46 protein-coding genes (2 of these 46 only partly in view) are annotated in these 57,671 nt (G+C 57.4%); 20 read left to right on the forward strand and 26 right to left on the reverse strand.

The window, feature by feature from the left end:
• The 8 genes from K227x_RS29830 to K227x_RS29865 form a co-directional block, all read right to left on the reverse strand.
• A protein-coding gene (locus K227x_RS29830; RefSeq protein ID WP_145176813.1) for a sulfite reductase subunit alpha crosses the window boundary here: on the reverse strand, window positions 1–1,182 show its 5' portion. The gene continues 492 nt to the left of window position 1, outside the view; only the first 1,182 of its 1,674 coding nucleotides appear in the window; the start codon lies at window positions 1,180–1,182; its stop codon lies off the left edge, out of view.
• 72 nt (window positions 1,183–1,254) lie between these two features.
• Entirely contained in the window at window positions 1,255–3,105 is a 1,851-nt protein-coding gene (locus K227x_RS29835; RefSeq protein WP_145176816.1) for a NirA family protein, read from the reverse strand.
• Between the two features lie 24 nt (window positions 3,106–3,129).
• Window positions 3,130–5,403 carry a molybdopterin oxidoreductase family protein gene (locus tag K227x_RS29840; RefSeq protein ID WP_145176819.1) on the reverse strand — a complete coding sequence of 758 codons (2,274 nt, stop codon included), beginning with the start codon at window positions 5,401–5,403 and terminating at the stop codon, window positions 3,130–3,132.
• A gap of 4 nt (window positions 5,404–5,407) precedes the next feature.
• Entirely contained in the window at window positions 5,408–7,204 is a 1,797-nt protein-coding gene (locus K227x_RS29845; protein WP_145176822.1) for a DmsC/YnfH family molybdoenzyme membrane anchor subunit, read from the reverse strand.
• Window positions 7,205–7,284: 80 nt separating this feature from the next.
• Window positions 7,285–8,145 carry an ABC transporter ATP-binding protein gene (locus K227x_RS29850; protein WP_145176825.1) on the reverse strand — a complete coding sequence of 287 codons (861 nt, stop codon included), beginning with the start codon at window positions 8,143–8,145 and terminating at the stop codon, window positions 7,285–7,287.
• A 64-nt stretch (window positions 8,146–8,209) separates the two neighbouring features.
• Window positions 8,210–9,157, reverse strand: coding sequence for an ABC transporter ATP-binding protein (locus tag K227x_RS29855; protein WP_145176828.1), 948 nt, complete (start codon window positions 9,155–9,157; stop codon window positions 8,210–8,212).
• 94 nt (window positions 9,158–9,251) lie between these two features.
• The gene (locus tag K227x_RS29860) at window positions 9,252–10,367 is read right to left on the reverse strand and encodes an ABC transporter permease (RefSeq protein ID WP_145176831.1); all 1,116 of its coding nucleotides are present in this window, start codon (window positions 10,365–10,367) and stop codon (window positions 9,252–9,254) included.
• A 149-nt stretch (window positions 10,368–10,516) separates the two neighbouring features.
• Window positions 10,517–11,983 carry a CmpA/NrtA family ABC transporter substrate-binding protein gene (locus K227x_RS29865; protein ID WP_391540409.1) on the reverse strand — a complete coding sequence of 489 codons (1,467 nt, stop codon included), beginning with the start codon at window positions 11,981–11,983 and terminating at the stop codon, window positions 10,517–10,519.
• Window positions 11,984–12,753: 770 nt separating this feature from the next.
• Here K227x_RS29865 and K227x_RS29870 point away from each other — a divergent pair.
• Together K227x_RS29870 and K227x_RS29875 are read left to right on the forward strand one after the other, a co-directional pair.
• On the forward strand, window positions 12,754–14,436 hold the full coding sequence (locus tag K227x_RS29870) for an alginate export family protein (protein WP_145176834.1): 1,683 nt from the start codon (window positions 12,754–12,756) through the stop codon (window positions 14,434–14,436).
• A 106-nt stretch (window positions 14,437–14,542) separates the two neighbouring features.
• Window positions 14,543–15,865 (forward strand): hypothetical protein, encoded by a 1,323-nt coding sequence (locus K227x_RS29875; RefSeq protein WP_145176837.1) that lies wholly within the window; start codon window positions 14,543–14,545, stop codon window positions 15,863–15,865.
• A gap of 74 nt (window positions 15,866–15,939) precedes the next feature.
• Here the strand turns inward: K227x_RS29875 and K227x_RS29880 are convergent, their stop codons facing one another.
• From K227x_RS29880 to K227x_RS29895, 4 genes are all read right to left on the reverse strand, one after another.
• Entirely contained in the window at window positions 15,940–17,268 is a 1,329-nt protein-coding gene (locus K227x_RS29880; RefSeq protein ID WP_145176840.1) for a tetratricopeptide repeat protein, read from the reverse strand.
• Window positions 17,269–17,270: 2 nt separating this feature from the next.
• The gene (locus K227x_RS29885; RefSeq protein ID WP_145176842.1) at window positions 17,271–18,884 is read right to left on the reverse strand and encodes an FG-GAP repeat domain-containing protein; all 1,614 of its coding nucleotides are present in this window, start codon (window positions 18,882–18,884) and stop codon (window positions 17,271–17,273) included.
• 85 nt (window positions 18,885–18,969) lie between these two features.
• On the reverse strand, window positions 18,970–19,230 hold the full coding sequence (locus tag K227x_RS29890) for a DUF4404 family protein (protein WP_145176845.1): 261 nt from the start codon (window positions 19,228–19,230) through the stop codon (window positions 18,970–18,972).
• 157 nt (window positions 19,231–19,387) lie between these two features.
• Window positions 19,388–19,750, reverse strand: a complete 363-nt coding sequence (locus K227x_RS29895; protein WP_145176849.1) for a DUF4112 domain-containing protein — start codon at window positions 19,748–19,750, stop codon at window positions 19,388–19,390.
• A gap of 179 nt (window positions 19,751–19,929) precedes the next feature.
• On the opposite strand from K227x_RS29895, the gene K227x_RS29900 reads away from it, so the two are divergent.
• From K227x_RS29900 to rarD, 3 genes are all read left to right on the forward strand, one after another.
• Window positions 19,930–20,643 carry a cyclase family protein gene (locus tag K227x_RS29900; protein WP_246146382.1) on the forward strand — a complete coding sequence of 238 codons (714 nt, stop codon included), beginning with the start codon at window positions 19,930–19,932 and terminating at the stop codon, window positions 20,641–20,643.
• Complete coding sequence (otnK, locus tag K227x_RS29905) at window positions 20,640–21,923, forward strand: 3-oxo-tetronate kinase (RefSeq protein WP_145176852.1); 1,284 nt, start codon at window positions 20,640–20,642, stop codon at window positions 21,921–21,923. The genes K227x_RS29900 and otnK overlap by 4 nt, the downstream gene beginning before the upstream one ends.
• A 110-nt stretch (window positions 21,924–22,033) precedes the next feature.
• Complete coding sequence (gene rarD / locus K227x_RS29910; RefSeq protein ID WP_145176855.1) at window positions 22,034–22,978, forward strand: EamA family transporter RarD; 945 nt, start codon at window positions 22,034–22,036, stop codon at window positions 22,976–22,978.
• Window positions 22,979–23,207: 229 nt separating this feature from the next.
• Here the strand turns inward: rarD and K227x_RS29915 are convergent, their stop codons facing one another.
• Window positions 23,208–24,065: a hypothetical protein gene (locus tag K227x_RS29915; protein ID WP_145176858.1), complete on the reverse strand. Its 858-nt coding sequence runs from the start codon at window positions 24,063–24,065 to the stop codon at window positions 23,208–23,210.
• 25 nt (window positions 24,066–24,090) lie between these two features.
• Between K227x_RS29915 and K227x_RS29920 the strand changes: the two genes are divergently transcribed.
• Together K227x_RS29920 and K227x_RS29925 are read left to right on the forward strand one after the other, a co-directional pair.
• Entirely contained in the window at window positions 24,091–26,064 is a 1,974-nt protein-coding gene (locus K227x_RS29920; protein ID WP_218933649.1) for a dipeptidyl-peptidase 3 family protein, read from the forward strand.
• A gap of 209 nt (window positions 26,065–26,273) precedes the next feature.
• The gene (locus K227x_RS29925) at window positions 26,274–27,014 is read left to right on the forward strand and encodes a 3-keto-disaccharide hydrolase (protein WP_145176861.1); all 741 of its coding nucleotides are present in this window, start codon (window positions 26,274–26,276) and stop codon (window positions 27,012–27,014) included.
• 413 nt (window positions 27,015–27,427) lie between these two features.
• On the opposite strand, the gene K227x_RS29930 is transcribed toward K227x_RS29925, so the two are convergent.
• The 5 genes from K227x_RS29930 to K227x_RS29950 form a co-directional block, all read right to left on the reverse strand.
• Window positions 27,428–28,999, reverse strand: coding sequence for a sulfatase family protein (locus K227x_RS29930; RefSeq protein ID WP_145176864.1), 1,572 nt, complete (start codon window positions 28,997–28,999; stop codon window positions 27,428–27,430).
• 80 nt (window positions 29,000–29,079) lie between these two features.
• Window positions 29,080–30,060: an oxidoreductase family protein gene (locus tag K227x_RS29935; protein ID WP_145176867.1), complete on the reverse strand. Its 981-nt coding sequence runs from the start codon at window positions 30,058–30,060 to the stop codon at window positions 29,080–29,082.
• A gap of 43 nt (window positions 30,061–30,103) precedes the next feature.
• A complete protein-coding gene (locus K227x_RS29940) occupies window positions 30,104–31,282 on the reverse strand; it encodes an FAD-dependent monooxygenase (protein WP_145176870.1) in 1,179 nt (392 codons plus the stop codon).
• A 157-nt stretch (window positions 31,283–31,439) separates the two neighbouring features.
• Entirely contained in the window at window positions 31,440–32,015 is a 576-nt protein-coding gene (locus K227x_RS29945; RefSeq protein ID WP_145176873.1) for a hypothetical protein, read from the reverse strand.
• A gap of 284 nt (window positions 32,016–32,299) precedes the next feature.
• Window positions 32,300–32,674: a hypothetical protein gene (locus K227x_RS29950; RefSeq protein ID WP_145176876.1), complete on the reverse strand. Its 375-nt coding sequence runs from the start codon at window positions 32,672–32,674 to the stop codon at window positions 32,300–32,302.
• 377 nt (window positions 32,675–33,051) lie between these two features.
• Here K227x_RS29950 and K227x_RS29955 point away from each other — a divergent pair, with 377 nt between their 5' ends.
• The 4 genes from K227x_RS29955 to K227x_RS29975 all read left to right on the forward strand — a co-directional run bounded on the left by K227x_RS29955 (window position 33,052) and on the right by K227x_RS29975 (window position 38,896).
• Complete coding sequence (locus K227x_RS29955; RefSeq protein WP_145176878.1) at window positions 33,052–34,614, forward strand: DUF1549 domain-containing protein; 1,563 nt, start codon at window positions 33,052–33,054, stop codon at window positions 34,612–34,614.
• Window positions 34,615–34,812: 198 nt separating this feature from the next.
• The gene (locus K227x_RS29960; RefSeq protein ID WP_246146383.1) at window positions 34,813–36,171 is read left to right on the forward strand and encodes a DUF1501 domain-containing protein; all 1,359 of its coding nucleotides are present in this window, start codon (window positions 34,813–34,815) and stop codon (window positions 36,169–36,171) included.
• Window positions 36,171–38,063 carry an EF-hand domain-containing protein gene (locus K227x_RS29970; protein ID WP_218933650.1) on the forward strand — a complete coding sequence of 631 codons (1,893 nt, stop codon included), beginning with the start codon at window positions 36,171–36,173 and terminating at the stop codon, window positions 38,061–38,063. Before K227x_RS29960 ends, K227x_RS29970 begins: the two co-directional genes overlap by 1 nt.
• 236 nt (window positions 38,064–38,299) lie before the next feature.
• Window positions 38,300–38,896 (forward strand): hypothetical protein, encoded by a 597-nt coding sequence (locus tag K227x_RS29975; RefSeq protein ID WP_145176887.1) that lies wholly within the window; start codon window positions 38,300–38,302, stop codon window positions 38,894–38,896.
• Between the two features lie 321 nt (window positions 38,897–39,217).
• Here the strand turns inward: K227x_RS29975 and K227x_RS29980 are convergent, their stop codons facing one another.
• Both K227x_RS29980 and K227x_RS29985 read right to left on the reverse strand, forming a co-directional pair.
• Window positions 39,218–40,192 carry an NAD-dependent epimerase/dehydratase family protein gene (locus tag K227x_RS29980; protein WP_145176891.1) on the reverse strand — a complete coding sequence of 325 codons (975 nt, stop codon included), beginning with the start codon at window positions 40,190–40,192 and terminating at the stop codon, window positions 39,218–39,220.
• Between the two features lie 117 nt (window positions 40,193–40,309).
• Window positions 40,310–41,089 carry an NRDE family protein gene (locus tag K227x_RS29985; protein ID WP_145176894.1) on the reverse strand — a complete coding sequence of 260 codons (780 nt, stop codon included), beginning with the start codon at window positions 41,087–41,089 and terminating at the stop codon, window positions 40,310–40,312.
• 494 nt (window positions 41,090–41,583) lie between these two features.
• Between K227x_RS29985 and K227x_RS29990 the strand changes: the two genes are divergently transcribed.
• Window positions 41,584–41,847 (forward strand): FliM/FliN family flagellar motor switch protein, encoded by a 264-nt coding sequence (locus K227x_RS29990; RefSeq protein WP_145176896.1) that lies wholly within the window; start codon window positions 41,584–41,586, stop codon window positions 41,845–41,847.
• 94 nt (window positions 41,848–41,941) lie between these two features.
• Here the strand turns inward: K227x_RS29990 and K227x_RS29995 are convergent, their stop codons facing one another.
• Window positions 41,942–42,622 (reverse strand): DUF3299 domain-containing protein, encoded by a 681-nt coding sequence (locus K227x_RS29995; RefSeq protein WP_145176899.1) that lies wholly within the window; start codon window positions 42,620–42,622, stop codon window positions 41,942–41,944.
• Window positions 42,623–42,788: 166 nt separating this feature from the next.
• On the reverse strand, window positions 42,789–44,339 hold the full coding sequence (locus K227x_RS30000) for a hypothetical protein (RefSeq protein WP_218933651.1): 1,551 nt from the start codon (window positions 44,337–44,339) through the stop codon (window positions 42,789–42,791).
• Window positions 44,340–44,778: 439 nt separating this feature from the next.
• Here K227x_RS30000 and K227x_RS30005 point away from each other — a divergent pair, with 439 nt between their 5' ends.
• Genes K227x_RS30005 through K227x_RS30020 form a run of 4 tightly spaced genes read left to right on the forward strand, consistent with a single transcriptional unit; the run spans window position 44,779 to window position 48,185 of the window.
• A complete protein-coding gene (locus K227x_RS30005; RefSeq protein WP_145176902.1) occupies window positions 44,779–45,102 on the forward strand; it encodes a calmodulin-binding protein in 324 nt (107 codons plus the stop codon).
• A 57-nt stretch (window positions 45,103–45,159) separates the two neighbouring features.
• Window positions 45,160–46,644, forward strand: coding sequence for a helix-turn-helix domain-containing protein (locus K227x_RS30010; protein WP_145176905.1), 1,485 nt, complete (start codon window positions 45,160–45,162; stop codon window positions 46,642–46,644).
• Entirely contained in the window at window positions 46,641–47,063 is a 423-nt protein-coding gene (locus tag K227x_RS30015; protein WP_145176908.1) for a hypothetical protein, read from the forward strand. Before K227x_RS30010 ends, K227x_RS30015 begins: the two co-directional genes overlap by 4 nt.
• Window positions 47,064–47,108: 45 nt before the next feature.
• On the forward strand, window positions 47,109–48,185 hold the full coding sequence (locus K227x_RS30020; protein WP_145176911.1) for an Mrp/NBP35 family ATP-binding protein: 1,077 nt from the start codon (window positions 47,109–47,111) through the stop codon (window positions 48,183–48,185).
• A gap of 289 nt (window positions 48,186–48,474) precedes the next feature.
• Here K227x_RS30020 and K227x_RS31035 read toward each other — a convergent pair whose 3' ends face one another.
• The 3 genes from K227x_RS31035 to K227x_RS30035 all read right to left on the reverse strand — a co-directional run bounded on the left by K227x_RS31035 (window position 48,475) and on the right by K227x_RS30035 (window position 52,252).
• Complete coding sequence (locus tag K227x_RS31035; RefSeq protein WP_218934103.1) at window positions 48,475–48,726, reverse strand: hypothetical protein; 252 nt, start codon at window positions 48,724–48,726, stop codon at window positions 48,475–48,477.
• A 502-nt stretch (window positions 48,727–49,228) separates the two neighbouring features.
• A complete protein-coding gene (locus tag K227x_RS30030; protein WP_246146384.1) occupies window positions 49,229–50,026 on the reverse strand; it encodes a site-2 protease family protein in 798 nt (265 codons plus the stop codon).
• 108 nt (window positions 50,027–50,134) lie between these two features.
• Window positions 50,135–52,252, reverse strand: coding sequence for a prolyl oligopeptidase family serine peptidase (locus K227x_RS30035; RefSeq protein ID WP_145176917.1), 2,118 nt, complete (start codon window positions 52,250–52,252; stop codon window positions 50,135–50,137).
• A 318-nt stretch (window positions 52,253–52,570) separates the two neighbouring features.
• On the opposite strand from K227x_RS30035, the gene rfbB reads away from it, so the two are divergent.
• The gene (gene rfbB, locus K227x_RS30040) at window positions 52,571–53,599 is read left to right on the forward strand and encodes a dTDP-glucose 4,6-dehydratase (protein WP_145176920.1); all 1,029 of its coding nucleotides are present in this window, start codon (window positions 52,571–52,573) and stop codon (window positions 53,597–53,599) included.
• Window positions 53,563–54,507 (forward strand): glucose-1-phosphate thymidylyltransferase RfbA, encoded by a 945-nt coding sequence (gene rfbA / locus K227x_RS30045; RefSeq protein ID WP_449314264.1) that lies wholly within the window; start codon window positions 53,563–53,565, stop codon window positions 54,505–54,507. Before rfbB ends, rfbA begins: the two co-directional genes overlap by 37 nt.
• Before the next feature lie 139 nt (window positions 54,508–54,646).
• On the opposite strand, the gene K227x_RS31040 is transcribed toward rfbA, so the two are convergent.
• Window positions 54,647–54,874: a hypothetical protein gene (locus K227x_RS31040; RefSeq protein WP_218933652.1), complete on the reverse strand. Its 228-nt coding sequence runs from the start codon at window positions 54,872–54,874 to the stop codon at window positions 54,647–54,649.
• Here K227x_RS31040 and K227x_RS30050 point away from each other — a divergent pair.
• Both K227x_RS30050 and K227x_RS30055 read left to right on the forward strand, forming a co-directional pair.
• A complete protein-coding gene (locus K227x_RS30050) occupies window positions 54,873–55,529 on the forward strand; it encodes a YdcF family protein (RefSeq protein ID WP_218933653.1) in 657 nt (218 codons plus the stop codon). The two genes, K227x_RS31040 and K227x_RS30050, sit on opposite strands and share 2 nt — an antisense overlap.
• A 267-nt stretch (window positions 55,530–55,796) precedes the next feature.
• On the forward strand, window positions 55,797–57,671 hold the 5' portion of the coding sequence (locus K227x_RS30055; protein WP_145176926.1) for a DNA internalization-related competence protein ComEC/Rec2. It continues 723 nt past the right edge of the window; only the first 1,875 of its 2,598 coding nucleotides appear in the window; its start codon is at window positions 55,797–55,799; its stop codon lies off the right edge, out of view.

A 57,671-nucleotide genomic window follows, 5' to 3' on the forward strand; every position in this document is an offset into this window, starting at 1 on the left:
GACTCGCACCGTCGTCCCCGGTTCGACTCGATCGGCAAGCATCGTGCTGGCGACACCTTTGCGGACACGTCCTTCGCGTTCGTAGACGACTTTGCCGATCGTCAGGTGCACTTGGTCTCCGACGCACTTCATGCTGCTGGCAATCGAATACAGTCGCGGGTTCAGTGGATCTAGACAGTCCAGAAACTCGGTCGCTGTGATCGAACGACAATCGGTCAAATCCAACACGTCCAGCACATCCACGCCGTCCGGGACGCCGTCTTCCAACATGGCGGTCAGTGCCTCTTTGATCTCGGGATCCGTCGCCTTCTCTAGCACGGCCTCTAGCAGTTCATCCGAAGGCTCTTTCAAACAGTAATCCTGGCTCAGCACCGTCTGCAACGACTTGCTTCCCGATGGCCCCGAAACCGGCAGGTCCTGATCGGCGCCGATTCGATCGATCACCTGGGTTACAAGATCGTCACAGTTCGACGGATAGATTCCCAGCGCGTCACCGACTTCGTACTTCAATCCCGATCCGGCCAAGTCGATGGCGACGTGGCGAGTGTCTTTGGCGGAACCAGGTTGGTTCAGGGGGCGTGATTCGATCAGCTTGGCAACAAACGGGTTGGTACGGCTGTAGACCGCCCGGCCATTGGTTGCGGCCCCATGAGTGGCCGATCCGTTGGCAGAAGCCCCGTTGGTGGCCGCCCCATTGCGATTGGTTCGGTCTGCTACCACCGAAGCAGTGGGCGCTGCATCGGTCGGTGCCCCGTTGCCGGTTGCATCGTCGCCGCTTTCCTTCAGGATTCGCTTGACCATCTGCTTGGTTTCTTTCCCGCCAGGGCTACACAGCGTCAGGTTGGTTTCTTCGCCCGACGCGATTGCCTCGGCATAGGTCTGACAAACGTAGCCACAGGATCCACAATCCAGTTGAGCCATCGCGGCCATCAATCGACGTGGGACCGGTTTGCCTTCGGCCAACTCCATCCGATCGACGATGGGCAGGCTGTCGTCGTGCCAAGGAAACTCTTCCTCGGCTGGTTCCGGAATCGGCAAAGACGTTCCGGACAGACCGGCGGCGGACAAAACCGATTCGGGTTGGGCATTCTCTTGAATTCCCATCAGCCCGGAAAAGAAGCCATTGAGCCAAGCGCGTTGTTCATCGTTAAACGGCGCTGTCGTTGGAATCATGCTAGACATGGCGAACAAATGATGGAAAGAGGAAACTAGCGTGGTAGATTTTTACGTTTGGAAACATGTCGCAGCCCGACATCAGGTCGCAACGGTCTGTTGGTCGGCGGGGGACATTCCAGCGGCTGCTAATGATCGAAGTTCGTCGTCGCTACTGCGCCGCGAAAATTCAGCGAACGTTTCGCTATCCTGTCGGCGTTCCAAGTATCCGCCGACGATGGACACGATGGTCGCAACGATTTGTTCAGTGGGCATCGGTGGAAACAAGGATCGACCGATCGCTTGGTTGGATCCCCAACCACCACCGAGGTGCAGTTCATAGCCTTCGACCATGTCATCGTCGACTTCGACTTGAGCCCCTTTGAGTCCGATGTCGCCGATGTAATGTTGAGCACAACTGTTGTGGCATCCGGTGACATGGATGTTGATCGGTTGGTCCAGCACGAACTTCGCTTCGAGCGCCGCGGCGATCACCATCGCATCGCGTTTGGTGTTGCTGGCGGCAAACTTGCAGCCCGCACTGCCAGTGCATGCGACCAAACCAGCGCGGAACGACGTCGATTGATCATCCAGGCCCATCGCAACGATGGCTTGATGCACGGCGTCGATGTCTTCGTTTCGGATGTGGGGAATGATCAGGTTTTGCCAAACGGTCAGACGAATTTCACCGTTGCCATACTGGTCGGCGATGTCCGCAATGCGGCGTGCTTGGTCGGTCGTCATTCGCCCGACGGGCAGGACCACGCCAACGTAGCTTCGGCCCGTTTGCCGCTGGGGGTGCCAGCCGACGTGCGCCAATCGGTCTTCTTGATTGGGAACCACGATGCGATCTTCGTCGACACGGCGCAGAGTGCGGCCCAAGTCGGCCTGGACCGCTTCGATAAACTTGTCGAATCCCCAATCGTCCAGAACGTACTTCAGCCGCGCCTTTTTGCGATCCGTGCGGTCCCCACTGCTGACAAACACTCGCACGATCGCGCCGGCGACGTCGACGCATTCGTCGGGTCGCAACAGGACTCCCGTCGGTCGTGCAAAATCCTTGTGCCCGGTGATCCCGCCCAAGGTCAGTTGAAAATAGACGCCGGCGGGCAAATCGTCCGATGCCTTGGACGAATCCACCGTGACGGCATGAAATCCGATGTCGTTGGTATCGTCCAGCGCGCTGATTCGGCCACCTCCATCGAACGCGATGTTGAATTTCCGTGGCAGTCCATACATTTCGCGATGGTTCAGAATGGAGTGGTGCATTCGTTTGGCCAGCGGAATCGTCTCGATCAATTCGCAATCATCGATGCCCGATAGCGAGCTGGCGGTACAGTTGCGGATGTTGTCGCCACCGCTTCCCAGCGGGATCACATCCAGTTCCCGCAGCCCGTACAGAATCTCCATCGCTTGATCGGCGGGAATCTCGCGGTACTGCAAATTGGCTCGCGTGGTGACGTCCAAATAGGGTCCCGCACTTCGGTCAGCCAGATCGGCCAACCCGCGGAACTGCCATCCATGAATCAAGCCGCCCGGCAAGCGCATCCGGCACATAAAACTGTCTTGCGCCGGTGCGACATAGAACAGTCCGTGAAACTTCGTCAGAAATGCATCGTTGCCTTTGGGGAACTGACCAGCGTCGCTTCGAGCCTTGATTTCGTCCCACATATCCAGCGGGTTCTTCGACTGTTTGGCCAATTCTTCCTTGACCAGTTTGCCACCCTTGGCGACGGTTTCTCTTTGCGCGATCAAGGCCAGCCGATCCGGTCCTGATGCAGCAGCGTCGGCCTCTGGTTCGGGCAACTTGGTGGATGCTGTTCCGCCGACGGTAGCGCTAGCGGAGCTGCCGCTGATGATCGGCAACCCCGAAACGGCGCGTGCGACATCCGCGCCGAAGGTGAATCCGGATAGGAATTGTTTCTGTTCGTCACTAAAGGGTTCGTTAGCCATGATCGTTTCCTAAGCGGTCGCCTTTCAAGCTTTCAAAATCTTGACGGCGCAGTCCTTGTAGCTGGGTTGTCGGCTGTGAGGATCGAAGTGAGCGAGGGTTAGCCGGTTGGTTGATTCGTAGTGCATCGGCATGAACGCTTGCCCCGGCCGAACGGTGGGGACCACCATTGCCGCAGCAGTCGCTTCCCCGCGGCGGGACTGGACAGTCACCCGTTCGCCGTTGGATACACCGATCCGCGCCGCGTCCTCGGGGTGCAGTTCCACGTAGGGTTGGTTCGGATACAGTTTGCGAAGCACGGGACTTTTGCTGGTCCGAGTCTGGGTGTGCCATTGGCTGACCGTCCCACGTCCGGTCAACAACCAAGTCGGATAGTCCGCACACGGTGGCTCGGGCGGCGGCGTGACATCGTCGACGATCAATCGGGCGCGTCCGTCGGGATGCGCAAAATTGCCGTCTTCGAACAGTCGCCGCTGGGGTGCTGGATCACCGCTGCTTCCTTCGCCGTGGCTGGCTTGGGCCGACGCCTGGGACCATGGCCACTGGATGCCACCACAACGGTCCAGCTGTGCGTACCCATCGATGCCGCTGATGTCGGACCATTTGCCTCGATTGAGTCGCTGCATGATTCGGAACACCGCTTCGGGGTCCGTCCAATCGCGGAACTGATCGCCCACGCCCCAGTAGTGCGCGATGGCCTGGAAGATCCGAAAGTCGGCGAGCGCCTCCCCGGGTGCCTTGCGAACCTTCTTCAGCAGTCCGTAGCGTCGTTCGCTATTGATGAACGTGCCGTCTTTTTCGCCCCAACCGGCAGCCGGCAGAATCATGTCGGCGTGACGGGCGGTATCGGTGGAATCGTACATGTCTTGGACGACCAAGAAGTCCAGTTGGTCCAACAGCGCTCTGGCATCGTCTTGATGAATCCACGAATGCGCGGGGTTGGTGGCGATCACCCACAACCCTTTGATCTTGCCGCTTCGTACGCCTTCCATGATGCGGTCATAGGACCAACCGGTATCGGTGGGGATGTTTTCAACAGGGATGTCCAGTTCCGCGGCCACCTTGGCACGGTCGTCTGCCGATCCAAAATCGTGATGCCCGATCAGGTTGGTCGTGTTGCTCCACAAACGCGACCCCATGGCGTTGCATTGTCCGGTGATGCTGTTGGCGCCGGTACCAGGCCGGCCGATGTTGCCGGTGATCAGCGAAAGGTTGATGATCGCCTGGGCGACTCGCGTGCCCTCGTAACTTTGGTTGACCCCCATCGTCCACCAGAACGACACGGCTTTCCCTTGTCCGATCAAATCGACGACTGAGTGGATTTGATCGACACTGACACCGGCGATCGATGAAACGACGTCGGGAGCGAACGCCTGAACGTGCTGGGCCAGTTGTTCGAAACCATTGGTATGGGCGTCGACGAATCCATGATCGACGTAACCACGCTGAATCACTTCGTGCGTGATCGCATACAACAGCGCCAGGTCACTTTTGGGACTCAGTTGCAAATGTTCCTTGGCCGCCATCGCCGTCTCGGTGCGCCGCGGATCGACGACGATGATCGCCGGATCGTTGGGATTGCGAAGCACGCGTTCCCACATGATGGGGTGAGCGATGCAGGGGTTCGAACCGACGAATACCAACACATCGCTTTGTTCGAAATCATCGTAGGTGTAGGGAGGTGCGTCATACCCGAACGATTCCTTGTAGGCCGTTACGGCGGTTGCCATGCACTGACGCGTGTTGCCGTCGCCGTGTCGGAACCCCATGCCGAACTTGGCAAGTGCGCCCAAGAAAGCCATCTCTTCCGATGCGATCTGGCCGGTGCTTAGGAACGCGACCGAATCGGGCCCGTAAGTGGACTGTATTTCTTTGAAGCGATCACAGAACGACGTCAGCGCCGCATCCCACGACACCTTGTTGAACTTGCCATCGGCGTCACGCACCATTGGCGACGTAGCGCGATCGTCACTGTCCAGCACACGCAGGGCTTCCCAACCCTTGGGGCAGGCCATGCCCAGGTTGACTGGATAACCGGTTTCCGGAGTCAACCCGATCGCTTCGTCATCACGCAGATGCAGACGCAGTCCGCAGCCGGTGCTGCAGTACCCGCATACGGCGGTGGTTGTCGTATCGGCGCGCATCGGGTCGGGGGTCATTCCCAGCCCATGATCCCCAGGCTTCAACAACAATTCACGAGTCATTTCGCCGGTGCGTGCGTGCAGCAACTGGGGCAGTTGAAACCGACGCTTCTGATCGTTTGCGGTTAGCGATTTGAATTCTGGTGGTACCGTACTCATGGGTCTACCCGAGCGTTCCTGGCATGCGGTCATAAACAACGCTGGAAAAGTACAGCAGCCGTTCGGCAAGTTCACCGGCCGCGATCAGCAAGGCCGCAGCCACCATCAACCCAGCCCCCACCTGCGGTGACACAAACGCGATCGCCGCGGCCGCTAGGATCAGGACGCCACCGGCGATCCCGGTTCCCCACCGCAGCTTTGCGAGCGCTGGAAGATCGCGATGCACCAAGCGTTTCGAACGAATGTCCAATCGGGTCAACCGATCACTGCTGGTCCGTGGTGGAACCGGCGAGAGCAAGATCTGGTATTCGTAAACCAGTTTGGCAATCAGAAAAGCGCCAGCAACCGCCGCCATCCATGCGGCGGCTACTGGAACTCCTCCGGCTGCGAATGGCGCTGCCGCCAGCGCAATTCCCGTGACTGCCATCGTGCCGAAAAACCGGACAAAGGTGCGTGTGGGACGCCAAAGTTCACGTTTCGTTGCGATGTAGATCATCGCGCTGCAGTACAGACCAAGCAGACCAACGGGGATGGCAGCCCATAGAGTCAACGAAGCGGCCCATCCGGGGATCACCAACAGAATCGACTCGGGCACATAGTCCGAAAACTGGGGCAACCACAGCAAGCCAACAGCGACCAAGAGCAGCCCGACGTATTTGCCCAGGACGACGGCTTCGCGGCTCAACCAACTGGTCCGCAGTCCCAAGAACACCCGCCATGCTCGCAGCGGTTTCCCCAGGTGCAGGGGTGCCAAGTTCATTCCAACGATTCCCACCACCAACGCGATGGTCGCATTGGAACGTGTGATAGATTCGTCCACCGGTGCCCCAAACAGCCCCGCCATCCCGCTGATCAGTCGTTCGGTCAACAACATGCCGACGGATACTTGGGTGGCGACCAGCAACACGGCCAGCGGCCAATGATTCTCGGCGATCTGATCGACCCCTTCGTCCTGCGGCACCAGCACGGCACCTTCGCGGTGCCCCTGATGTTGGCCGTCGGTCTTCGATCCGACATAGCGAGTGGTGGGTTTGGTGATCGTCGAAAGCGGTGCTCCGGGCGCGATTCGATCCGATTTTGAAAAGGACTGATTGCGGGCCACGGTGTGGATCGCGATCGCTTCGTTGGGACAGGCTTGCACGCACGCAGGCGCCTCGCCGACACTTAGCCGTTGATGGCACATGTCGCATTTGCGGACGATGCCCAAACGTTCGCTGTACTTGGGCACTTCGTACGGACACATCATCATGCAATACTTGCACCCGATGCATTGGTCATCCAAGTGCCGGACGATGCCCGTCACGGGATCCTTTTCGTATGCTTTGACCGGGCAACCGTTGAGACAGCCGGGATCTTCACAGTGGTGGCACGCCGTGGTGACGTGCTGAATCATCGGCAAACTGGTGACCGATGCTGAGGGGGATTCCACTGGGGAAACCGGGGCGGGTTCGCCGATCGTCAGGGTACCGACGCGCCGCCACGATTCGTCTTCTTCCAATCCGTTCATCGTGTGGCAGGCGACCACGCATGCCTTGCAGCCGCTGCACTTGTCCAGGTTCACTTCGAACGCAAACTGTTCGTCAGGTCCAGGTGCGGATGCCGGCAACAGGTCGCGATAGTAACGTTCTTGAGCCGGAGCCAATCCGGATAGCGAGCGATCGGAAACCTTCGCTTCATCCAGTTGGCCATTTTCATGAAGCGTGCTGAAACGCTCGACCGCTGACAACGACTGTTGATCATCGATAAGACCGGAGATGAAATCCGGCGATGGTTGATGATGGGGTGAGTCGGCGATGGACATGATTTCAATCGTGAAAACTTAAAAGATTCCGGCATCGACTGATGGCCGTGAACAGGGTGGTCCGCTTGATGTGAATGGGGTCAAGGAACCGCGACCTGCCCCTTTGTTTCGGACTGGCTTGCCGCTTGATCTCGCTGTCGCTTCTCTGCATCGGCTTTCAGTTTTTTGTGATCCTGATCCTCTAGGAACCCGATCATCTCGCCGCGCAGTTGGTAGTACTCGGGGTGTTCCAGCACATCGGACCGGACGCGGGGTTTATCAAAGGGAATGTGCGAGATCATGCCCACTTTCGCTCGCGGGCCGTTGGTCATGATCACAACGCGATCGCTCATGAACAGGGCTTCGTCCACGTCGTGAGTGATCATCAGCGTGGTGACCTGATCGCGCACTAGGATCTCTAGCAGGATTTCCTGTAGTTCCATCCGAGTCAGCGAATCCAGCATGCCGAACGGTTCGTCCAGCAACAGCATCTTGGGCTTCAGCGCGAACGCACGAGCGATCCCGACTCGCTGTTGCATCCCTTGGGACAGATCCGAGGCTCGCTTGTGCAGCGAATTGCCGAGTCCAACCAAAGTTAGATAGTAAGCGGCGATGTCATGACGTTGGGACTTCGTACCGTGCGGGTAAACTTGGTTGACGCCCAACATCACGTTGTCCAGTGCCGTCATCCAGGGCATCAGACACGGCGACTGAAACACGACTCCGCGGTCAGGTCCGGGGCCGTCGATTTCATGGTTGGCGACCACGATGCCACCATCGGTGATCGAGTTCAGACCGGCGACCATCGACAGCACCGTCGACTTGCCACAGCCCGAATGCCCAAGCAGACAAACGTATTCGCCCTTCTTCATGTTCAGGTTAAAGTCTTCGACGATAACCGCGGGCCCATTGGGCGTATCGTAGGTTTTTCCTAAGCGATACATTTCGACGTAGCCGGCCATGAAAGTACTTTGGTTGGGGTGGTTCAGAACGCGAGTGCAAACGACAAACAGATCGACGGTGCGTTTACGAACTGCTATTCAAGATCGATTTGTGCGGCAACTTCATACTTTGTGGCTGTAAATCGGGAAGTTCGATGTGGGGTGTCGCCATCGTTGCGGCCTCTTGTTCGCGATGCTTTTTGCGTACCTCGATCAAGTAGTTTGTCACCGAGTTGCGCAGTCCCTTGAAGACGGGACTGTGATTCAGTTCCGACGATTTGCGGGGTCGGTCCAGTTCAACCGTGAATGCTGGTCCAAGCGACGCACACGGTCCGGGATTCAGCGGAACGATTCGGTCGGCCACCAAGATTGCTTCGTCGACATCGTTGGTGATCATGACGCAGGTTTGACGTTCTTCTTCCCAGATCTTCAGGATCTCTTCTTGCAGCACACTGCGGGTCATCGCATCGAGTGCCGAAAGAGGTTCGTCCAACAGCAGCACCTTGGGCTTCATCGCCAACGTCCGCGCCAGCGACACCCGCTGCCGCATGCCACCGGAAAGTTCATGGGGACGACGGTGGGCAGCGTGCGTCAGTCCCACCATTTCGATGAATCGTTCGACGTGATCGGCTCGTTCGCCTCTGCCCCATGTGCGAAAGACGCTGTTGACCGACAACGCAATGTTTCCGCGGACGGTCAGCCAAGGAAGCAGCGAATAGTTTTGGAACACCAAACCGCGATCAGGATTCGGACCGGTGATCGGTTGCCCTTCCATCGTCAACGATCCTTGGTCGATCGTTTCCAATCCGGCCAACAGTTTCATGAAGGTGCTTTTGCCGCTGCCGGAGAAGCCAACAATCGCCAAAAATTCGCCTTCCCGAACATTCAGGTTGATGTTGTCGAGCACTTCGACTCGGGTCACGCCGCTGCCAAATCCTTTGCAGACACCCCGCATCTGGATCATCGGTTCCGGTGCGGATGACCGAGCGATGCTGGGCCGAACGCTAGGATCGTTGAGGGCTACGATGCTCATGATGATCACTTCGGTAAGGGAAATGGACTGGGGCGGACGCGAACACGGATCGAACGTGGGCGGACACAGAAAACTGCATCCAAAGGGCGATTCATTAGGATGGCGCGGTGTCTCCGAAACTGACTAGGTTTCGCAGGCAGATCATGACCCGATCAAAGACCAACCCGATGACTCCGATCACCACCACACTGAACGTGATGCGGGCGTAGGAAACCGAAGATCCATTTTGGTAGGTATCCCACACGAATTTTCCGAGTCCCGGGTTCTGAGCCAACATGTCGGCCGCGATCAGAACCATCCAACCGACACCCAAACTGATCCGCAAACCGGCGAACATCAGCGGCAGTGAGGCCGGCAGAATGATCTTGAACAACTTTTGCGACCAAGACAGTTTCAGCACGCGAGCGACGTTCAAGTAATCCTTGTCGACACTGGCAACACCGAAGGTCGTATTGACCAGGGTCGGCCACAAAGAGCAAAGACTGACGGTTGCAGCCGAGGTCAAAAATGCTTTGCTGAAAAACGCGTCGTTGGGGTCGGTATCCGAATACGCCCAAATGATGACGACGGCTGCGATCGGCAACCACGCCAGCGGGCTAACCGGTTTGAACACTTGGATGAACGGCGTCATCGCCGCGTTGAACCAGGGGCTCATCCCACACATCACACCCAGGGGAATGGCAACCGCGGTGGCGAGCAAGAATCCGAAGGCAACGGTCACCAAACTGTTCAGAATCTGGTCCACGAACGTCGGTGCGCTGGTGGGCGTGAAGTTGGCTGCAAGCAGGGCCGACTTTCGATGCAAAACCGCCGCGGCGGTATAGCGATCGGAAAGGTCCCCGCCGGACTGTGCCGCCAAAGTTTCGAACCCACGCGCCTTGGCGAGGTCGTCAATGGCCTCGGCGGTCTTGGCCTGTTTGGCTTGCCGGTCGGCTATTCGCTGATCCGTGTGCATCGCGAACAGCTCGACACCCGCAGTCCACGTCGCCATCGGTCCCGGCAATTGGACGCTATCGCTGACGATCGTTCGTGCCGCCGCGGACCACATGCCGATGAACGCCAACATCGCGATCACAGGCAAGACGACGAATTTGGCAATGCCAATCATCTGTTCCTTGACGTCTTCGCCGGCAGCCAACCGGACAAACGGTTCCAGCATCGGCATCCCGGTGACACTGCAAAACTTCAGAAGACTTCCACGCCAATTCATTTCGAAACTCGATCGTTGTGTTGATAAGGATCGTGCGAGACAAAAAGTGTCCGCCCTCTATTGCCGGGAACCGGCCCTGCGGGTGCTTTGCACAAAAGGCGTCGGACACTTCCTTTCCGCTCAGTGTTACGGTTGATCCGCGATGATCACTATTGACCTGGATTGCCAATTTCAAAGCTGTTGATGTACGCGATCGGATCTTTTGCGTCGTAGGTTTTGCCATCGATAAAATCGGACGTTGGCGACCGATAGCCGTCGTAGTCGTCGGCCGGGACTTCATCGGCACTCAAGTAGCCTTCGTCGATCAACAACCGGGCCGCCTGCTGATAGATCGCTGGCTGATAGATCTTGCGAGCCGTTTCGGCGTACCACTGGGCGGGCTTGGGTTCAGTGATTTGGCCCCATCGACGCATCTGAGTCAGGAACCAAATGCAGTCGCTGTAGTGCGGATAGGTGGCGTGGTATTTGAAGAACACGTTGAAATCGGGCATCTCGCGAACGTCGTCGGACTGGAAGACGAACGTGCCGGTCATGGACCTTTCGATCACGCTGACGTCGGCGCCGACATAGTTGGGACTGCTTAGAATTTGGCAGGCTTCTTGGCGGTTCAGAAAGACGCCGTTTTGGTCAACTGCGTCCAACCATTTGCCAGCCCGGATCAGTGCTTTGACAACGGCCAGGTGAGTGTTGGGATACTTTTCGTCCCACTGTTTCGTCACACCGAACACCTTTTCCGGGTTGTTCTTCCAGACGTCGTAGTTCGTGGTTACCGGCACACCAATTCCAGCCACAACGGCCTTCTGGTTCCACGGTTCGCCAACGCAGTAACCCAGAATGGTGCCCTGTTCCATCGTGGCAGGCATCTGAGGCGGTGGCGTCACCGACAACAGCACGTCGGCGTCTCGGGTGCCATCCAGGTACCGCTGGTCATAGAAACCGGGACTGATCCCGGCCGCTGCCAACCAGTATCGAATTTCGTAGTTGTGGGTGCTGACGGGGAACACCATCCCCATGTTGAAATCTTTGCCCTGTTGCTTGTACTGGTCGACAATCGGTTTCAACGCGTCCGCGGTGATCGGATGTTTCGGATGGTCCGTTTTCAGATTGGGATCATTCTCTTGCATCCGAGACCAGATGTCGTTGGAAACCGTGATCGCGTTTCCGTTGTAATCCAGACTGTAGGCGGTGATCACATCGGCCTTGGTCCCGATGCCGATCGTCGCACCGATCGGTTGACCGGCCAACATATGGGCACCGTCTAGTGAGTGATTGATGACCGCGTCTAGCAAGTCTTTCCAGTTCGATTGGGCAGCCAGTTCGACGCTAAGGCCCTCGTCATCGAAGAAGCCTTTCTCTTTGGCGATCACCAACGGCGCACAGTCAGTCAACTTGATGAACCCGAGTTTCAGGTTGGGCTTTTCGACTTCCAAGCGGACGGTTTTCGATGCTGTTTCGTCCTGCAGGCTGTTGGCGAGCGCATCGATGTCAATGTCGACCTTCGCCGCCGCTCGCTCGAGTTCTTCCCAATTGACCGTGCTGCCAGCACAGCCACCGATCATTGCCACCCAACAGCACACCATGCTCTGCAGTAGACGTTTGGGTGAACGATTCAACATGGCTGCAGATTCACAGTAGGTTGGAAGAAAAGGGGCGTCTGTGGATGCCGGCTGGGGTGCAAAAATTGTCACCGCCTAGCGAACCTGCTGAGACGCAATCGATCGAACTGCCATGCAAGCGCGGTGCCCAAACTCGCATCCCCCAGCCGGCAATCGCGATTGCAACGGATCGACCAACACAAGCAATCGGTGTGGTGAGAAAGGAAACCCTTGTCGTGAAACTAAAGTTTTGGCGTCCAGCGAGCCGCCGCCGCCATGATTTCGGGGATGCTTGAATCACAGGCACTGTAAACCTAGATGCCCAAAAATCGCGCGATGGGGGTGCGGTCACGGATCCGTGTGTGCGCAAACCCGCATTCCGAGGACGGATCGCCGCCAAAAACGACGCGTTTCGGCTGCTTAGATTGCGGACCAACGCGGGCCAACCGTGGCTCGATCCGGTGTATTTGCGGTCGGTTCCCAAGCGGCCCAACCGGACAGGCTGCACCGACCGAATGCGGTACCGACGAACGCCGCTTGACCGCCTGTACCGATTACCCGGCTGTATCGATTGCCCGCCTGTGCGGCTTCTAAGGGATCTGGCGGTGAAGGTGCGGTCGGAGGTCGAAGTGGTCGAACAACGATGTATGGCGGCGATCTGAATTTGTCCCGGTAGATCGGATTCTACGCAGTGCAATGGACGATTTCGCTTTGGTGGATCCCACTTGGGCGAACGTCTATCAACATCAACAAACACCGTCATTGATCTCGCTAGGAAGGCAAAATCAGACATGTCCAATTCAAAACGTAGGTTCACAGGGCTGCTAATCGCGGCCATGGCTGCTGCAGGAATGCAGCACTCGGCGCCACTGATGGCCCAGGTCACCAGCGCGATCAACGCCGACACAGTGCTGTCAGATCCCGACGCGGTTGGATCGCAGATAGCGGTCACCGAGGTCGCTGATCCCCATCAGGTCACGTCGCTGGTGATGGACAGCGAAGTGGCGCCCGTTGGCTTTGATTCCTGCCTGTTGCCCAACCGTGCCAGCGCATGCGATCAGGCCGGTGACGGTTGCAGTTGCCTAGCGGGATGCGACGAAATCGGCGGCTGTGATGCCTGTGGTTGTGCCTCGGCGACCGCGAAACCAGCCGCGACGAAAGCAGGCTGTGCTGATTCGCATAAGGGTGTGTTCTATGCAAACGATTTCAGCTATCTGAAAGACCCGTGCAATCAAAGCGAGTGTTTCGGCGACTGCTTGAAGTTGATGCCCGTTGCCGGTGGCAAGCTTGGCACGCTTGATGTTGGCGGCCAACTGCGGCTGCGATATCACCACGAAGCGGGCATGGGCCGACAGGCTGGCCGGTCAGGATTCCAGGACACGAAAAACGACTTTTTGTTGTCGCGTTTACGGGTCTACAACAACTGGAAGATCAACAATGACGTGCGGGTCTATGCCGAAGGTATCTTCGCGGACGCTACCGCCAACAGCGCCTACATCCCTCGCCCGATCGATCGCAACTCTGCCGATATCCTGAACCTATTCGTCGATCTGCAATTGACCGACAACGCCTCGGTTCGCATCGGTCGGCAAGAGTTGTTGTTTGGATCGCAGCGTGTTGTGTCGCCGCTGGATTGGGCCAACACTCGGCGTACCTTCGAAGGCGTCCGAGGAACCATCCAAGTCGGCGACTGGACCATCGACCCGTTCTTTACCAACCTGGTCCCCGTCACCGCTTTTGATTTTGATGAAGCCGACTATGACCAGTCGTTCTACGGAGTCTATGCATCGGGCAAAGGTTTCGGCGGACACAACACCGACTTGTATTACCTCGGATACGACAACGACATCCAAGGTGCTCCGGTCACCACCAATTTCGAGTTGCACACCTTTGGCGGCCGAGTGAACGGCAAACTAGCCAATGGACCGCTAATGTTCGATGTCGAAGGAGCCTATCAGACGGGCAAACAACAGGGCCTTGGTCTTGACCATCGGGCCGGATTCTTTACCGCCGGTCTGGGATACCAATTCAAGGACGTCGCCTGGAAACCCACGTTGTGGACGTACTACGATTACGCTTCGGGCAATGATGCCGGTGGTTCATTCAACCGATACAACCAACTGTTCCCGTTGGCTCACAAGTATCTCGGCTTCATCGATGCCGCCGCGCGTTCGAACATCTCGTCGCCAAACGCTCTGTTGACGATGTCGCCTTCGAAGAAGATGAAACTTCTGGCTTGGTACTACTACCTAGGCGCCGACGAAAAAGGGGACGTGATCCCAGGCGTGGCCGTTCCATCCAACCAGAATCTGGTCGACGACGACTTCGGCAACGAATTGGACTTGGTCGCCAGTTACACGATTGGACCGCGGTCAGATATCCTGTTCGGCTACTCGCACCTTTGGCGTGGCGACAAGATCATCGGCACCAACGATGCTGATTTCTTCTATTCGCAGTACACGCTGAATTTCTAAGCGATCAGCGAGATAGCGATCAGCGACATCCTGTACCCGATCGGCGGCAAAGCATAGGATCTGGCTTTCCTGTGCCTAGCCGGGTCGGGGTTTTGGTGACCATCGGATGAAGACAATCGACGCCACACGTTCACTGATCGAAAGGCCGTTTGCCCGTGTCTGGGCCGTGTTCGCGTTGTTGCTGATCGCGTCGACTTGGCGACTGTGGTTTCCATCACAATCCCTGATGACGGGATCCCCGCCGGCCTATCCGTCGGCCCCGCTGTTCCCGCTGGTCCAGAGCATCGCTGCGGCCAGATTGCCGATGGCGGAGATCGTCACCAGCAGTCTTGTCGTCATCGGTTTGGTGGCGGCCGTCTTGGGCACCCGTCGGTGGTGCTGGTGGTTGGTCGTCGCCGGCTTGCTGATTTCGTTCATGCTGGACCAACATCGGCTGCAACCGTGGGCCTACCAGTTGGCGATCTATGGGATGATGTTCGCCACGTTGAACCAACGATCGCTGCGGCGTTGGTTGATCCCGATGGCGGCTAGCGTGTACTTCTATAGCGCCCTGGGAAAGTTTGATTTCCAGTTCACTCATACGGTGGGCCAAGATTTTCTGCAGACGTTGACCGCGGCCCTGGGCGGGTTCGCCGAACGGATGGATATCGAACAACGATCCAAGCTGGCATTGTTGTTTCCAGGTCTAGAGATGTTGTTGGCCATCGGAATCCTGTTTCGCCGCACGCGGCCCGCGGCGGGGCTAGGGGTGATGGCGATGCACACATCCCTGATCTTCGTGCTTGGTCCTTGGCGACTGGATCACAGCCTGGGCGTTTTGGTTTGGAACGTGGCCTTGCTGTTCCAAGCCTATCGGTGGTTTTGGATCGATGCGCGGTCGATCCGGCCAACGGACGACAAGGTGCCCAGCAAGAACCAGCTGGACGAATCGGAGTCCCATCCGACTCCGACCGACGTCCATTCCGTGCTGCCGAATTCGGTTGCCGCACCGTTTGTGATCGGGGTCGTGATCTTTGCCTTGATCGCGCCGTTGGGGGAACGATCAGGATGGTGGGACCATTGGTTGTCATGGTCGCTGTATTCACCCCACACCAGCCGAGTGGATATTCAAGTCCATCGCACAGCCGTGTCCGAATTCGATGATTCGGTCGCAGCCCTGTTTGATCCCGACAACGATGGCGACGGTTGGCAGACTCTGGCGATGGATCGATGGTCGCTGCAATCCCGCAAGGTTCCAATCTATCCGCAGGCCAGATACCAATTGGCGATCGCATCGATGTTTGCTGATCGTCATGATTTGGGCAGCGAGATCCGCGGCCGGTTCCAAGGCGTTTCGGATCGGTGGACCGGCCAACGATCCGAAAACTTTCTATTCAATGCTGCCGACATCGATCGAGCCAGAAGACAATACTGGCTGTCACGACCGTGACCGGGCCGATGATTTGCGATTCCCGACGACGGATCGTTCCCACCGCGATCTTCCAATCAAGGTCAGCCACAAGGCTACAACGACTGAGTGTCGGCGATGTTTTGTTCGCGGGTCGCTGCGTCAAAGAATCCGTTTTCGCGTAGCACTTCCGAACGTTGCCGGTGCAGCAGCGGGTTGGCGGGCAGCACCTTGGTTGCCGTTTCCAGCCAGTCTCTGGCTTTCACCCAATCAAACTGGCGATACGTCGATGCGACGGAGGCTAGTTTTTCCGGATCGGCTTGGCGGATCACTTCCGAGCGCGCGTAACGCAACGTATCGACGACGGAATTGGCGCGATAGAACCGATCCATCGCTTCGCCGGCACGATCATGCTGCGATTTTTGGGTCAGCGCGTCTGCCAGCAAATAGTTCAAACTAGCGTCCTCGGGAAAGAACTTTAACATCGGCGTCAACGTCGAAATCACGTCATCGGGTTGATGCTGCAAACTGTAGTACTGGGCCAGTCGACGGCCAGCCGGATAGACGGATGCATCGCTGCGAGCGATCGGTTCTAGAATGCGAACGGCATCGGATTGCCGCTGCATTCGCCACAACGTTTCCGCCATCTGGATCCGAATGTCCCACCGCTCGGGCGCCGATTCCAATGCATCTTGATAGGCCACCAATGCAGCGCCATCTTGCGATCGATTGGATAGGATTTGTGCCTTGCCAAGGTGGCTTTCTACCAACGCGTGATCGCGTCTGGCCGATTCGGTAAACATCGTGAGCGCTGAATCTTCATCGTCACTGCGAAGGTCGATAAACCCTTTCCAGTAGTACGGGCGACCGTCGCTTGGGAACTGTTCGATCCATCGATCTAGCAAATCGATTGCCGAAGACGTCTGACCTAAACCCGCGTGCCCCAACGCGTAGGCTTCGTAGATCGCGGGCCGATCGTCAGGCGCCTGATCCAAATGGATTTCTAGTTTCTGCAACAGTGCAGGGTTCAGGTCCCCGTTCTGTACATCCAAAAGATCTCGTTCACGTTGGACAGCTTGGCGATCGAAACCGCCTGACGTCGCGGTGCGAAGATGTTCCTGGGCCAGCGCGTATCCGTCTTGTTGGCGGGCCACCCGGGCCAGCAAATAATAGACTCGTCCGCGGTCCATCCCCCACGCCGGATAGTCGGCCAGGTGCTGTTGCGCTTTCTGGAATCGCCACTGCCCAATGGCCTGTTCGGCATGCTGGATGTGTCGCCCCGGTATCCACCAAAGCATCCCAGCGATCACCACCAACGTGGCCAGGACGGCCGCAACGAGCGTGCGAACACTTCTTCGTTTACGATCATTCTGGACTTCGCCGGGCGGTTGGCGCCGATCGACATGCTCCTTTCCAGAACCGTTCTTCCTGTGTCGTTTTGCCATCGCTAGGGATTCGTCCGATTGCGAAAATAGACCACCGGATCCGACATGCGGGTGTCTTGGTCGTAACGCCCTAGCAGCAGATCCAGATCATCGTCGCCATCAAGATCCATCAATTCACAGGATGCCCAATCGCATTGGCCCGACAGTAGACGATGGCGGGCAAATTCACCGGGGGCGGTCTGTTCCAACCAGATCGCACCATCGAATCGATCATCCGCGGATCGATCGGAATCCGATGCGTCGAACGAGGCAGATCGACTGATCAAGGCCACCGCAGCGATGTCCAAATCACCATCCAGATCGATATCACCAACGACCGCGCGGTAGACGCCTGGCATCGAAGTCAATCGGTGATGCGTGAAGGGAAACTCGCCTTCGTTTTCAAGCCAAGCGATGCCATGAAATGGCTTGGCCGTATGGTCGTCGAACGTGTCCCCGTTGGTGTACAAGATATCCAGGTCACCGTCCTGATCCAAATCCGTGACCTCGATGCCGCTGGACGCATAAGCCGGATCGGCGGCTGCAAAAATTCGGCGGGTATCGAATTGGCCGTTGCCAAGGTTCAGATGAACATCCATGGTTTCATGTTGCTGTGACACCAACGTGACAATGTCCATCCGTCCGTCCCCGTTGATGTCGACCGGTGGAACGTGGATGGCTCCGTTGCGATCATCGATCACACGCGACTGGAATTGTGGAATGCCGTCGACCAGTCCGGTGTTGGTCAGCAGATGGATCGCCCCTTCGAATCGAAACCCAAACTCGGCAACGACAATGTCTTGGTCACCGTCTTGGTCATAATCGATTGGCCTGGCGTCACATACTCGGGACAGCCCCGTCTGCAGAAGTTCGGTTTTCCATCGCTGGTTCGCCGCGTCGGTGGCTTGCGGCGCCGCATCGCGGCCCTGCACATTCGAATGGATCCAGCATAGCGTGCCATAGCGTTGGTCGGCCGGAACGATGCTGCCCATGTCGGCAACCAGATAGTCGATTTCACCATCCCCGTCTAAGTCGGTCGGTTCTGAATGGACCGGATCGGCCACCTGTGTCAGCACGGTGGGTTCGATACGCCCCTGATCGATCGCCATTCGAGTGACTTGGCCACTGTACAGATCGCAGACCAAAAACTGTCCGTGATCGAGCCGACGGAGGTGGGTCACCGAGCGGAGCTGCGGCTGATTCGCGATTTCAATCTTTTCAAATCGCTGGGCGGTGTCCGGCGTGTTGTCAGTTCCAACGAGCGTGAAGTCGTATTCGTCGGGTGCGTGAGATTCGAACCACGCCACCGTCGCCTCCAAATCCGTCGGCACCAGATCGGTTCGAAGCGATTCGTGGTAGATTTGGAATGCGGTTTCGACTTCGTGCCGCCAACGGTGACGGGGGAAACTGGCGGGTGGCGGGAACACGTGGCAATCCCCGCAAAACGCTGCGATGGCGACGTCCGATTTCGGGCGATCCCGGTCGGTTGCTAGATCGGTGGCGTCCATCATCCCAACGGCATCGGGCGAAGGTCCGCACCCGACCACGCACAGCAACAGCGAACCCACCATCCAAATCGCCACCGAACTCACCATCCAGGGGCGTCGGTTGGGAGAGTAACAGCAACGACTATTCATCCGAGCACTTTTCGCGACGACGGTGGAAGCGATCGACGAACCCCCGTGATGCAGAGGTTCGGAACCGACGACGAATCATGGGTCCTTAGATGCCCATCTGTTGCAACATGTCGGCGATTCGCCCCAACGTTTCGGTCAACCGCGGGTGCGACTGTTCGAACGTGGTCGCCGCATGGGTGACATTGTCGCTTAGCTGTGACGTCGTTTGCGAATTCTTCTTCAGCACCACTTCGATTTCGGCCATCGTGGTTTGCAATTTTTCGACATCTTGTGGATCCAGATCCTGGGCATCGGACAGTTCGCGGTGGACGACTTCCAGTGCCTCGGTCAACTCGCGGTGGTTCATAACGGTCTCGAAAAATGGATTCAGGGACGACGGGAAATCTGCGGCAGGCGAACCTGGTGATGGCGGATCGTGGTCAAACAACCGTGGTCGGCCGTCTGTTGCCTTACGCTGCTTATTCTAGTCGACAACCCCATCCAAGGCGATCGATGGATCGGCATCAGTCCGTCTTGGTTTGCCGAGCGATTTCCCGACGCAGCAGGTTGGCGCTGCGGCGATTGCTCTTCCAAAATATGTCAAAGATGTCGCCCAGAAAGGGGATCACGCCGATTAGGAAATCGATCAGTGCGTACCACAACATCTTCAGATAGACCCGTTTGCGGGCCCCGGCACGATAGGCCTGCGTCAGCAGGTAACCGTGCATCAAAAGGCCTGCAAAGTCGCCGATCGCCGGGATGAACCCGATCAGGCTGTCCCACCCCAATCGCACCTTGATGATCGGAATTTCGATGGCTTCGTCCATCAACTTGGCAAACCATTCGGTCCGCATCTGGATTTGTCGAAGCTGTTCGTCGTCGGGCATGGGGGACCATCGAAGGATGAAACGGATCGGGTGGAACGCAGAACAACGGATAGGCACCCAATTGGCTGGCAACTTACACTGTGGCAGCGGCGTCAATCGGGACGACCATGATGCCGCGATCGGTTCGCAGTCTGGTGACGGACGCGCGTGTTGAATTTCACATCCGGAGACCTTCGTTCATGCCCCACCCGATTCGCCAAATCATCGATCTGACGCTTCCGATTGATTCTCGCCTGCCCAACGCGACGGTCCAGCCGATGAAGTCTATCGCAACCGACGGATGGCGGGCGACTCGGTTGAATCTGTATTCCCACTGTGGCACGCACATGGACGCGACCTGTCACTTTTTGCCCGACGGCGAAACCCTTGACCAATTGAATCTGGAAGCCTGCTGTGGCGTCGCGCGGATCATCAACTTGGCACCCGTGGAACCATCCGAATCGATCACCATTGATCGATTCATGGATGCCGCCGGTGAAGATCTGGCACCCGGTGCCCGATTGTTGCTGCGGACCGATTGGCACCACCGTTATCCGTCGCCCGAGTACCGCGACCACCTGCCTCGCATTTCGGCCGAACTAGCCCATTGGTTGGTTCAAAAACAGGTTCGGCTGGTTGGCGTCGAACCCCCATCGGTCGCGGATGTCAACAACATCGACGAAGTCACCGAAGTTCATCATATACTGTTTCGCGGAGGGATCGTGATCGTCGAAGGATTGATTGGATTGGACCAAATCCCGGTTCCCGAATGCCAGTTCATCGCCTTACCATTGCGGGTTGCCGACGGGGATGGATGCCCCGTACGCGCGATCGCGATTGTGCCGGGTGACGAACCCGCACCGACTTCCGCATTTGGATTCCACCGTCAACCGCAACAGGGAGCGTCGTTATGAATGGCCCATTGATTGGATGCATCGCCGACGACTTTACAGGCGCCACCGACGTGGCGGGGCTGATGCGCCGCAGCGGCATGCGAGTGGTCCAGTGCTTTGGCATCCCCCAAACACCGTCGCTGGTCGACGGGTTTGACGCGGTCGTGGTGGCGCTGAAATCGCGATCCATCGACGCTGACTTGGCTTGCCAACAATCCTGCGACGCGGCCAAATGGTTGCAATCGATCGGCACGCAGCGATTCTTTTTCAAGTACTGCAGCACGTTCGATTCGACTCCCGCGGGCAACATCGGCCCGGTGGCCGAAGCGTTGATGGATTGCTTGGATGTTCCGCAAACCATCTTTTGTCCTAGCTTTCCCGAAAACGGCCGCACCGTCTATCAAGGACACCTGTTTGTCGGTGGATCGCTGCTGAGCGAAAGTGGGATGCAGCATCATCCGCTGAACCCGATGACGGATGCCAACTTGGTGCGTGTATTGGCTGGTCAATCGAAACAGCCGGTCAGTCTGGTGACGGCGCCGCGTGATGGCGAAGTGTCCGACGGAACCTTTGCCCGCCGATTGGCCGATGCGGGACCGTTGGTGATCACCGATGCGATCGACAATGATGATTTAGCCGGCATCGCAACCACGGTTGCCGATCATCGATTGGTCACCGGAGGATCCGCCATTGCGGGATTCATCGCCCAGGTTTTGCAAGATCGCCGGGAACCCACTTCCGTCACCGCCGACATTCCGATCCCGTCCAATGGTCGATCAGCGGTTTTGGCAGGCAGTTGTTCCCAAGCCACCCAGGCTCAGGTGCAAGAATTTGTCCGTGACCATCCAGCACTGACACTGGATGTGGAACGCGCCTGTCGCGGCGAGGACGTGTTGGGCGAAGCGAAACGCTGGGTCGACGACCAAAGTGGCGATCGCCCGTTTCTGATCTCGTCCACCGTCGACCCAGAATCACTGGCTCGGATTCATGCCGGTCATGGGCGATCCGAAGCCGCCGCCGTGGTGGAATCGTTGCTCAGCGAACTCGGTTTTTATTTGGTCCAGCAGGGTATCCGGCGGTTGGTCGTTGCCGGCGGTGAAACCTCGGGTGCAATCGTCGAACGACTGGGCGTCGAGGCGATACGGATTGGCGACGAGATCGCGCCAGGAGTCCCGTGGACCGAGTCGCTTGGGTCCCCCCCGATCGCCTTGGCATTGAAATCCGGCAATTTCGGGTCCACAACGTTCTTCCGCACCGCTATCGGCGCATCACTGGCCGATCCAACTCCCCAAGGCGAGTGAACGCTTCACGCGGAATCCGTGTCTGGTCAGACTAAGCAGCAACGTTTGATATCGCCATCCGGTCGAACCGTTTTCTGTCGACACCACTTTTTCTGCGTATCGAGACTTCATTGACCACTTCGCACAACGACGAATCTGATTCGCGATCGTTTCGAATCGGAGTGGTGTGTGCGCTGCTAGCACACGTTTGCTGGGGTTTCTTCCCACTGTATTGGCGGATGGTGGGATCGGTTTCTTCGTTTTCACTGACCGCCCACCGAGTCGTCTGGTCGTTCCTAATCTTGGCGACGTTGTGCACGATCGTGCCCCGGTTGCGGCGCAGTTTTTGGAAATGGCACGGTCGCCGAACTTTGGCGATCTATGCGACCGCTGCGGTCATGATCGGAATCAATTGGCTGGCGTTCCTGTATGCGGTCGGCACCGATCGTGTCTTGCAGGCTTCCCTTGGTTACTACATCAATCCGCTGGTGAACGTGCTGTTGGGAGTCGTGATCCTTCACGAGCGGTTGAGAGTGCCGCAGCGAGTTGCCGTCGTGCTGGCCGCCATCGGCGTTGGTGTGATGGCGGTTGCAGGGGAAGGCGTTCCGTGGATCGCATTGACGATGGCTCTTTCGTTCGGGCTGTACGGGCTGCTGAAAAAGAAAGCAACGCTGGGCCCATTCGAAGGGTTGGCGATGGAAACGGGCATCCTGTTTCCCTTTGCGGCGACCTACCTTTGCCTGGCGCCGCCATCGGTGGACGGTCAGCCGCTATCGACGGCCACCTGGATCTTGCTGGTCTGTGGCGGTGCGATCACGATCACACCCTTGGCTCTGTTCGCCGTCGCCGCCAAACGGGTCCCGCTGTCGACCATCGGGATTCTGCAGTACATCGGACCGACGTTACAGTGGATCGTTGGTGCGATCGTGTTGGGCGAACCTGTCAGCACGACCAAATTTATCGGGTTTGCATTCGTTTGGGCCGGCGTGTTGGTGTTCATCGCCGGCGACCACGTTCTGAACCGTATCAGACGCCCGACCGCCAACCACGAAACCCAACTGGAATACGACCGCTAGTCGCACTAGTGCTTCGCTGCACCTTGGTTTTCGGGTAGCGGAACTCGTCAAGAGTTTCGGCCTCGCCATGATTTACGAAAGTCTTGACGACTTCCGCTACGACGTTTGCCCGAACGTCTCGCTGACATGGAATACTAGTAGGGCCGGTTCCCACCGGCCATCTTGTGATCGGGCTGCTGTGACAGGGCCACTTTGACCGGCCGGTAGGAACCGGCCCTACTTTCTATCATCAGTTTTTAGAATACTGCGATACTGATTCGGTTTCATTCGCGACGGATGACGAACGGCTGGACGTCAGCGTCGTGTCCGGTTGCCGCTCGCTGACGAAAGCCTTGGCCTCGGTCAGGTCTTCGGCACTAAAGTACTTGATCTGGCCAACGTACTTTGATTCGAAACGATTTTTGTGTGCCAGTTGATCCCACTGAATTTCATCCAAGGTATGCCATGCGACGGCTTGAGCCACGGATTGAGTGATCTGACCGCGTCCCAGACTTTCGCAGGTTGCGGTGACAACCGGGTCGGATGTGAAGTCGGACAGTGGAACGATTTGGTAATCCATCCGGGGGCTGGGTTCTGGTTTGCCGTGCTGCAGACACACGGTGGTAATTTTGATTCGCATCGATCTGGCGGGCGGAATCCGCATGAAACCGCCAATCTGTCCGTTGCCTTGCCCATTGCCCTGGCCGATCCCCTGACCATTGCCTTGCCCGGCGAGTCCGCCACCAACGGTTTGGCCACCACCCGCCTGGCCGCCGCCTGCTTGTTGGCCGCCGACACCCTGGCCGCCGCCCGGACCTTGCTGATTGCCAAACTGAGCCAACACCGGCACCGCGGCGAAAGCCGATGGCAGACGCAGCAGAACCGGTTGGTCAGTCAGATTCGCAACGATCAATCGGGCCTCGGTCGAATCAGCCGGAATGAACTTCGCCTCGACCTGATGGGCGTCGATCGCATCGAACAGATTCGCAGCATCCTGGTTCTCGTTGGCGCAAGCTGTCCCGCCGATGGCGGCCACCATCACCATGGCGCCCCAAACCATGACCACCCGAACAAGCATCGCCACGCGTTTTCGATCTCTAATTCCCATCGATCACTTCCTTTGTCTCGTTCGAATGGATCACCGTTCCGATGACGGTCCGGCGGACAGCGTTGCAGTTGCTGTGCCAACGGGCATCGAGCCGGTTTTTCGGGGCGAATTCAGCGATTGCCAGTCGATCCGCGCGTTGCACAATCGCACATTTGCAGTGTTTCGCAACAACCGTTTCCCGACGCACCGGCAGGCCTGCCAGCACGAACCTTGGGGTGATGAAACCTGTTTTGCACCCAGCCGAACATCGATCAACTGGGCTAAACTGGAAATCACTTGGTTGATGTGCATCGATCCGTTCCGATCCAAGCCACCCGCATTCCTTTCCCTACGCCCAGTCTGCATCATGCGAAAACTGATTTTTCCGATTCTGGTCACCTCCCTTCTTTCGATTCCGCTGTCGTCATCGCTGGCACAGGAATCGGTTCGGCCCAACGACGTGGAATCGGCCAGCAGCGATGCCCAGCAGCGGTTGAAACAGTACGTCAAGGTCGAATTGACCACCGACATGTCGGCGCTATCGTCCAAACAGCGAAAGATGATTGGCCTGTTGATCGAAGCGGCCCAGATCATGGACGGTTGTTTTTGGTACGAAGCCTATGGCGACCGAGACTCACTTCTGGCTGGCATCGAGGCGCCGGCGATCAAGCAATTTGCCGTCATCAACTATGGCCCCTGGGATCGCTTGGCGGGCAACCGCCCGTTCGTGCCGGGTGTAAACGCCAAACCGGCCGGTGCCAACTTTTATCCGACCGACATGACCAAGGAAGAGTTCGAACAGGCCAATCTGCCGGGCAAAGACGGACTGTACACGTTCATCCGGCGAGCCGAGGACGGGTCGCTGAAAACGGTTCCCTACCACCAGCAATTTGCCAGCGAGATGAAGCAAGCCGCTGATCTGCTGACCCAGGCCGCTGGGTTGGCCGAAGACGCTGGGCTGAAACACTACCTGATGCTGCGTGCCGATGCGTTGCTAAGCGACGACTACCGCCCCAGCGATATGGCGTGGTTGGACATGCACAACAACACGATCGACGTTGTGATCGGTCCCATCGAAAACTACGAAGACCAACTGTACGGATACAAGACGGCGCACGAGGCGTATGTATTGGTCAAGGATAAACAGTGGAGCGATCGGCTGGCAAAGTACGCTGCGTTTCTGCCCGAACTGCAAACCTCGCTGCCGATCGAAGACGCCTACAAGCAGGAAAAACCCGGCAGTGATACCGAACTGAATGCGTATGACGTCATCTACTATGCCGGCGACTGCAATTCAGGTTCCAAGACGATCGCCATCAACCTGCCCAATGACGAACAGGTGCAACTTGAAAAAGGCACACGACGATTGCAGTTAAAGAATGCGATGCGAGCGAAGTTCGACAAGATCCTGTTGCCGATTGCGGACGAACTGATCGTCGATGACCAACGCCAACACATCACCTTTGATGCGTTCTTTAGCAACACGATGTTCCACGAAGTCGCCCACGGTTTGGGGATCAAGAACACCATCAACGGTCGCGGCCCGGTCCGAACGGCGCTGAAGGAACACGCCGGCGCGATCGAGGAGGGCAAGGCGGACATCCTGGGGCTGCACATGATCAACCAACTGCATCAGAAGGGCGAAATCACCGAGGACCTGGAAGATTTCTATGTCACGTTCATGGCGGGGATCTTCCGCAGCGTTCGCTTTGGTGCGTCCAGTGCGCACGGCAAGGCCAACATGATTCGGTTCAACTTCTTTCGCGATGCCGGCGCATTCCAGCGACAAGCCGACGGCAAGTACCGGGTGGACGTTCCCAAGTTCCGAAAAGCGGCTCGCGATCTGTCATCCCTGCTGCTGCGATTGCAGGGTGACGGCGACTACGCGGGCGTGACCGAGTTGGTCAAAGCCAAGGGCGTCATCAGCGACCAGTTGCAAGCCGATTTGGACCGGCTTAGCCAGAAAGGCATCCCGGTCGACGTCGTATTCCGCCAGGGCAAGGATGTGCTGGGGTTGTAGGCCCCCCTGCTGGAAACCTGAGTTCGATTCATCTGCACCGTGACGAAAATGCCATTTGGCGGCCCCTGGCATGGCTCGGATGGCCGGAATCCGGTGATCGATCGACCTTACCGTTTGAGTCTGGAACGGCCTTGAGTCATACTCCAGAACGTTTTGACGATACCCATCCGCCGATTTCCGGCATTCACCCCCCCCTCGGAGAGTTTTGTATGGTTCGTGTTTTTGCTTGGACATTGCTGGCTGCGTTGTCGATTGGCACTGTCGCCACCGCCGAAGATTTGGTGACTACGGCTCCGGCCGAAACCGACGACATGACGGTGATCTTCAACGGCACCAATCTGGACGGCTGGAACGGCGATTCCCGACTGTGGTCCGTCAAAGATGGCGTCATCCACGGTGAAACGACTCCCGAAAACGTCGCTCAAGGCAACACCTTCCTGATCTGGAAAGACCCGATCAAAGACTTCGAAGTCCGTTTGTCGTTCCGTTGCAATGCCGTCAATAATTCAGGCATCATGTACCGGTCCCAGCACGTCACCGAAAAGGTCAAGAACGATTGGGTCTTGAAGGGATATCAGTACGAAGGCCGCAACGAAGAAGACTACCCCAACGTTCCTGGATTCATCTACGACGAACGTGGCAGCCGCGGTCGCATCTGCATCGTCGGCGAAGTTGCCGAGTGGAATGAAGACGGCAAAAAGGTCCTGCGAAATGACCTGATGAGCCAAGCTGATTTCAAAAAGCTGATGAAGGTCGACGATTGGAATGATGTCGTGATTCGTGCCAAAGGCAACCACATCCAACACTTCCTCAACGGCAAGCTGTTGTTGGACTTCACCGATAACCATCCTGAAAAGCGATTCTCGGAAGGTCTGTTCGGATTGCAATTGCACGCCGGCAAACCGATGTGGGCCGAGTTCAAAGACATCCGCATCAAATCGCTGAAGTAGTCAACCAACGTTTCAGTGGAACATCCAGCAAAGCGGGCCCCCAAGTACCAACTCGGGGCCCGCTTTTTTTGTGCGCTGATGTTCGCTATCAGATCACGGCCAATGAACGTGACCGGTAGCGAAGTTGGTCACTTCTTGGACGCGAACCGATAGGTAAACGCACCTAGCAACTCCCCATAGCGATAGCGGTGTGCTGATTTAGCAAGCCGTGATCGCGTGAGCGGCCGGGAATTGCCCGTGGCCTCACGACCAGCGGCTCACCATTGCGGTTGAAAGCTCGCCTAAATCAGCAGCCCGATAGCCTCGGTTTCGTCACCCATGAACCGGGGCTATCACCCAAACGGCTCATCCATTGAACGAACCCTGGCGCTACCTGCTGGTATCGGGCCCGTTCGGTTCGGCGAGCGGCGAAGTTACGGTCGACTTCGTCCATCCTGGATCACCGATGCCAATTTGGCTTTCAACTTATCGGCCAGTTCCGGGTGTTCAGCGATCACGTTGTTGCGTTCACCTGGATCGACCGACAGGTCGTGAAGTTGGAAACGTTCCATCGGCTCGCGTACCAGACGCAGTTCCGAGTTGTAGGTCTGTTTGGAATCGTGTCGCAACAGTTTCCAGTTGGCCGTTCGCAGTCCATAATTCCCTTTGCTGCCGTTATCTTGTTGGACCAAGTAATCACGTCCCTTGGCTCCTGGTCGACCCAGAAACGCGTCGGAAACATCAAAGCTGTCCAAGCAACCGTCCGCGGGCAGTTCGGTACCGGCCAACTTCGCAAGGCTGGCGCAAAAGTCGATCGTGCAGACCATTTCGTCACTGACGCCGGCCGGAATTCTGCCGGGCCAACGAGTGATCAACGGAGTGCGGGTGCCGCCTTCGAAAACGCTGTACTTGCCGCCGCGATAGGGACCGGCAGGCTTGTGCTTGCCGATCTTTTCGATGGCATCATCTTTGTAACCGTCATCCAGTACCGGACCGTTGTCGCTGCAGAAAACGACCAAGGTGTTGTCGGCCAATTTCAGTTCATCCAAGGTGTCCAACAGTTGGCCGACGCACCAGTCCAGTTCGATGATGGCGTCGCCGCGTGGGCCCAATCCGCTAGTGCCAACAAAGCGTTCATGCACCACGCGTGGCACATGCACGTCATGCGATGCAAAGAATAGAAAGAAGGGCGAATCCTGGTTTGCTTTGATCCATGACTTGGATTGATCGACCCAGTGGTCGCTGAGATCCTGATCGCGGAATCGAGCGGCATGGCCACCGGTGTAAAAACCGATACGGCTGATCCCGTTGTGGATGGTCTGATTGTGACCGTGGGACCAATCCATCGACAACGTGTCGCGATGCGTGATCCCGGTGGGATGATCGGGCGATGGCTTTTTGCGGCCCACCCAAAGCGGATCGGCAGGGTCCAAGTTCAACACCCGATGGTCTTCGACAAAGACTTGTGGCACACGATCGTTGGTCGTTGGCAACAAGAAACAATGATCGAAACCAATTTCCAGTGGGCCCGGTTTCAGATCACCGTTCCACTCCGGTTCGGTGTCGCCTAAACCAAGGTGCCATTTGCCAATCACGGCCGTCTTGTATCCGGCCCCCTTCAACACCGATGCAACCGTGGGCGTCCCGGGTCGGATCAACGCGGGGCTGTTGGGTGGCGCCACGCCGGTGCCGTCTTTTCGAAACGCGTAGGTCCCTGTCAAAAAGGAATAGCGTGTCGGCGTGCACGTCGATGCCGAACAGTAGCCGCTGGTGAATCGTTGGCCTTCGGCGGCCATCCGATCGATATTCGGCGTCTCGAACTCGGTCGCTCCGTAACAAGACACGTCACCGAACCCAAGATCGTCGGCCATGATCACGATGACGTTGGGCTGCTGCGAACCCGCATGATTAGGATCGGATGGACTCGAGTCCGTCTGGACGGCGGACGCGGCAAGGCTATGGCAGCCGACCAGTAGCAAGCCTACCAGCAGATGAAACTTTCGCATGAATATCCATGTTGTTGGGTAAGAGGGCAATTGACGATTCAATCTGTCGCAATGTCCCCGATTATAACCCAATCGCTTGCTTAGACTGATTCGATTGCTGCCACGACCTCGTCGGCGATCCGGCGGCTGTATCGGTTCAGTTTGTGATGCCCCGGACACCACCCCATCATGAACCGTGTGAAATCCGCCCAAGCAAACCGGTACATCTGTCGCCACTCGGATTCCAATTGGTCGATCCATTCGGCCGATTCGGTCGGCCGCAGCGAACGTCGCAGCGTTTCGAAATAGTGCGATAGCAGCCTTTCTTCCTGACGTTCGCATTCGCTTTCATCGAGGCAACTGCCTAGGAAGTACGCCACATCCTTCATCCCACAGCCACCACCGACATATTGAAAGTCGACCGCCGCAACGCTGTGGCCATCGGCTGAATAGCAAAAGTTGGCGACCTTGGCGTCCCCGTGGACCAGCGTCTGGAAACGACACTTTCGAAGTTTCGCATCGATCGACGCAGCGTGTCGCTTTAGCCCGCTGTCCACCATCGCTTGCCATTCGTCCGGCCGGGTCTCCAGATGCCAGTAGGTGCCCACGGGCCAAAGTCCCACGGGCGTTTGGCCTAGAAACCGAGCATGAAAGTGGGCCAGAAAGGTCAGCCCTAATTCAATCGAACGCTGGTCGTGTCCCGACCAACGTCGATCCAATCCGGCGGCGTCCAGGTCTTCCAAGATGATCAGAAATCCGGCATCCGTCCGTTCGACGGCAAAGCAGTGCGGCACCCGGCACGCATCATCGCAGCGCGGGCTCCAATCTTGGTACCAACAGGATTCCACCTGATACGAACGCAGCTTTCGCTGATGGGATTGGTCACCATTCCATCCTCGCGGATGGTCCTGGTCGGTCGGCGGGACCACGTGCTTGACGATCACCGATGCGACGTCCGCCCCGACCAGGGGAACGCGCAGAATCTGTCCGTAGCCGCTCCAAAGCGATTGCACTTCGCTGGCCGTCCCCAGCGAACGCGCAGACATGACTTGGCGGATTCGATCAGCGATCGCAGGATTCATCACTACCCAAATTTATAGAGTCTTTCGCCGGTGATGGTGCAAACTAGCCGAATCGATGTTCGATGCCCATGGGAAGCCCAGCGCCCCAACCGGTCGCCATTCCCGCAACCATCGCTGCATAGTCCGTTCGCGTTGCCTTTTGGTCGCGGTCTGCACATTCTGTTTCATCGGTATTGAACAAGATCCCTGCCAATCTACGCCCCGCCAACGTGATTCCCGCTGTTTTCTCCCTGCGCTTTTGTGTGAACGCTGCGATAGCGGTTTCATGATCGCCGGGAAACGCGGCTAATTCTCGGCCCAGCACCCACGCGTCCTCCAAAGCCTGCCCAGCACCTTGCCCCGATGTTGGCAACGCAGCGTGGGCAGCATCCCCAACCAACAGCACATTGTCTTTGTGCCATTGGGGCAGCGGGTCATGGTCGTACAGGATCAATCGCCGAGTATCAGAAGCAGACCCCTGTGAAACGATCTCGCCGACGGGTACAGGCCAACCATCAAAGGCCCGCCGCAGCTGAACGATCGAGTCCAAATCGCAAGCGCCATCCGCATCTGCGATGGCGACACCGCCAGCCCAATACGCGGTGCTTTCGGAAACCGGTACGATCCCAAACCGTGCCCCCAGTCCCCAATAGTCACAAATTTCCAATCGCTGAAAAGCCGAGTCCCGCTGATAGACACCAATCCAATTGACGAAGCCTTGAAAAACGGGCTGGTTGTTGCCAACCACATAACGACGAGCGACGGAGTTCATTCTTCCGTCGGCACCCACAACTAGATCAGCAAGAGTCGATGTCCCATCGGAAAAATGCACTCGGTTGCCATCCTGTACGCCGTCGATCATCGCGGCATCAGCCCCGTAGTGAATGGGGATCCCAAGTTCATCAGCACGTCCGACAAGGATTCGCATCAAGTCTCGACGCAGCACGGAAAGGCTGGGGAAGCCCATCGCGGAATCCAGTTGCCGGATGTCAAGACTTCCAAGTTCGTCCCCCGTTTTCGAAATCCGTCGCATCGCGGTGACGGCGCCGGCGACCGAACGAAGTCGATCCAAAACTCCCAGCTCCGATAGCACAAAGGTTGCATTGGGCCAGCACACGATCCCTGCGCCTAGGTGATGCATGGACCGCCGACGTTCGTACACACGAACCGTCTTCCCAATCTGCTTCAGCGAGATGGCGGTCGCCAATCCGGCAATTCCACCACCCAGTATCGCCACGTCCATCTTCCACTCCATCGAACACGATCACCGTGCAGGGGGATTGATGCCAGCGTCCAAAGGTCAGTGGCATAGCCTGCTTGATCACGTTACCGAAACGGCTGTCTTTTGCCAACCAAACGGCGATCGATCAACGTTGGGATGGCCGTGCTTGCAAAAACGCTTAGGCCGTCGATGCGCGCAGGTATCGTTGCCGGATGCGGCGGCGGTTTCTTTCCAGTTCGTCGCTGGCCAGGGACTTTAAGGCGTGGTCGAACACGTCGGAAGAGAATCGCATGGCAGTCAACATACCGACGAAGCTAAGCAACAGAATCACAGGCAACGCTGTCCACAGAAACAGCATGGTGCTGCGCGCGGACTCTTTGGTTCCACCTTCAGCGATGTGGTCTTTTCGGAATTCGCGTTCGACGTTGTTCGGTGACGATCGAAGGTTGTCTTCCATCTGGACCAAGTCCCAGTCCGCCTGCTCCGCCACGCTGACGATGATGTCTAACTTGATGTAGCCATCCAAAATGACCAGACCGGACAGCAGCACCATCGCAAAGATCCCAGCGATGAGGAGAACCTGTCCGTAAAATTGTGCCAGTGAAACGGCTTCTTTGACGACATACCGACGGCGAAAGCGGCCTCGAGAGTTCTTGCAGTTTTCAACGATCAGCTCCCGCACGTCCAACGGAATCGCAACGATACCCACCAGAACCATCAAAGCGAAACAACAGCCATAGAGCGCCAAGATCATCAGGTCTCTCTCCCTTTACGACTTCGTAAGCACAACACTGTGCTCCATCTCGCAGGCCCCTAGCATAGGGGGCGTCGCGGCGTCGGTCCAATCCCCGTTCCCGCAGACTCTTCGCTGGATTCGTTTACTTCGAGGTCAAACCAGCGCGATCGATTTGACCACGAATCACACCAGTCACACGAATTGGGGAAGAAGATGCAACGACTTCGACACGACGGTTCGTTGGACGGGCGATGCGAATATGAGGCGAGGCGAGCGGCAAAACCTGCGGCGGTGCGGCCACATTATGCTGCAAAGAAGAAACGGATTAGCCCCATCGTCAGTGCAAACGTAAACCCGTACGAAAAACGATCCACCGAATATCGAGGTTTGTCGTGATTCGATCGCCACCGTCCCATCGCCTCGAAAATGAAGCCGAGCAAGATTGGGGTGATGGCAAGATTCAGCAGCTGCATCCGTGGCGAAGCGAGCAAGTGCATCGGAAACGCCCACACGGTGATGGCACCCGAAATCGCCCCCATCAACAGATATCCGCCAATCGCCAACCAAACATTGGTTGCCGATCCTTTGCGAAAAATGGCAACGATGCCACGGCCGCCAAGCTCGAAGACGCCTTGCACCAAGATTTCAAGAACCAGTTGTCCGAGAAGTTCAAACAAGATTTCCATTTACCAACAATAGTCATCGCCAGCGAAACAGGGAAAGTGATCGCGGAGCGACTGGGCGAGGAAACCTATTCGCCGTTTGGGCCAACGCTGTGAAGCATTGATTCCCCATGCTTGGGGCGTTTTTTCGTAACGGAACTCGTCAAGAGTTTCGGCCTCGGATGTGAGATCCCCGAAAGTCTTGACGACTTCCGCTACGAAATGCTTCGCTGCGATCGATGCGAGCGTTGGAATCCGCCTTTCGTCGGCACTCCGAACGGCGACTGAAACGTTCTACCGATTCGGTTAGGAATGGCCGGTGGGGATCGGATAGAATGGTTCTCAATTCTGCGGCCTATTTGTTTCCGCCGATTGTTGCCTGGGGATAGATCATGTTTGCCCGTTTTGGTTTCGGCTTGCTGCTAGGGTGCGTCCTGATGCTCGTTTCGGGCGCAGCGAAGGGGACCGAGGCTACGGATTCGACCGATTCGATATCGACCGCCATCGATCAGATATTGTCCGAATCTTGGCAACGCGATGGGATTGCGGCGGCGCCCACCAGTAGCGATGCCGAGTTTCATCGGCGGGTATGGTTCGACTTGGTCGGGGTCGCCCCACCGGTGTGGCAAGTGCGCCAGTTTCTCACTGACGACGATCCCCAGAAACGTGACAAGCTGGTCGATCACTTGTTGGCGTCTCCGGAACATGCCGCTCATATGGCATCGCGTTGGACCGAAACGATTCTGCCGGCGGACTCTCTGACCGATCCGATCCAAAACGCCAACGTGGCGTCGCTGAGTCAATGGTTGCGGTTGCAGTTTCTGGACAACGTTCCTTACGATCATCTGGTGGGCCGTTTCTTGACCGCTGGCGGGGCAGGGGACACCGGTCCGGCCATCTTTTACACATCGCACTCGTTACAGCCCGAGAAGTTGGCGGCGGCCACATCACGGATCTTCTTGGGCATTCAGATTCAGTGCGCCCAATGTCACGACCATCCATTTGATCGTTGGACTCAGCAAGATTTCTGGAGCTACGCGGCGTTCTTTTCTCAGCTTCAGTCGTCCGAATCCGGCATGAATCGCACCCCGATTTTGGAGGACCGACCAGGTGGCGAGGTCACCTTGCCCGACACCGACACGATCGTCTTGCCACGGTATCCAGGCGCAACATCGCCACCGGAACGTGACCCGGGCGACCATCGCCGCCGACAACTGACCATCTGGCTGGCATCGCGAGACAACCCGTACTTTGCACGAGCCGCCGTGAACCGCGTTTGGGCGGACCTGTTCGGTCGTGGGCTGGTCGATCCGGTCGATGCCATGGACGCCGCCAACACACCATCGCACCCGAGAATTTTGGATCTGTTGGCAGACCAATTCACGACCCACAAATTTGATCTTCGCTGGTTGTACGCACAGCTAGCCAAAACCGATGCCTACGGTTTGTCCAGCAAGGTCGACGAAGGCGAACGGCCACCGGATGATTCCTTTGCCGCGATGCAGGTCAAAACGCTATCGGGGGTCCAGTTCTATGACAGTCTGCAACGCAACGTTTTCCACCGCAACGATGCGTCACCTGCGGATCAGTTCAACGCCGCATCCGCTGCCAAAGCCCAGTTTCTGGCTCGCATGCGGGCACCCGGTGCATCGCCGCGGGATTATCCGCACGGCTTGGTCCAGGTGTTGGCGTTGCTGAACGGCACGGAAACCGCGATGGCGACCAACCCGATTCACAGCGGACTGTTGTCGGGCATCGAAGCACCGTTTTTCGATCAAGACACCATCATTGAAACCCTGTTTCTGGCAACGTTATCGCGTCCGCCCAGCGACGATGAAGCGATCCGTTTCGCTGACCACCTAGCCACCGCCGAATCCCAAAGCACTCGCCGTGAAGCCATCAGCGACCTGCTGTGGGTTTTGATCAACACCGCCGAATGCGCCGTTTGTCCCTAGTAGCTTGTCCCACAAAAGACCTGAGCAACCATCGCGAATGTCGCCAAGACTTTCGGCCTCGGATGTGAGATCACCGAAAGTCTTGACGACTTCCGCTACGAAATGCTTCACAACGCTGGCCTAAACGGCTAACGAGATCGACAGACCGTTGGCCAGTTTCGCTACCTTGCTATTCCCTATTCTCCCGCGGAGCGAATCATGTTTCCTAAGACCCCCGCGATGTCGCGACGATCATGGATGTGCAGGGCCACGGTTGGTGGCGGTTCGATCATCAGCGCCAGCCTGGGCGGTGGATCAACCAGCGGTTGGCTGCCCAGTCTATCAGCGGCGACCGAATCGCTGACCCGCCAGGGGCGGCACTGCGTGCTGCTGTGGATGTCAGGCGGGCCGAGTCAGATCGACACCTTTGACATGAAACCCAAACATGGCAACGGCGGCACCATCCAAGAGGTGTCGACCAGTGTGCCAGGAATCCGATTCAGCGAACACCTGCCGCGGCTGGCTAAACAGGCCGGGTCGATGGCGATCCTGCGGGGCGTCAGCACCAAGGAAGGCGATCACCTGCGCGGTGCCACGCTGATGCGAACGGGGTTCATCGCCGGATCCGCGGTGGACTATCCCGCCATCGGATGTTCGTTGTCCAAGGCGCTCGCCGACAACCATCCGATGCAGACGGACAAGACGCTGCCGGGCTACGTCACGATCGCACCTAGCCCGTTAAGTCGGCCATCGATTCGGCCCGGCTTTCTGGGTCCGAAGCATGCCGCGACCACGGTCGAAGCGGTGGGTGGGAACGATCCGGCACGCGGCTTCGCAGAATTGAAAGTCGACTTTCTGAATCGGGCAGCCCACCTTTCGGAAGACCGCCATCAAGCGAGAATGGCGCTGTGGGAATCCATGCAGTCGGACTTCCTGCGTTCACGATCCACCGCCAATGTCGATGCGCACAACACCGTCTATCACGCTGCGATCGACATGATGAACAGCAGCGTCAAAGATGCATTCGACTTGTCGGCCGAAGCCGATGCAACACGCCAGCGGTATGGTTCGGGTACTTTTGGCCAGGGCTGTCTGATGGCTCGCCGATTGATCGAACGCGGCGCACCATTGGTCGAAGTCACCTTAGGCAGTGGCGTCGGATGGGATACCCACGCCGATAACTTTGCTCAGGTCGCCAACCTAAGCCGACAACTGGACGACGGCTGGGCATCGTTGATGGAAGATCTGGATGACCGCGGACTGCTGCAGCGGACGACGATTCTGTGGGCCGGTGAATTTGGCCGTACACCCGTGGTCAACGCCGCCGGTGGTCGCGACCATTTCCCCCAAGCGTTCACCTGCGTGCTGGCCGGCGGCAACGTGGCCGGCGGACAAACCTACGGATCCACTAGCGACGATGGCAACGAGGTGACGGACGGCAAAATCGATCAACGCGATCTGCTTTCGACGCTGTGCACAGCATTAGACGTGGCTCCGGAAACCGAAAACATCGCAGGCGGAGGTCGTCCCATCGCAATCGCCGACGGCCGCGTCGTGAACGAGGTTTTGCAGTCGTGATGTCACGATCTGATCCGGTTTCGATCGCGTTGGCCCCATCGCGGATACGACGACAGCGAAGAATGGCGGCGATGCTGGTCGCTAGTTTTTGCATCGTCGTGGTGCCGACGGGATGTCGCCGAACCGATGTCCCGCCCAATGCCCAAGTATCCAGTGACGAGGTATCCAGTGGCCAAGTATCCAGCGGCCAACCCAATGGGGACCAGCTGAACGAACCCGCCGGCGCCACCCAAGATCCGCCAGGCGATGTTCAGCAAGAACACGCTGCCGCGATGTCCGATGTGGGGGACCCGCAGGCGACGGATCCGCCCGCCAAGATGGCGGCGCTGGTGGACACAGGCGACCGGGACACAGGCGACCGGGACACAGGCGACCGAGACACAGGCGACCGAGACACAGGCGACCGGGACATGGCCGAGCAAGCCGCTTTGCTATCCGGTAGCCAACCGCAGGATCCATTGCTGCCGGGTTCGGATTCGATGGTTGCCGTCGAACCCAGCGATCCGCTTGCCGATATCGACTGGCATCGCGTTTGGGTTCCGACCACCTTGGGACCGTTGATCATCGATTTGGATCTGCGAATCAACGATCACCCCATCGATGACGCGATGAACCAGTGGGTCGTCAGCGTGCTGGAAGACGCGGCTGCCGGTACAGGTGATCCAACGAGCTGGAAATCGCTGGCGGACCATGTCCAGTCGCAGCCGATGTTGTTTGGGGACGCCGTCGTGCGATCGGTAGCCAACCTGGACAACGTGCATCGCCTTTATGACCGCAATCGAAACCGAATGGTCGAAGTGGACGAAGCGACACGGTTTTTGTTTCAAGCATCCAATTTCGCATCGGCCTTTCGTGTGCTGGGGACTCGTTCGTTTCGACATGCCAATCGCGATGATTCCACATTGTGGCAAGTGATCGATGCCGATGGAAACGGTCGCTTGGATGATCGGGAACGCGTGGCATCGGGACAGGTGATCGCCACGCGACTGGATCGCAATGGCGACAGCAAAATCAGCATCGATGAAGCCAGACCAATGTCCGCTGGTGCGACCGATCAAGCGTGGGACCGCCGGCGGACCCATCGCCGTGGTGATGTTGCTATGGATCTGGATGGTTACATCGATTGGTCAACGGTCGCCTACGTTCTGCAGCGTGACGATCCAACGCTGGTCTTTCATATCCAGCGAAATCTAAAGGATGTTTTGGACCAGGATCAAAACCAATCGGTATCCACGCAAGAGGCCGAGGGGCTGCTTGAAGTGCCAGCCGATCTTCGGCTAGCGATTCAGTGGGACGCGTCGACATCGGAGGAGAACACCGGAACACGACTCGATGCACCCGAGATCCACCAAATTCTATCCGGACGACCGATGGAATCTGCGGCGACTATCCACGGGGATTCGCCCAGCGGTGGAACGCGATCTTTGATGTACGCCGATGATCGAATTCGGGTTGTGATTGAAACGGTTGCGTCCGCCCAAGCGGTGGGCGATTCCATTTGGCGATGGCAGATCCGAGGAAGGGCGGCGGAGGTGTCGGACGTTGTCTTCGCATGGCTGGATACCAACAATGATCGATCCATTTCCCAGCGTGAACAATCTGCCGCTGCCGACCGGTTGGAATCGGTGACCACCATCGACGACCTGCCCGATACGATTTGGATTCGACTGGGCCGCGGCGATCCCGCACTGGACGATCAAACCTTTTCGATGTCCCGGCCAGTGGTGACCGAAGACCAGGACCAACGGCCTCGATGGGCATCCGCCATGGATGCCAACCAGGATGGCGACATTTCGCCCGTCGAGTTCCTGGGGACCCCCAAACAGTTTGCCAACTTTGACCACAATGGGGATGGTTTCATTGGTGGCGACGAAATCGAAGCCCAAGACTGAACGTCCGTCCCCGTCCTGATCAGGAAAATGCAGGTTTTCGCGATCGGATCACCCCTAGCAGGGGTTTCGAAGGCATTCCTTTGGCCAGATCATAGGCGGCAATGACCACGGCGGATCCCGGCAATCGAGGGACATTCGTAAGAGTCACTTTTCAAAGCTTTTCAAATTCAACTTCGATGGCTCGGCTTTTCTAGCCATCGCAGACGCCTGTCTTTCTTCGTTCGGAGATGTCGGCCATGCAACGTCCATCCATTTCGATGACCTGTCTATGGGTCAGTGCGGTCTGGTTCATCACCGGATCACTGACCACGCCGGTCGCCCACGCAATCGAAAGCGTTCCCCCGACCGGGCTAAAGACGGGTGACCCGATCGGTGCGTTTCGCGTCTTGAAGGTCGGCGGCGCGTTGGATGACGGAGTCGAACCGGGCGCTGACCTGTGCTACCGATGCCGCTATGGGTCCAGCCCGATGGTGTTGGTCTTTGCACGAAAGACCGGGCCCAAGGCGGTGGAATTGGTCCGAAAGCTAGATGCCGCGATCGAGTCCAATGAATCGTCTCGGCTGCGAGGGCTGGTGACCTTCCTGGGTGACAACGCCACCGAAACCCGATCGGCAGCGGACCAGTTTTTGGACCAGTCGCAGGCCAAGTTGGTCCCGATCGTGGTGGCCGAAGACTTGCAACACGGTCCGATTGGATATCGCATTGACGATCAAGACGACGTGACGATCGTGGTCGCCCAAGACAGTCAGGTGGTGACCACGTTCCAGTTTGCGGCCGCCGAAATCGATCCGTCGATGGTGCTGCGGGCAGTCGCAAAGATGCTTCGCCAATGAATGCCGCGCATCACCTGATTAAGAGTTCAAAAACTTAAACTCGAACTCGAACTTAAACTCGAACTTTCTTCCCGGCGCCACACCAAAGCACACAAGTCGAAATAAGCAGGCAGCTAGGTGACTTTCGGTTGATTAGCCGCCTAGGGCAACGCTGTGAAGCGTTTATTCACTATGCTTGGGGCGTTTTTTCGTAGCGGAACTCGTCAAGAGTTTCGGCCTCGGATGGGAGATCACCGAAAGTCTTGACGACTTCCGCTACGAAATGCTTCACAGCGTTGGCCCACACGGGTGATGGTTTTCTAGGCCATCATTGCTGTCTGCTTAGCTAGCCATCTTGCGGTAGTAATCGATGCTGTTGGCCAGACCCTGGCTCATCGAAACATCGGGTTCAAAATGCAAACGATTGCGGGCCTGCGAGACATCGGCTAGCGAGTCCCGGACGTCGCCGGCGCGGGGCGGTTCATGAATCGGTTCGATGGTTTCACCAAGCAACTGGCTTAGCGTGGTCAGCAATTCCAGTAATGTCGTGCGTTCCCCGCGAGCCACGTTGAAGGTACCTCCGGCCGCATCGGGAACCGTCGCCGCCAATAGGTTTGCCTTGGCCACGTCGGTGACATAGACAAAGTCGCGTGACTGAAGCCCGTTGCCATAGATCGTCGGCTGTTTGCCCGACAGGATCATCGAAACGAACCTTGGAATGACCGCGCTGTACTCGCTTTGCGGATCCTGGCGTGGTCCGAAGACGTTGAAATAACGCAGGATCACCGTTTCGATATCAAAACTGCTTTGGAACGCTTTGCAATACGCCTCGGACGCCAACTTGGATGCTGCGTAGGGCGACAGCGGCGCGATCGGATCGGTTTCTCGTTTGGAAACGAACGCCGAATCACCGTAGGCCGCACTGGTCGATGCAAGCACCAGCCGGCGGACCTTTGCATCTGTCGCCGCCCGCAGCAATTCCACGGTGCTGGTCGTCGTCCATGCGTGGCACACCGCCGGTTCCCGCATGCTGCGTGGGACGCTGGCCATGGCGGCGTGGTGAAAAATCACATCGATCCCGTCGACACATTTCTTGACTGCCGAAGCGTCCGATGCATCGCCTTCGACAATCTCCACCATGGGGTCGTCACGCACGTGATCCAGGTTGTGCGCGTATCCGGTGCTGTAGTTGTCCAACACCCGCACAAACGATCCCTGCGACCGCAGCGAATCGATCAGGTGCGATCCAATGAAACCTGCACCACCGGTGATCAAACATCGGGAACCGTCGAGCGTGCTGAGATACTTTTCGGTCATCGGCAAACAATCATCTATTGGACAGGTTGAAACATGGACGGAGCCAACAAAAAAACGATGAACCGGGGTACACCCGATCCATCGTCAAAAGAAGTTAGCGTTTACTGACTTTGGCGACTAGCTGGATGCCTTGGCCTTGGTACGAGCTTCGCGAAGTCCGCGGCTAAGGATGTCTCGCAACATGGGCGAGAAATCTTCGTACTTCGATTCGTCAGGAGCACCGTTGGAGAACTGATAGATCGCGTCCCGGGGTTTCACACCCAGCGCGATCAACGTGCTGCTGACCGTCGCGTAGTCGCCGTTGCGGACGACCATGCTGGGGCGGCCTGGACCGACAGGGGCACGAGCGAACACTTTGCTAGCGACCGCCAGGAACTTGACCGGCGAATCCAACGTTTGAAGCGTCAGCAGGCGGCGAGCCATCTGGACCCGTTGATCTTCGGGATCATTCAGGTTTCGCGATCCGATGATGTTCAAACCGTCTTTCAGTTCGACCACATCCTGACGCTCGTCAGCGTGGATCGCGTAACCGTTCTTGGCGTCCGCGATGATGATGTTACAGCCTTCGTAACGGATCTTTGCGAACTCGGTTTCGGCCTTTTCCAATGCACGGCTTGCCGATCCGCAACGCAGCAGGTCTAAAGCTAGCAGACCTCGCGAACGTTGACCGAACAGCGGCATCGTGGTCGCACGATTGCAAAGCCCGACAAACAAGCCGTTTTGGTTGACCCCTAGCCAGGTGCCACCCGCTTTTTGGTCGACTCCGCATAGCACCCGTGGTTTACCAGATTGAATCGATGGCGATAAACTCGGCCTATCGATGTACTCTTCACGGTTTGCTGCTACCAAAATCGGACTTTCGGGGACCAATCGGTACTGAACAGCCAGTAAGCACATCTCGCAGCTTTCTATTTCAAAGATCAGTGGTTTGGTAAACGCCGAAATCGGGGGACGCGATTGGCTTGCTGCCAAGAACGCATCACTCCGATGCGGACCAATGTATCTACGGTAATCAGCCACCCACACCCCCTAATGGGGGGAAACTGGCAAAATTTAGCGTTCCTGAGCCGCTTTTTGGCGATTCTAAGCACACTCTGGGCAATCTTTGGCGGTCAGCCAGACCGATACACCTTACAGACGCCTTGTTCCGGACCTAGCAAAACGCAGCAATGGGGCGACGCTAGCGATCAGTCGACGGCACCAAGACACGTCGGATGACAGTCCATGTTCGCTGGATTTGTCTGAATCTTGGTACCCGATCTCGGTACTTCGGGCAGATGCCCGGAACATCGGCGTGGTTGGATGTCCCCTGGGGGACCAACGCGACCGACAAATGGACGTAGGCTTTCGTATCTTGATCCTTCCCAATCACGGCATGGCTTTCTGAACCGATGGCTGACTTGCAGAGCAAATATTCCAAATCGGTGCTGTCGATCAAGACACCGGTCAACGTCACGCTGGCCCGAAAAATGGTGCCGCTGCAGCGAATCGTTGATCTGGTGCCCGGTTCGATGCTGACATTCGACGCCCACTGCGACGAACCGTTGACGCTCGAGGCCGGTGGGACCCCCATCGCTACGGGCGAAACGATCAAGATCGGCGACAAGTTCGGTTTACGGATCCGCGAAATCCTGGGCCCCAAGCAAGAAGACTAAGCAGGCCGTTGAGAATCGAGCCGGGCAAAGCGGAGAAACGCGCTGGGCGATGCCCGAGCGGTAAAACGATCAATCCCATGCCTCTGGCCGGCCCTTAGCGGACCTGATCGACTTTCATGCGGTAGAAGATGTTGTTGTCGAAATCCGTGACCTGCTGCGGTGCTGGGGTCACCAAGAACTTGCCGGCCAGCTTTTTCTTCGTCAGGCCGGCTTTTGTCGTCTGGCCACCACTCAAGGTGATCTCGATCATATCGCTGCTTTTGGGCTGCCCCCCAAAGCAACAGGTCCCCAGGTCGGGTACCAAAATGAAGTGTTTCAACAAGCCGCTGCCGGATGACGGGTGAATGTAACCCTTCAGGAAAATGTCCTGGCCGTGGATCGTGGTGGCCGCTTCGGTTGGCTGATCCGGACCGCCATCGGCCTGTTGCAGGTCATAAAACTGAACACGTGTGTATCCATCTGGCACTTCGGTCAGGTAGATGTAGGTGTGCATCGAGATGCCGCCCAATAGCAGCACCAGGTTCAGTGACAGGCCGGCAACCGCCAATCCCTTGCCGCCGAATTCATCCGGGAACCGGCTGATCGACCGCAATGAAACCAGCGCCGCGCCGATGCCGATCACGCTGAGTCCCAGCATTGGAACAAAGGCGGACAGCAGTCCGGGCAGGGCCATCACGAACAAAATGATCGAAACGATCGCCGATCGACTGACCGCTCGATAGGGATACGACGAGGTCTGATCGACCACCGACGACATTTGAATCTCAGCCGACATTTCTGGTTTGACCTTCGGGCCCACAACGAGTGTCTGAATCGTATTCTTTTAGGATTCCGAAACCCTTCAAGAGTCTGATCGGGAAAGGGTTAGATGCATAAGTCTGTTTGACTTCCGCCACCCCCCTCGGCTCGCCCGGTTGATCCAACCCAGTGCAAAAGCCGTCCTAAGCGTCCTGTTGGCTGTGTGACGGGGCACCGCCGGATAGCAACAGAAACTGGGCGATCACCACCGTGGCGACCGCCATCAACAGTACGGAAGCGAATCGCCAAGGGTTCATTACCGCGGCGACCGGTGCCATGGTGGCGACCGGTGCGACGACAGAAAGCCGGCTCGATGAAAGCGGGGCCGACGAAACCGAGACCCGCGAAACCGAGACCCGTTGGGCCAACGGTTGGCCGATCCGAGGACGGTTGTGGGCTGCCAGTAAATCGGGGGCGGACAATCGATCTGACTGCAAACCAAGCGATGTGGATGCGAAGGCGTGATCCGAAGGCTGGACGACCGAGGTGCCGTCTCCCGTCGTGTCACGAGCCGGAACGGGGATCGAAAAGAACGTGTTGGCTCGTTTGACGCTTTGAGGATCAATCTTTTCCAGCTTTTCCAGTGCTTCCTGAGCCTTCGGAAGCGGGCAGGCACGCAGGTAGTTCACCACAGGAACTCGTACCCAATTGTTGTCCGGGTCGGCATCGGTGAACAATTGTGCCAATCGATCGATCTGAGTCCAATCGTCCCAACGAGCCAGGTCGGGGATGACCAGATCGGCCAGATCTTTCCGGTCCAGCACGTGATGCAGCGATTCGACCAGCGCACTTCGCGGGATCACGTCGCCTTCGGTGCCGTGAAAGCGAATCGCCATGATCGCGGCGTAGGTATCGGCGTAGGGAGCGTCTTTGTTGTTCAGGAACAATTCGTTGACCAGCGGCAAACCGCTTTCACCACCCAAGGTCAGGTAGCAAGCGACCAACGCATCCAGCCCGCCACGAGTGCTCTTTTGAGTGCTCCGCAGCATTCCCTCTAGCATCGGCAGGTCCTTTTCGTCCCCACAGGCGCCCAGCATGGTCAGGAACAGACGTTTGCGATCGGTCGACGTATCGGGATCGGTGATCCACTGGACCAATTGGGCGTGGTCCATTTCTGGTGCCAGAGCCTTGACCACGGGGTAGGGCGTGACCGCGAATTCGTCGTAGGAATCGCGAGCCAGCATGGACTCGTCGTCCTGCAGAAACTTGTAATAGAACCGCAGGCGATCGATCGGGGTCGCTTCGTCCATCTTCGCGACCTGTTTGACGTACTCTTCCGAGCGTTCGTTGATCGGCAAGCAGGACCACTGCATATCGGGGGGATCGACGCCGGAAAGCATGAATCGGCGACCGATGCTGACTTCGCCGTAATAGATCGCTTTGACTTCGCTGCCGGCGGTAACGTGTTGGTCACCTTTGAGCACGACGTCGACTTTCATCGAAATTTCGCCGGTGTCTTTGTTCCGCGTCAAATCACTTTGGGTGGCGGTCGCGATGACCACGGCATCCATGGCCGCCATTTCTTGCCGCAGCGTCTGCGAGACCGCGTTACAGAACGGGCAGGCCTGCGAGCGGGTGGCCGCGGGCCCAACCAAGATCATGACGGCAAGTGTCGTGACAGCGGCAACACGCACCAACCGACCGGTCGAAGCCGACGAAGGGTTCAGGACCGTGCGGCAAAGCGAATCAAACATCCAGGCACCAAAAAATTGAATCGTCAAATGCAAGGCGGCGGGAAACCACCAACGCCCTAATCATAGGTGCCAATGGAGCAGATTGAGAAGTCTGAAGTTGTCAGGTCGACTTGTTCGGCCCAGTTTTTTGGATTGGGCCAGCTTTTTGGGTCGTCACGGGGTCCGCGGATCGCGGCGAAACAGTCTGCGACGACCCAAAACATCCGGTTCTAACCAAAATCCGACCCTGAACGGCTCAACCGTTCCTATCGAACATGCCGATAGTGACGGTACACCGGGTTTTGGTCGTCCGATGGTCTTGGGCATCGACGGGCAATCAGGTTTAAAAACGCGCTAGATAGGGATCGATCCCGGCAAAACGGGTCAGACACTTATTTTCCGCCCAACGCTAACTACCGTGACGCACACCGCGCCACACGTCTCGAGGGGGGACACCCTGATGCTTCGTCATCTATTGATCGCCACCGCGCTTCTTGGAAGCTACCTGGCCACATCCGATATCGCCTCGGCCGATCAACGAGCCTACGGCCAAAACTGGGGTGGCCAGGCCGATACACGCGACTGGAACCGCTTTTATCACTATCCCTACGTTTACTATCCCCAAAACTTCTATGGGCAAGAGTATTTTCGTAGCAGCGATGATATGTATCACCGCTATCCGCAAGAGATGCGGATCCCGGTCTACAACAAGAAGTGGCACAACTTCTATCCCAGCAGCCGCCGGTACCACAGCGGACATCAGTTTATCCTGGACGTGTTCTAGGACCTGACGGTTTTCACTGGCCGCGGGTTTTCGGACGACTGATACACCCAGGGAACCATGAATACCGGCACCAAAATTCGCATCTTCGGTCGATTGCTCGATTCACTCGACGCGCCGGTGTGGGTCATCGGTGCCGACGGAAATCTGGTGTACCTATCCGCCGGTGTTGCGACTTGGTTGGACCGCGATGTCCAACCGATGGTGGGCCGTCGCTGTGTCGCCGGTGCGACCGTATCCGACGACCCACTGGACCGGATCGCTGCGTCGTTGTCGCCGCCACCTGGGCTTGCCCAACGTGGCACCGCTTCGCTGCGGGTTCAGATCCCAGCGATCGATGGTACCCCACGCCGTGATCCGATCGAAGTTCGCTTCGTCCGCATCGGGCATGGCAAGGATGCGATCACGATCGCTGTCGCCGGTTCGTTTGACGACCGAGGTACCGATGGCGAATGGAAAGACGCGGTCGAACTTCGGCAACGGCTGGACCGTTGGCGGAAACACCACGCATCGCTGACGACGATCGCCACAGCCGGTGTATCCAAATCCGCCAAGCGCTTGCGGCGACGACTGCAGGTGGCCGCTGCGACTCGCACCGACATCGGTTTCTTTGGCCCCCCGGGCTGCGCGTCCGAGCTGATCGCGACACGAATCCACCAACTAGCCGCGCCGGGTGAACCGATCGTGACCGTCGATGGATCATTGATGGATCCGGAACTGTTGGATGCCACCTTGATGCCGTTGATCGACCGCTTGTCGGATTCGTCATCGGCGGTCTCGACCGCGCTGGTCCGCCATCTGGACGAAATGCCACTGGACGCCCAGTTGCGTTTGTCCGATCTGCATTCAACCTACGGCGGACGACTGCGTCTATTGGCGCTGTGTGGTGTCCGGCCAGCGACACTGCCCGACGATCATGATCCGATATCGATCGATCCGTTGGCCATCGATGCGTCGCACCAACGCGGGCTGTGCGACGCCCTGATCGAAATCCTAAGTTCCTTATCGGTACCGATGGAACCTCTATCGGACCGTGTCGATGACATCCCGTTGTTGGCGACCGCGCTGTTGGACAATCGCCGTGCCGCTGGCGACGGAAGTGCCGAACGGATCAGCCGCGCGGCGCTCGACGCGTTGGTGATCTATCCTTGGCCAGGCAACTTTGACGAACTGGACGCCGCGATCCGGCACGCCGTTCGCGCCACCACTGGTTCGTCCATCGCGCCCGAACATCTTCCGTTGGCGATTCGTTCGTACCGTCCCGGTGGTGCCTCGGCGGTGGCCAAGTCGACCGCCGTGTCGTTGGACGACGCGGTCTTTCGATACGAGATGCGGTTGATCAACGAAGCGGTGGACGCGGCCGATGGCAATCGCGCCGAAGCATCGCGGCGGCTGGGCATCAGCCGATCACGATTGTTGCGAAAACTGGACGAAGCCGAGCAGCGATCGGCCGGTGACCAGAGTTCGAAGGTCAGATCGTCCCCGGAACGGTCCTCCGACACGTCAACCGCAAAGTCGCCTGGAAAGAGACCGCCAAAGTCATGATCGAATTGCCTGTCCAGCGCAGCCAGCTGCGGCCCTGGTTGGTATGCGAATCGGGGTCACGTTGGCTGACCGCATCGCGTCGATTCGTTCCCGCCATGATGCCCCCCCCACTTTCCGCTTCGATCATTCCGGTCATGCCGGACCGGATCACCGCCGCGATCAGCGGTCACCGTCAGGCGGTCATTGTGTGGTCAATCCAATCCGACGATCTGGTCGATCGAGTGGACCGAATACGGGCTGTATCGATTGCCAGCCCCCACGTGCTTCAGATCGCTGCGGTGACGGACCTCTCGGCACCGCAACGGACCGTGCTTTCCGAGTTGAGGGTGTCGGTGATGATGCGGCACGTCGAGGAACTGCCGCGCTGGCAACGATTGATCCAAGGCTACTTCGCAGATTCGCTGAAGCACCTAGACTGACGCAAAGCGTTTTGCATGCCTTCCCCTCGCAACCCAGTCCCGGTCATGAGCAATCTTTCCGTCGAAACCGTCCGCGCCGCCATCGAAAGCCATCCGGATCCAGAAACGGGCCGACCGATTGGATCCACGGACCAAATCCGAGACGTCCAAGTGGACGGGACGTCCACCACGATCACGCTTGGGTTGACTTCGCACTCGGCACCGATCGCCGAGGAAGTCGCTGAAACGCTGAAGTCCAAGATCGTGGCCGCCGCGCCGGGTACGGACGTCACCATCAACATCGTTCATCACGATCGTGCTCCGGTACGCGTCGGACAGAGTGCGCTGCGAGTCAAAAGCGTCATCGCGGTCGGCAGCGGCAAGGGCGGGGTGGGAAAGAGCACCGTCGCGGCCAGTTTGGCGCTGACGCTTCGCCGGCTCGGTTCCAAAGTCGGATTGATGGACGCCGATGTCTACGGCCCCAGTATCCCACACCTGCTTGGTCTGACCGGTCGGCCAGCGATCACAGAATCCAAACGCATCGAACCGATTCGGCTGGGCGACATGCCCGTGATGTCGATGGGCTTTCTGATCGAACCTGACCAAGCCGTGATCTGGCGTGGGCCGATGTTGCACGGTTCGATCAACCAGTTCCTAGGCGAAACGGACTGGGGCGACCTGGACTATCTGATCATCGACATGCCACCGGGCACAGGCGACGTCGCACTGACACTTTCCCAAGCGATCCCGCTAGCCGGATCCGTCGTCGTTTGCACGCCACAGGAAGTCGCGTTGTTGGACGCGGTCAAAGCGATCAGCATGTTCCGCAAAGTGAACATTCCGATCCTGGGCATGGTCGAAAACATGAGCGGGTTCATGTGCCCGGATTGCGGCAAGACGTACGACATCTTCGGCAGCGGTGGTGCCCGCGACAAAGCGGAAGAACTCGACGTGGCGTTCTTGGGCAAACTACCGATCGACATCACCCTGCGCGAAGCCGGCGATGCGGGTCAACTGGCCGACGTGATCGAGCACAACGAAAAGGCTCGTGCTCCCTTGGACGCGATCGCCAAGTCGGTGGTCCGAACCCTGGCTGCGAAAGCCGCTGCGGCACCCCCCAAAGCCAGCCTGCCAACACTGTAGGTGCGGTGATCCGCACCCTCGTTCAGGCTTGCCAAGCAAGCCACGGCGGTGGCAACCGACTCGTCTGGTTGCAAAGCGGAACCACGTCGATGGCGGGGCGGGGTGTAAAACCAGCCCAAGTGCCGAACGAGCCCACGCGCGTGCCGAACGAGACCGCGCGTCCGAACGAGCCCACACGCGTCCGAACGACACAGGGGGGAGGGCGCAAAGAAAAAGCCGCACCGAGGAAAGATCCTCGGCACGGCTTTGGTTGCGTTCCATTTGGCATCAGCCAAACAGTCGTGCGGTTTTAGCGACGCTTTTTAGCGGCTTTCTTCTTCGTTACTTTCTTCTTGGCCGCTTTCTTCTTAGTCGCTTTCTTTTTGGTTGCTTTCTTCTTGGCGACTTTCTTCTTGGCTACCTTCTTGGTGGTTGCCTTCTTCTTAGCGACCTTTTTCTTGGTTGCTTTCTTCTTAGTTGCCTTCTTGACGGCCTTCTTAGTCGAACGCTTTACAGCCTTCTTCTTTGTCGCCCTTTTCGTCGTTGCTTTCTTCTTGGCCACGTCTTTCCTCCGCTGAGAAAGGAAACGTTGACGAGTCCTCGAGACTTCAACAACAGTCGTTGAAGTCACCGGCCACGGCCCGTCAATCGTTAGGTGTGATCGAACATCGAAGCCTTGGTGTCCAACACCGTTCCTGGCTTCTCAATTCAACCGTTAAAAACTGCGCGTAACTTTACGCGCTTCTCCAAATTCCGCAACATCTTTTTTGTGAAAAAGATGTTGCACTAGATTTTTTTCTTGGTAACGGAGGCCTTCGTTTGGTCACCGTATCGACCTCGATTGTGTTCACTGCGCCACACGAACAAGGTCATGTCGTGATGCACTTCGGTAGGCGCTTGATCGACCGATCGTTCCACCGCGCTGCGCTACGTAACCAATCGGTATCGTGTCGACGATCAACGCGAACGTGTCGATGATCACCGAGTGCAATGCAAGCGCTTGCGCGAAGCGTTGAAACAGTCCAGCGCGCAGAAACAACGTGTTTTCTAAGTTCGTTTCGCATTCAGTAGCTTCCACCACCCGCTGATTGCAACTGTTGATAACTCATCACGCCCAGCGCAATGAACAGCAACCCCATGTACTGTTGGCCTGCGCTGAAGCCGTACAGCGCCGCCAATCCAGCTGCGATCACGCTGATCCAAAGCGCTGTTTCGATGCTGCCGCCGCGCATCTGAACCAACGAACTTGCGATTCGTCCGCCGTCCAAAGGAAGCACTGGAATCAGGTTCAAAATGGCCCAAAAAATACTTGGAAATAAATAGAAATCGACCATCGCGTAGAGCCCAACGGAGTCGGAAATCATCACGGCGCCGTCATCGGCATGAATGGTCTGCTGCAACCACTCGGGCATCCGATACAGCGTATCGAACTGGTCCAATCGATAACCGGACAACTTCACCAACACGATCACGACGACCGCAGAGAACAACTGCGCCAGTGGACCCGCTAGCGAGATCCACAGATCATCTTTCAAACGCAAACTGCCAAACGAACGACCACTGCGTGGGATCGCCAGACCACCGAAGTGATACAGCACCACCGATGACTCGATACCGTTCTGCCGAAACGCCAACGCGTGGCCAAGTTCGTGGATCAAGATCGATACGAACACACAGATCGACCACAACACCAACAGGGGAATGATGCCGGGGCTTAGTTCCCGCAGCATGCCATCCAGACTCTGCACCCACGAATAGCCAAACACCACCGCCATCACCCAAAATCCCCATGCGATTCGGACGGGGAACCCCAGTAATCGGAACCGCAGGTCGTAAGGCGATGGGGTGGGTTCTTGCAGCATCAGGCTTTGGTCAAAGGTGACGTTCGAAACGGAAAAAAAGGTCCGCCGCCATCGGTTTCGATGGCGGCGCCGGTGAAGTGCCTGCTCAATAGCTTACCAGTCGGGTCACTAGCGCAGATTCTCCAGCAAGAACGCCCATTTGTCGGCGTACTCTTCGATCTGCTTGCTGACCGGGGTACCGGCGCCATGGCCGGCACGTGTTTCGATGCGAATCAAGGTTGGTCGATCGCATGAACTGGCTTTGGACTGTGCCGCCTGTAGCGCCGCGGCGAACTTGAAGCTGTGCCCTGGCACGACACGGTCATCGCGATCCGCCGTGGTGACCAGGGTCGCTGGGTAACACACACCGGGCTTGATGTTGTGCAGCGGCGAATACGAAAGCAAGTTGTCAATCTGATCCTCTTCGTCGCTGCTGCCATACTCCGTCGCCCACGCCCAACCGATCGTGAACTTGTGGTAACGCAGCATGTCCATCACGCCGACTTGCGGTAAACACGCACCGAACAGATCGGGACGCTGCGTCACGACTGCGCCGACCAGTAGCCCCCCGTTGCTGCGGCCCGAAAGCGCCAACCGGGACGCGGTGGTGTAGCCCTTGTCAATCAAATGCTCCGCCGCGGCAATGCAATCGTCGAACACGTTTTGTTTCTTTAGCCGCATGCCGTCTTCGTGCCACTGACGACCGTACTCGCCACCCCCGCGAAGGTTGACCACCGCATAGATCCCGCCGCTGTCGACCCAGCCAGCAGTCGCGGGTGAAAACGCGGGCGTGATCGAGATGTTGAATCCACCGTAGCCGTACAACATCGTCGGGCTGGTTCCGTCCAGCTTGGTGTCTTTTTTGCGCGTCACAATGATCGGGATCTTGGTCCCATCCTTGCTGGTGCAGAACAACTGTTCGGTCACGAAGTCATCGACGTCGAAGGCCACATCGGGTTGCCGCCACAACGAAATGTCGTTGGACCGCAGATCCACTCGATAGATCGATGCCGGCGTGACGTAGTTGGTAAAACTAAAGAACGTTTCGGCCGCGTCTTGCCGACCACCAAAACCCGATACCGTGCCAACACCGGGAAGCGAGACTTCATCGATCATCGCACCGTCGATGGCATGCCGGGTCACACGCGCCCGCGCGTCCCTCAGGTACGACACATAGAACGTCTCGCCAAACAGGCTGGCCGATTCCATCACGTCGTCGCTTTCGCCGATGACGGGTTTCCATGCAGCACGATCTTCGGCACCCGCAGGGACCGCGATCAACCGTCGCTTGGGGGCCTGATGATCGGTCACAAAGAACAGGGTGTCGCCACTCGATGCGATCCATTCGTATTCGGCATCGAAACCGGTGATCAACGGAATCACTTGCGACTGTGGGTCGCGCAAATCCTTGATGAAGATCTGTGCCTTCGGTTCGCTGCCTTTCCAGTTGTGGATCACCAGATAGCGGCCATCGTCGGTTACCTCCGGTTGAAACCCCCACTTGGGATGATCGGGTCGTTCCAACACCAACGTGTCTTGGCTTTGCGAATCGCCCAGTTGGTGGAAGTAAAGTTTTTGGTCTTCGTTGGTTCCGGTCAGTTCGGATCCTTCGACAGGTTCTGCGTAACGACCGTAAAAGAATCCGCTGCCATCGGGCTTCCAAGCGATGCCGCTGAACTTCACCCACTCGATCACATCGGGAAGATCGTTCCCCGTAGCAACCTCGCGTACTTTCCACGTTCGCCAATCGCTGCCGCCATCGGCTAGCCCATACGCGATCAGCTTGCCATCATCGGACGTCGCTGTGCCAGCCAGCGCAACGGTCCCGTCGGTCGAAAAGTGATTGGGATCGATCAACACCGCACGCTCAGCATCCAGCGAGGCTGCTTTGTACAGGATGCTTTGATCCTGGAGTCCGTTGTTGTGCGAGTACAAATAGATGTCGCCCTTCTTGGCGGGCAAACCGTAACGTTCATAGTTCCAAAGCTGTTCCAACTTTTGCCGCATCGGTTCGCGCTGCGGCAACCCCTGCAGGTACGACTGGGTCAGTTCGTTTTCCGCTTGGATCCAGGCTGCCGTTTCGTCGCTTTCGGTGTCTTCAAGCCAACGGTAGGGGTCGCTGACCTTGCGGCCAAAGTAGTCGTCGGTCACATCGACCTGTTGGGTGTCCGGATAGGTCATGGGCGGGGAAGTACTACTTTGGGCAAAGGAGCTGATCGGGAACAGGAAACAAATGGAACCAACCATGGCCCATCGAAAGTCATCAATCACGGTTACCAGCCTTTTTACGCGGTGAGAATCGGATGAAAAAATCGGGAAAACGGTGACGCGACGAAGACAAGGCTTCGCCCATGATCTTAAAGACAACGTCGCCCTCGCGACCAGTCACCTAGCGGATCATCGCGATTTCGTTCGTTGGGCGATCAAAATCTGCCACTCGTATCATCAGCCACAACATGCGTCGACTTGGGCATACGCTTGCCAGCGGTTTGTTTAGAATAGAGGGATCGTCCATCGGCGATCTCGAATTCCTCGCAGCCAAACCTCCCGGATCAATCACCACCCATGCGGACAGTCCTGGTAACCGGTGGCGCCGGGTTCATCGGCGGCCATTTGGTGCGACAACTGATCGACGCCCAAACTTATCGCGTGGTCGTGGTCGACAAACTGACCTACGCGGGAAACCTGCGCTCTCTGGAATCGGTCTGGGATTCGCCTCGATTCAGTTTCCTGCACAGCGATATCTGTGACGGACCCCGGATGCTAGATCTGTTGATGCAACATCACTGTGATGCGGTGATCAACTTGGCAGCGGAAACGCACGTGGACCGCAGCATCGATTCGCCCGCACCGTTTGTGCAATCGAATGTCGTCGGCACTTACGAACTGTTGGAAGCCACGCGCAGTTATCTGGCAACCTTGTCGGATCTGCAGGTGGATCGATTCCGATTTCTGCAGGTTTCTACCGATGAAGTCTACGGTTCGCTTGGCAAAGACGGGGTGTTCACCGAGTCGACATCGTATTCGCCCAACTCGCCCTATTCCGCTTCGAAGGCCGCGGCGGATCATTTCGTCCGTGCATACCATCAAACGTACGGGTTGCCGACGATCACGACCCACGGATGCAACAACTATGGCCCGTTCCAATTCCCCGAAAAACTGATCCCGTTGATGATCCAGCGTGCAGTCCGTGGTGAGCCCCTGCCGGTCTACGGCAACGGCAAGAATGTCCGTGAATGGATCCATGTCGAGGATCACTGCATCGCCCTGCGTCTGATTTTGGAAACCGGCCGCGTCGGACAGACCTACAACGTCGGCAGCAGCACTGAGAAAACGAACTTGGAAATGGTCCGCGCGATCTGCGATTGCGTCGACCGATGGACCGGCCGTTCGCATTCCTCGTTCGACCAAATCCAATGGGTTGCTGACCGACCGGGACACGATTTCCGTTACGCGATCGATGCAACAAAACTAAAGCACGAACTTGGTTGGACGCCGCAAATCGATTTCGACAACGGCATCGACCAAACGGTGAAGTGGTACTTGGATCATCCAGATTGGACCGAATCAAAAACAACACCGCAGCAAGCATGACACAGCCTAGCACTGTATGTACCAAGGGGATCATCTTGGCAGGTGGTTCGGGAAGCCGCTTGGCACCGATGACATTGGGTTGCAACAAACAACTGTTGCCGGTCTATGACAAGCCGCTGATCTATTACCCGTTGTCGACGCTGATGTTGGCAGGCATCCAGGACGTGCTGTTGATTTCATCCCCTGATGAAATCCACCGCTTTGAAAGCCTGTTCGGGAATGGATCGGATCTGGGAATCCGGATGCAATATCAGGTTCAACCGCAACCCGATGGTTTGGCACAGGCGTTCGTTTTGGGCGAATCATTTATCGGCAATGATCCCGTTGCGTTGATCCTGGGCGACAACGTGTTCTACGGCGATGGGTTCTCGAAATCGCTTCAGGCGATCGCACAGAATTTGACCGGTGCCACTGTCTTTGCCCACGAAGTCAGTGACCCTAGTCGGTATGGGGTGATCGAATTAGACGCCGGCGGAATGCCGATTTCGATCGTCGAAAAACCAGTTCATCCAAAATCGAATCTGGTGATCCCTGGGATCTATTTTTTCGATCACCGAGTGGTCGAGTTCGCCAAGGCGCTGCGTCCGTCGGCACGAGGCGAATACGAAATCACCGATGTGATCCAGCAATATTTGAACGACCGATCGCTGTCTGTTTCCCGCATGGGTCGCGGTACCGTGTGGTTGGACACCGGGACGCCGATGGCGTTGTTGCAGGCATCAAATTTCATCGCCGCGATCGAGCAACGGCAAGGAGTGCGAATCTGCTGTCCCGAAGAGATCGCTGCCCGGATGGGTTACATCACGCCGAAGGATTTGAGACGTTTGGCGGAGTCGATGGAAAGCGATTACGGAGCTTATCTTCGTTCCGTTGCCCGCCAACTTGGCCATTCCACGATCCCATCGTGATGGATTTTTGATGACGGGATGAGGGAGAGGTTTGGGTGGGGAAGGGATGGAGGAGGGAATTCTGGCGAATCCCACGACGGAAGAGGATGTAGTTCTGGCGTATTTTGGTGTCGTCAGTGAAACTTCATCCGCTGTCTTTTTACTTCGCAATGAAAAACTTTCGCATGACCGCTTCTGAATCTTCTCCTTCGGCCGGCAAGACCCTGATCAAGGCCATCGCGGTGACGTCTGTGCTGGTCATCGCGTGGGTCGGACTGTCGTGGGCGGTCGAGGGCAGGACGATGGCGACACGAACGGCGACCAAGATGGTCATGCCCGTTGCTTTGATCTGGTTGACGTCGATGATGTTCGCCATCTGGTTCGCCATGCAACGACAATCATTGGCGTCGTTCGCCTTCGCAGTGATGTGTGTGATGATCTACATTTCAGGCAATGGGTACGTTTCATCGGCGATGATGGATCGCTTGGAATGGCCTGAACAAGCGATGCCCGATGAAGCGGTACAAGCCGCGGTTGTGCTGGGCGGCGGGATGTCGGCCACGCCCGATGGCACGCCTGAACTTTCCCGAGATGGCGAGCGGATATTTTCGGCGGCACAGCTTTATCATGCCGGCAAGGTGGGGGCGATCATCTGTACCGGAATGTCTTCCGATGGAGTGCACAATCCCAGCGACGATGGACGCGATGCCTTGATTTCGGCCGGGGTACCGAGCGATGTGATCTTTCGCATCAAGGGCGAAAACACCAGCCAAGAAATGAAGTCTCTGAGACAGTTTCTAGACAGCCCACCGGCAGGCTTTCCACCCCCTGGTCCGATCCTGTTGGTCACCAGCGCATTCCATATGGATCGGGCGATGCGGTTGGCCGCCAGCCAAGACGTCGAAATGCTGCCGTTCCCCTGCGCTTTTCGCGGTTCCGTCGATCGCGGTTTCAGCCCCAGCCGATGGATCCCCGGTCCGGATGCGATGCAAAACTTCGGTTCGGCACTGAAGGAATGGTTGGCCAGTTTGGTAGGGCGATGATGCGAGGTTTGAGTTGAGTTTTTCGAGTTCAAGTTCGAGTTTCAGTTTTCGGACCGGTCTGCTGTGTGCAACTGAAACTGGAACCCGAACTTCCGCTGCGTCCACTTTCGTGAACACAATCGCATCCACGTGGCGTTCATTTCGCCCCGGCACCAGCATCCAATTCGATTCCCCCTGTCCCGCCGGCCATCGGTTAGATTCAAGTGTTGTCCGCTGGGTCGAGAGTACGGTTTGGCTGATCGTGTGAGCTGATTTGGGGTGTGGGGCGTGTCGATTTTCCAGTCGCTATCGTTGCTGTCCGATCAAGCTGGTTCTCGTCTCCGCCAATCGACTCATCAGCAACCCTTGTTGTTGGTTGCCATCGCCACAGTGGCCGGCATCCTGATCGATTCCAGTTTGTGCCAACCGGGTGTCTCTGTTTCGCCGACGGTCCGGTTTTGGATTTGGATGATCGCGATTGCCGCCGGGTTGTTGATCACTGCGTTGGGATCCAACTTCCAAACCTCTCGCGGGCCACGATATGGAACCGCGATTTCGGCGGTGATGTTGATGTTGCCTGTCGGGGCACTGGATCATCTTTGGCAACAAGATTCGTATCAGGCCTCGCCGATCGCCAATCGATTGGACGATCAGGCGGTACCGACGATCGTCGAAGGCGTCGTCGACCGACCCGCGGTACTTCGGCGACACCCGATGGCCCAACGTCGAATTCGACAGTCACAATCCGAATGGCAGACCCAATTGGAAGTCGACATCGATCAGATGCGTGTTGGCCGGGATAACGTTCCGATGCTGGGTCGATTGTTGGTCAGTGTCGGCGGCCGGTGTGATCATCTTCGTCCCGGTGATCGGGTGCGTGTTTACGGAAAGATTCGCGGGGTCGGCCCAGCGACCAATCCAGGCGAAACCGATCAGTCGGATTTCTACGAGCGTCGCGGTTTGCACGGACGGGTGGAAGTCGATCGGACGGACCAGATCCAGGTCATCGGTCCTACGGCACACGGGTACGCATTTTCGCGTTGGATCGCCGGGATTGCGAACCGAGGTCGCGATGGTTTGCTGGACCGCTTGGGCCCGCAAACAGGTCCGCTGGCCGTGGCCCTCGTGATCGGACAACGGGACTTCGTTGACAACGCGACTCGCGACCAATTGTTGGTGACCGGTACCGCCCATTTATTGTCTGTCAGCGGAATGCATTTGGCGATCGTTGTGATGATGACCACCTGGATCGCGATGCTGCTTCGGCTTCCCATGCCGATGAAGATCGTCGTGATCTTGGTGGTCTGCGTTTTCTACTGTGCGATCACCGGTGCAAGGCCTCCGGTCATGCGAGCCGCGGTATTGGTTTCGACGTTGATGTTTGGAATCTGGATGCGGCGACCCGGGCAAGCGATCAACACGCTGTCGTTGGCAGCCATCGCGCTGGTGCTTTGGAACCCGCTGAATGTTTTCAGTGTCGGCGTGCAGTTGTCGTTCATGGCGGTGGCCACCTTGGTGCTGTGCAGCGGCCATGGTCGAACCGGGTCGGCAGCGGTGGACGAGGCCATTCGGCAAGAGGAACAACTGACGCGTCTGGCCGAATCGGCGCGGTCACGACCGATGGTTACGCTGCGCTATCTGCAGAGCATTGTGGCGCAATTGTTGTGGTTTAGCGCCTGCGTTTCGATCGTCAGTTTGCCGTTGGTGTGGCATCAGTTCCACGTCGTGTCGTTGATCAGTGTCCCGACGAACGTGATTCTGGGTCCGATCCTGATGATTGCCTTGGCGTCGGGGATCGCGACCGCGGCGGCGACGATGATTTTCCCGGCGATCGCTGCGGTGCCTGCGATCGTCTGTGACCGATCTCTGGCCTTGATGGGATGGATCATCGGGACCGCATCTCGTTTGCCGCTGGGGCATGCATGGCTGCCCGCACCGCCAACGACCTGGGTCATCGTGTTCTATGTCGTGTTGGCGGCGACGTTGCTGTTGCCAAGCGGTATCCATGCGCGGCGTCTGCGGTATGGATGGATCGCGGTTTGGTGTGCGATTGCGTTGGGGGTCGCGACGAAGCCAAAGCCGATGCCGACCCAATCGATCGAAGCAACCTTTATCGACGTCGGCCATGGGACCAGCGTGGTGATCCGCCAACGCGAACAAGAC

The sequence above is a fragment of the Rubripirellula lacrimiformis genome (assembly GCF_007741535.1).
GTDB classification, from domain to species: Bacteria; Planctomycetota; Planctomycetia; order Pirellulales; family Pirellulaceae; genus Rubripirellula; species Rubripirellula lacrimiformis.

What these genes read in the sequence shown, in the direction of transcription:
- K227x_RS30035 (WP_145176917.1), bottom strand. Translation starts at nt 52,252, where the DNA reads ATGGTTGGTTCCATTTGTTTCCTGTTCCCGATCAGCTCCTTTGCCCAA.
- K227x_RS29980 (WP_145176891.1), bottom strand. Translation starts at nt 40,192, where the DNA reads ATGACCGAAAAGTATCTCAGCACGCTCGACGGTTCCCGATGTTTGATC.
- K227x_RS29940 (WP_145176870.1), bottom strand. Translation starts at nt 31,282, where the DNA reads ATGGACGTGGCGATACTGGGTGGTGGAATTGCCGGATTGGCGACCGCC.
- K227x_RS29895 (WP_145176849.1), bottom strand. Translation starts at nt 19,750, where the DNA reads ATGCCCGACGACGAACAGCTTCGACAAATCCAGATGCGGACCGAATGG.
- K227x_RS29860 (WP_145176831.1), bottom strand. Translation starts at nt 10,367, where the DNA reads ATGAATTGGCGTGGAAGTCTTCTGAAGTTTTGCAGTGTCACCGGGATG.
- K227x_RS29960 (WP_246146383.1), top strand. Translation starts at nt 34,813, where the DNA reads ATGTTTCCTAAGACCCCCGCGATGTCGCGACGATCATGGATGTGCAGG.
- K227x_RS29970 (WP_218933650.1), top strand. Translation starts at nt 36,171, where the DNA reads ATGTCACGATCTGATCCGGTTTCGATCGCGTTGGCCCCATCGCGGATA.
- K227x_RS30000 (WP_218933651.1), bottom strand. Translation starts at nt 44,339, where the DNA reads ATGTTTGATTCGCTTTGCCGCACGGTCCTGAACCCTTCGTCGGCTTCG.
- K227x_RS29865 (WP_391540409.1), bottom strand. Translation starts at nt 11,983, where the DNA reads ATGTTGAATCGTTCACCCAAACGTCTACTGCAGAGCATGGTGTGCTGT.
- K227x_RS29925 (WP_145176861.1), top strand. Translation starts at nt 26,274, where the DNA reads ATGGTTCGTGTTTTTGCTTGGACATTGCTGGCTGCGTTGTCGATTGGC.
- K227x_RS29935 (WP_145176867.1), bottom strand. Translation starts at nt 30,060, where the DNA reads ATGAATCCTGCGATCGCTGATCGAATCCGCCAAGTCATGTCTGCGCGT.
- K227x_RS29985 (WP_145176894.1), bottom strand. Translation starts at nt 41,089, where the DNA reads ATGTGCTTACTGGCTGTTCAGTACCGATTGGTCCCCGAAAGTCCGATT.
- K227x_RS29995 (WP_145176899.1), bottom strand. Translation starts at nt 42,622, where the DNA reads ATGTCGGCTGAGATTCAAATGTCGTCGGTGGTCGATCAGACCTCGTCG.
- K227x_RS29930 (WP_145176864.1), bottom strand. Translation starts at nt 28,999, where the DNA reads ATGCGAAAGTTTCATCTGCTGGTAGGCTTGCTACTGGTCGGCTGCCAT.
- K227x_RS29975 (WP_145176887.1), top strand. Translation starts at nt 38,300, where the DNA reads ATGCAACGTCCATCCATTTCGATGACCTGTCTATGGGTCAGTGCGGTC.
- K227x_RS29875 (WP_145176837.1), top strand. Translation starts at nt 14,543, where the DNA reads ATGAAGACAATCGACGCCACACGTTCACTGATCGAAAGGCCGTTTGCC.
- K227x_RS29915 (WP_145176858.1), bottom strand. Translation starts at nt 24,065, where the DNA reads ATGGGAATTAGAGATCGAAAACGCGTGGCGATGCTTGTTCGGGTGGTC.
- K227x_RS29870 (WP_145176834.1), top strand. Translation starts at nt 12,754, where the DNA reads ATGTCCAATTCAAAACGTAGGTTCACAGGGCTGCTAATCGCGGCCATG.
- K227x_RS29920 (WP_218933649.1), top strand. Translation starts at nt 24,091, where the DNA reads ATGGATCACCGTTCCGATGACGGTCCGGCGGACAGCGTTGCAGTTGCT.
- K227x_RS29890 (WP_145176845.1), bottom strand. Translation starts at nt 19,230, where the DNA reads ATGAACCACCGCGAGTTGACCGAGGCACTGGAAGTCGTCCACCGCGAA.
- K227x_RS29955 (WP_145176878.1), top strand. Translation starts at nt 33,052, where the DNA reads ATGTTTGCCCGTTTTGGTTTCGGCTTGCTGCTAGGGTGCGTCCTGATG.
- K227x_RS31040 (WP_218933652.1), bottom strand. Translation starts at nt 54,874, where the DNA reads ATGGCGAACCAGATGGCGAACATCATCGACGTCAACCAGATCAAAGCA.
- rfbB (WP_145176920.1), top strand. Translation starts at nt 52,571, where the DNA reads ATGCGGACAGTCCTGGTAACCGGTGGCGCCGGGTTCATCGGCGGCCAT.
- K227x_RS29885 (WP_145176842.1), bottom strand. Translation starts at nt 18,884, where the DNA reads ATGAATAGTCGTTGCTGTTACTCTCCCAACCGACGCCCCTGGATGGTG.
- K227x_RS29880 (WP_145176840.1), bottom strand. Translation starts at nt 17,268, where the DNA reads ATGGCAAAACGACACAGGAAGAACGGTTCTGGAAAGGAGCATGTCGAT.
- K227x_RS29990 (WP_145176896.1), top strand. Translation starts at nt 41,584, where the DNA reads ATGGCTGACTTGCAGAGCAAATATTCCAAATCGGTGCTGTCGATCAAG.
- K227x_RS30015 (WP_145176908.1), top strand. Translation starts at nt 46,641, where the DNA reads ATGATCGAATTGCCTGTCCAGCGCAGCCAGCTGCGGCCCTGGTTGGTA.
- K227x_RS29835 (WP_145176816.1), bottom strand. Translation starts at nt 3,105, where the DNA reads ATGGCTAACGAACCCTTTAGTGACGAACAGAAACAATTCCTATCCGGA.
- K227x_RS29900 (WP_246146382.1), top strand. Translation starts at nt 19,930, where the DNA reads ATGCCCCACCCGATTCGCCAAATCATCGATCTGACGCTTCCGATTGAT.
- K227x_RS29945 (WP_145176873.1), bottom strand. Translation starts at nt 32,015, where the DNA reads ATGATCTTGGCGCTCTATGGCTGTTGTTTCGCTTTGATGGTTCTGGTG.
- K227x_RS30020 (WP_145176911.1), top strand. Translation starts at nt 47,109, where the DNA reads ATGAGCAATCTTTCCGTCGAAACCGTCCGCGCCGCCATCGAAAGCCAT.
- K227x_RS29850 (WP_145176825.1), bottom strand. Translation starts at nt 8,145, where the DNA reads ATGGCCGGCTACGTCGAAATGTATCGCTTAGGAAAAACCTACGATACG.
- K227x_RS30030 (WP_246146384.1), bottom strand. Translation starts at nt 50,026, where the DNA reads ATGCTGCAAGAACCCACCCCATCGCCTTACGACCTGCGGTTCCGATTA.
- K227x_RS30005 (WP_145176902.1), top strand. Translation starts at nt 44,779, where the DNA reads ATGCTTCGTCATCTATTGATCGCCACCGCGCTTCTTGGAAGCTACCTG.
- K227x_RS29840 (WP_145176819.1), bottom strand. Translation starts at nt 5,403, where the DNA reads ATGAGTACGGTACCACCAGAATTCAAATCGCTAACCGCAAACGATCAG.
- K227x_RS29855 (WP_145176828.1), bottom strand. Translation starts at nt 9,157, where the DNA reads ATGAGCATCGTAGCCCTCAACGATCCTAGCGTTCGGCCCAGCATCGCT.
- otnK (WP_145176852.1), top strand. Translation starts at nt 20,640, where the DNA reads ATGAATGGCCCATTGATTGGATGCATCGCCGACGACTTTACAGGCGCC.
- K227x_RS30010 (WP_145176905.1), top strand. Translation starts at nt 45,160, where the DNA reads ATGAATACCGGCACCAAAATTCGCATCTTCGGTCGATTGCTCGATTCA.
- K227x_RS30050 (WP_218933653.1), top strand. Translation starts at nt 54,873, where the DNA reads ATGCAACGACAATCATTGGCGTCGTTCGCCTTCGCAGTGATGTGTGTG.
- K227x_RS29845 (WP_145176822.1), bottom strand. Translation starts at nt 7,204, where the DNA reads ATGTCCATCGCCGACTCACCCCATCATCAACCATCGCCGGATTTCATC.